Annotated in this window: 53 protein-coding genes (2 of these 53 running past the window's edge); 42 read left to right on the top strand and 11 right to left on the bottom strand. The window is 32.8% G+C overall.

The window, feature by feature from the left end; translation table 11 throughout:
* Window positions 1-507, bottom strand: partial view of a TonB-dependent receptor gene (locus E1J38_RS00830; RefSeq protein ID WP_133354847.1) — the start only. It extends 1,968 nt beyond the left edge of the window; 507 of the gene's 2,475 nt are visible here — the first part of the coding sequence; it begins with the start codon at window positions 505-507; the stop codon falls past the left edge of the window.
* Window positions 508-615: 108 nt separating this feature from the next.
* Here E1J38_RS00830 and E1J38_RS00825 point away from each other — a divergent pair, with 108 nt between their 5' ends.
* Complete coding sequence (locus tag E1J38_RS00825; RefSeq protein WP_133354849.1) at window positions 616-978, top strand: CoA-binding protein; 363 nt, start codon at window positions 616-618, stop codon at window positions 976-978.
* Here the strand turns inward: E1J38_RS00825 and E1J38_RS00820 are convergent.
* The gene (locus E1J38_RS00820; RefSeq protein WP_133354851.1) at window positions 955-2,412 is read right to left on the bottom strand and encodes a sodium:solute symporter; all 1,458 of its coding nucleotides are present in this window, start codon (window positions 2,410-2,412) and stop codon (window positions 955-957) included. The two genes, E1J38_RS00825 and E1J38_RS00820, sit on opposite strands and share 24 nt — an antisense overlap.
* A 125-nt stretch (window positions 2,413-2,537) precedes the next feature.
* Between E1J38_RS00820 and recR the strand changes: the two genes are divergently transcribed.
* The 12 genes from recR to ftsY all read left to right on the top strand — a co-directional run bounded on the left by recR (window position 2,538) and on the right by ftsY (window position 11,547).
* The gene (gene recR, locus E1J38_RS00815; protein WP_133354853.1) at window positions 2,538-3,155 is read left to right on the top strand and encodes a recombination mediator RecR; all 618 of its coding nucleotides are present in this window, start codon (window positions 2,538-2,540) and stop codon (window positions 3,153-3,155) included.
* 34 nt (window positions 3,156-3,189) lie between these two features.
* Entirely contained in the window at window positions 3,190-3,990 is an 801-nt protein-coding gene (locus tag E1J38_RS00810) for a glycosyltransferase (protein ID WP_186525791.1), read from the top strand.
* Window positions 3,991-4,085: 95 nt separating this feature from the next.
* Entirely contained in the window at window positions 4,086-5,159 is a 1,074-nt protein-coding gene (locus E1J38_RS00805) for a glycosyltransferase (RefSeq protein WP_133354857.1), read from the top strand.
* Between the two features lie 108 nt (window positions 5,160-5,267).
* A complete protein-coding gene (locus E1J38_RS00800) occupies window positions 5,268-6,581 on the top strand; it encodes a dihydrolipoamide acetyltransferase family protein (RefSeq protein ID WP_133354859.1) in 1,314 nt (437 codons plus the stop codon).
* A gap of 89 nt (window positions 6,582-6,670) precedes the next feature.
* Window positions 6,671-7,447 carry a 3'-5' exonuclease gene (locus E1J38_RS00795; RefSeq protein ID WP_133354861.1) on the top strand — a complete coding sequence of 259 codons (777 nt, stop codon included), beginning with the start codon at window positions 6,671-6,673 and terminating at the stop codon, window positions 7,445-7,447.
* Window positions 7,448-7,451: 4 nt separating this feature from the next.
* Window positions 7,452-8,063 (top strand): fumarylacetoacetate hydrolase family protein, encoded by a 612-nt coding sequence (locus E1J38_RS00790; protein WP_133354863.1) that lies wholly within the window; start codon window positions 7,452-7,454, stop codon window positions 8,061-8,063.
* Window positions 8,063-8,404 (top strand): Hpt domain-containing protein, encoded by a 342-nt coding sequence (locus E1J38_RS00785; RefSeq protein WP_116524056.1) that lies wholly within the window; start codon window positions 8,063-8,065, stop codon window positions 8,402-8,404. Before E1J38_RS00790 ends, E1J38_RS00785 begins: the two co-directional genes overlap by 1 nt.
* 3 nt (window positions 8,405-8,407) lie before the next feature.
* A complete protein-coding gene (locus tag E1J38_RS00780; RefSeq protein WP_133354865.1) occupies window positions 8,408-9,658 on the top strand; it encodes a competence/damage-inducible protein A in 1,251 nt (416 codons plus the stop codon).
* Window positions 9,659-9,738: 80 nt separating this feature from the next.
* Window positions 9,739-9,975: a 50S ribosomal protein L28 gene (gene rpmB, locus E1J38_RS00775; protein WP_116524054.1), complete on the top strand. Its 237-nt coding sequence runs from the start codon at window positions 9,739-9,741 to the stop codon at window positions 9,973-9,975.
* A gap of 28 nt (window positions 9,976-10,003) precedes the next feature.
* Complete coding sequence (rpmG, locus tag E1J38_RS00770) at window positions 10,004-10,186, top strand: 50S ribosomal protein L33 (protein ID WP_133354867.1); 183 nt, start codon at window positions 10,004-10,006, stop codon at window positions 10,184-10,186.
* Window positions 10,187-10,193: 7 nt separating this feature from the next.
* Window positions 10,194-10,346, top strand: coding sequence for a DUF4295 domain-containing protein (locus tag E1J38_RS00765; RefSeq protein ID WP_116524052.1), 153 nt, complete (start codon window positions 10,194-10,196; stop codon window positions 10,344-10,346).
* A 247-nt stretch (window positions 10,347-10,593) separates the two neighbouring features.
* A complete protein-coding gene (gene ftsY, locus E1J38_RS00760) occupies window positions 10,594-11,547 on the top strand; it encodes a signal recognition particle-docking protein FtsY (RefSeq protein WP_133354869.1) in 954 nt (317 codons plus the stop codon).
* Window positions 11,548-11,564: 17 nt separating this feature from the next.
* Here ftsY and E1J38_RS00755 read toward each other — a convergent pair whose 3' ends face one another.
* Window positions 11,565-12,635, bottom strand: a complete 1,071-nt coding sequence (locus tag E1J38_RS00755; protein WP_133354871.1) for a serine hydrolase domain-containing protein — start codon at window positions 12,633-12,635, stop codon at window positions 11,565-11,567.
* Window positions 12,636-12,744: 109 nt separating this feature from the next.
* On the opposite strand from E1J38_RS00755, the gene rimO reads away from it, so the two are divergent.
* Entirely contained in the window at window positions 12,745-14,049 is a 1,305-nt protein-coding gene (gene rimO, locus E1J38_RS00750; protein ID WP_133354873.1) for a 30S ribosomal protein S12 methylthiotransferase RimO, read from the top strand.
* Between the two features lie 89 nt (window positions 14,050-14,138).
* Window positions 14,139-14,822 carry a peptidoglycan DD-metalloendopeptidase family protein gene (locus E1J38_RS00745; protein ID WP_133354875.1) on the top strand — a complete coding sequence of 228 codons (684 nt, stop codon included), beginning with the start codon at window positions 14,139-14,141 and terminating at the stop codon, window positions 14,820-14,822.
* An 81-nt stretch (window positions 14,823-14,903) separates the two neighbouring features.
* On the opposite strand, the gene E1J38_RS00740 is transcribed toward E1J38_RS00745, so the two are convergent.
* On the bottom strand, window positions 14,904-16,172 hold the full coding sequence (locus tag E1J38_RS00740; RefSeq protein WP_133354877.1) for a carboxypeptidase-like regulatory domain-containing protein: 1,269 nt from the start codon (window positions 16,170-16,172) through the stop codon (window positions 14,904-14,906).
* Window positions 16,173-16,388: 216 nt separating this feature from the next.
* Here E1J38_RS00740 and bshC point away from each other — a divergent pair, with 216 nt between their 5' ends.
* The 6 genes from bshC (at window position 16,389) to ctlX (ending at window position 23,750) form a co-directional block, all read left to right on the top strand.
* Window positions 16,389-17,993 carry a bacillithiol biosynthesis cysteine-adding enzyme BshC gene (bshC, locus tag E1J38_RS00735; RefSeq protein ID WP_133354879.1) on the top strand — a complete coding sequence of 535 codons (1,605 nt, stop codon included), beginning with the start codon at window positions 16,389-16,391 and terminating at the stop codon, window positions 17,991-17,993.
* Window positions 17,994-18,100: 107 nt separating this feature from the next.
* Window positions 18,101-19,636 carry a glutamine-hydrolyzing GMP synthase gene (gene guaA, locus E1J38_RS00730; RefSeq protein ID WP_133354881.1) on the top strand — a complete coding sequence of 512 codons (1,536 nt, stop codon included), beginning with the start codon at window positions 18,101-18,103 and terminating at the stop codon, window positions 19,634-19,636.
* Between the two features lie 269 nt (window positions 19,637-19,905).
* Window positions 19,906-21,825 carry a PBP1 and LysM peptidoglycan-binding domain-containing protein gene (locus E1J38_RS00725; protein WP_133354883.1) on the top strand — a complete coding sequence of 640 codons (1,920 nt, stop codon included), beginning with the start codon at window positions 19,906-19,908 and terminating at the stop codon, window positions 21,823-21,825.
* A gap of 69 nt (window positions 21,826-21,894) precedes the next feature.
* Entirely contained in the window at window positions 21,895-22,431 is a 537-nt protein-coding gene (locus E1J38_RS00720) for a DUF922 domain-containing protein (protein ID WP_133354885.1), read from the top strand.
* Window positions 22,431-22,658 (top strand): DUF3820 family protein, encoded by a 228-nt coding sequence (locus E1J38_RS00715; protein ID WP_133354887.1) that lies wholly within the window; start codon window positions 22,431-22,433, stop codon window positions 22,656-22,658. The genes E1J38_RS00720 and E1J38_RS00715 overlap by 1 nt, the downstream gene beginning before the upstream one ends.
* 156 nt (window positions 22,659-22,814) lie before the next feature.
* Complete coding sequence (gene ctlX, locus E1J38_RS00710) at window positions 22,815-23,750, top strand: citrulline utilization hydrolase CtlX (protein ID WP_133354889.1); 936 nt, start codon at window positions 22,815-22,817, stop codon at window positions 23,748-23,750.
* Between the two features lie 2 nt (window positions 23,751-23,752).
* On the opposite strand, the gene E1J38_RS00705 is transcribed toward ctlX, so the two are convergent.
* A complete protein-coding gene (locus E1J38_RS00705; RefSeq protein WP_133354891.1) occupies window positions 23,753-25,816 on the bottom strand; it encodes a tetratricopeptide repeat-containing sensor histidine kinase in 2,064 nt (687 codons plus the stop codon).
* Window positions 25,817-26,273: 457 nt separating this feature from the next.
* Between E1J38_RS00705 and argS the strand changes: the two genes are divergently transcribed.
* Window positions 26,274-28,058 carry an arginine--tRNA ligase gene (gene argS / locus E1J38_RS00700; protein ID WP_133354893.1) on the top strand — a complete coding sequence of 595 codons (1,785 nt, stop codon included), beginning with the start codon at window positions 26,274-26,276 and terminating at the stop codon, window positions 28,056-28,058.
* A gap of 87 nt (window positions 28,059-28,145) precedes the next feature.
* On the opposite strand, the gene secA is transcribed toward argS, so the two are convergent.
* From secA to E1J38_RS00670, 6 genes are all read right to left on the bottom strand, one after another.
* Window positions 28,146-31,499, bottom strand: coding sequence for a preprotein translocase subunit SecA (gene secA, locus E1J38_RS00695; protein WP_133354895.1), 3,354 nt, complete (start codon window positions 31,497-31,499; stop codon window positions 28,146-28,148).
* Window positions 31,500-31,734: 235 nt separating this feature from the next.
* Complete coding sequence (locus E1J38_RS00690; protein ID WP_019387375.1) at window positions 31,735-31,956, bottom strand: DUF2795 domain-containing protein; 222 nt, start codon at window positions 31,954-31,956, stop codon at window positions 31,735-31,737.
* A 507-nt stretch (window positions 31,957-32,463) separates the two neighbouring features.
* Window positions 32,464-33,039, bottom strand: a complete 576-nt coding sequence (locus E1J38_RS00685) for a cob(I)yrinic acid a,c-diamide adenosyltransferase (RefSeq protein ID WP_133354897.1) — start codon at window positions 33,037-33,039, stop codon at window positions 32,464-32,466.
* A gap of 223 nt (window positions 33,040-33,262) precedes the next feature.
* On the bottom strand, window positions 33,263-34,036 hold the full coding sequence (locus tag E1J38_RS00680) for an O-methyltransferase (protein ID WP_133354899.1): 774 nt from the start codon (window positions 34,034-34,036) through the stop codon (window positions 33,263-33,265).
* An 87-nt stretch (window positions 34,037-34,123) separates the two neighbouring features.
* Entirely contained in the window at window positions 34,124-34,432 is a 309-nt protein-coding gene (locus E1J38_RS00675) for a GIY-YIG nuclease family protein (protein WP_133354901.1), read from the bottom strand.
* Between the two features lie 327 nt (window positions 34,433-34,759).
* Window positions 34,760-36,622 (bottom strand): ABC-F family ATP-binding cassette domain-containing protein, encoded by a 1,863-nt coding sequence (locus E1J38_RS00670; protein WP_133354903.1) that lies wholly within the window; start codon window positions 36,620-36,622, stop codon window positions 34,760-34,762.
* A gap of 509 nt (window positions 36,623-37,131) precedes the next feature.
* Between E1J38_RS00670 and E1J38_RS00665 the strand changes: the two genes are divergently transcribed.
* From E1J38_RS00665 to E1J38_RS00570, 20 genes are all read left to right on the top strand, one after another.
* Window positions 37,132-37,515 carry an endonuclease domain-containing protein gene (locus E1J38_RS00665; RefSeq protein ID WP_133354905.1) on the top strand — a complete coding sequence of 128 codons (384 nt, stop codon included), beginning with the start codon at window positions 37,132-37,134 and terminating at the stop codon, window positions 37,513-37,515.
* A gap of 292 nt (window positions 37,516-37,807) precedes the next feature.
* Window positions 37,808-38,599 (top strand): polysaccharide biosynthesis/export family protein, encoded by a 792-nt coding sequence (locus E1J38_RS00660; protein WP_133354907.1) that lies wholly within the window; start codon window positions 37,808-37,810, stop codon window positions 38,597-38,599.
* 3 nt (window positions 38,600-38,602) lie between these two features.
* Window positions 38,603-41,074 (top strand): exopolysaccharide transport family protein, encoded by a 2,472-nt coding sequence (locus E1J38_RS00655; RefSeq protein WP_133354909.1) that lies wholly within the window; start codon window positions 38,603-38,605, stop codon window positions 41,072-41,074.
* Window positions 41,075-41,798: 724 nt separating this feature from the next.
* On the top strand, window positions 41,799-42,662 hold the full coding sequence (locus E1J38_RS00650; protein WP_133354911.1) for an ABC transporter permease: 864 nt from the start codon (window positions 41,799-41,801) through the stop codon (window positions 42,660-42,662).
* Window positions 42,663-42,664: 2 nt separating this feature from the next.
* A complete protein-coding gene (locus tag E1J38_RS00645; RefSeq protein WP_133354913.1) occupies window positions 42,665-43,501 on the top strand; it encodes a glycosyltransferase in 837 nt (278 codons plus the stop codon).
* Window positions 43,498-44,763 carry an ABC transporter ATP-binding protein gene (locus E1J38_RS00640; protein ID WP_133354915.1) on the top strand — a complete coding sequence of 422 codons (1,266 nt, stop codon included), beginning with the start codon at window positions 43,498-43,500 and terminating at the stop codon, window positions 44,761-44,763. The genes E1J38_RS00645 and E1J38_RS00640 overlap by 4 nt, the downstream gene beginning before the upstream one ends.
* Entirely contained in the window at window positions 44,756-45,829 is a 1,074-nt protein-coding gene (locus tag E1J38_RS00635) for a DegT/DnrJ/EryC1/StrS family aminotransferase (protein ID WP_133354917.1), read from the top strand. Before E1J38_RS00640 ends, E1J38_RS00635 begins: the two co-directional genes overlap by 8 nt.
* On the top strand, window positions 45,826-46,527 hold the full coding sequence (locus E1J38_RS00630) for a WbqC family protein (protein ID WP_133354919.1): 702 nt from the start codon (window positions 45,826-45,828) through the stop codon (window positions 46,525-46,527). Before E1J38_RS00635 ends, E1J38_RS00630 begins: the two co-directional genes overlap by 4 nt.
* Complete coding sequence (locus tag E1J38_RS00625; RefSeq protein WP_133354921.1) at window positions 46,524-47,189, top strand: acetyltransferase; 666 nt, start codon at window positions 46,524-46,526, stop codon at window positions 47,187-47,189. The genes E1J38_RS00630 and E1J38_RS00625 overlap by 4 nt, the downstream gene beginning before the upstream one ends.
* Window positions 47,176-48,126: a glycoside hydrolase family protein gene (locus E1J38_RS00620; protein WP_133354923.1), complete on the top strand. Its 951-nt coding sequence runs from the start codon at window positions 47,176-47,178 to the stop codon at window positions 48,124-48,126. The genes E1J38_RS00625 and E1J38_RS00620 overlap by 14 nt, the downstream gene beginning before the upstream one ends.
* Before the next feature lie 2 nt (window positions 48,127-48,128).
* Complete coding sequence (locus E1J38_RS00615; RefSeq protein WP_133354925.1) at window positions 48,129-49,073, top strand: glycosyltransferase family 2 protein; 945 nt, start codon at window positions 48,129-48,131, stop codon at window positions 49,071-49,073.
* Window positions 49,070-50,296 (top strand): glycosyltransferase family 4 protein, encoded by a 1,227-nt coding sequence (locus tag E1J38_RS00610; RefSeq protein ID WP_133354926.1) that lies wholly within the window; start codon window positions 49,070-49,072, stop codon window positions 50,294-50,296. The genes E1J38_RS00615 and E1J38_RS00610 overlap by 4 nt, the downstream gene beginning before the upstream one ends.
* A gap of 47 nt (window positions 50,297-50,343) precedes the next feature.
* Window positions 50,344-51,204 carry an acyltransferase family protein gene (locus tag E1J38_RS00605; RefSeq protein ID WP_133354928.1) on the top strand — a complete coding sequence of 287 codons (861 nt, stop codon included), beginning with the start codon at window positions 50,344-50,346 and terminating at the stop codon, window positions 51,202-51,204.
* A gap of 390 nt (window positions 51,205-51,594) precedes the next feature.
* Window positions 51,595-52,545 (top strand): glycosyltransferase family 2 protein, encoded by a 951-nt coding sequence (locus E1J38_RS00600; RefSeq protein ID WP_133354930.1) that lies wholly within the window; start codon window positions 51,595-51,597, stop codon window positions 52,543-52,545.
* A gap of 9 nt (window positions 52,546-52,554) precedes the next feature.
* Complete coding sequence (locus tag E1J38_RS00595; RefSeq protein ID WP_133354932.1) at window positions 52,555-53,394, top strand: glycosyltransferase; 840 nt, start codon at window positions 52,555-52,557, stop codon at window positions 53,392-53,394.
* Window positions 53,384-54,268, top strand: a complete 885-nt coding sequence (locus E1J38_RS00590; RefSeq protein ID WP_186525790.1) for a glycosyltransferase family 2 protein — start codon at window positions 53,384-53,386, stop codon at window positions 54,266-54,268. Before E1J38_RS00595 ends, E1J38_RS00590 begins: the two co-directional genes overlap by 11 nt.
* Window positions 54,269-54,606: 338 nt before the next feature.
* Window positions 54,607-55,521 carry a glycosyltransferase family 2 protein gene (locus E1J38_RS00585; protein ID WP_133354936.1) on the top strand — a complete coding sequence of 305 codons (915 nt, stop codon included), beginning with the start codon at window positions 54,607-54,609 and terminating at the stop codon, window positions 55,519-55,521.
* Window positions 55,522-55,530: 9 nt separating this feature from the next.
* On the top strand, window positions 55,531-56,382 hold the full coding sequence (locus tag E1J38_RS00580; RefSeq protein WP_133354938.1) for an FkbM family methyltransferase: 852 nt from the start codon (window positions 55,531-55,533) through the stop codon (window positions 56,380-56,382).
* A gap of 31 nt (window positions 56,383-56,413) precedes the next feature.
* Entirely contained in the window at window positions 56,414-57,532 is a 1,119-nt protein-coding gene (locus E1J38_RS15180; RefSeq protein WP_133354940.1) for a CatB-related O-acetyltransferase, read from the top strand.
* A gap of 13 nt (window positions 57,533-57,545) precedes the next feature.
* Window positions 57,546-57,671, top strand: partial view of a hypothetical protein gene (locus tag E1J38_RS00570; RefSeq protein ID WP_133354942.1) — the start only. 630 nt of this gene lie beyond the right edge of the window; 126 of the gene's 756 nt are visible here — the first part of the coding sequence; its start codon is at window positions 57,546-57,548; its stop codon lies off the right edge, out of view.

Here is a 57,671-nt window from a genome sequence, read left to right as displayed (position 1 = left end):
TTGTTGATCCACACTTATGGAGGGTATGTTGTTCATAATGTCGCTGGCCGTAGCTCCTGCTGTTGTTAAATCCTTACCTACGGTGATAACTTTTCTATCTACTTTCTGTTGAATAGTAGATACTTCAGCTATAACGGTAACAGCGTCTAAGCTTTCGGTTTCTTCTTTTAGGTAAATATTACCAAGATTAATTCTGTAATTATCTTTACTTATATTGATAATTTTGGTGTAAGTTTTGTACCCAATGTATTGAATGTTAACTACGATGTCTCCTTCTGCAACCTTGCTTATTTTAAAGGATCCGTCATCTAGCGTGATAGCTCCAGTTAAAATGTCATTTTGATTATTTTTAATAACAACATTAACATAGGGTAAGGGTTGATTTAGTTTTGCGTCTAAAACTGTTCCGTAAATGGTACCGTTTTTATCAATGTTTTTTTCTGGGTTAGTATGTGCATTTACAAAAATTGACAAAAGGAAAAAGCACATGAAAAAGAAATTTTTCATTGTTGATTAGATTGTTTTTTTGATTGATGAACTAATTATTGTTATAATTAAGACGCTATATGAAAGTTTATGTTACCGAATTTTTAAAACTTAACACCATTTTAACAAATGAATAAAAAAACACTTGTACTAGGGGCTTCTCTAAAGGCTAATAGGTACTCAAACTATGCTATACAAAGGCTTGTGGCCAATAATATTGATACTGTGGCTTTTGGATTAAAAAGTGGAACTATTTCTGGGGTTAAGGTTGATACAGAACTATTAGATTATGATGATATAGATACCGTTACGCTGTATCTAAACCCTAACAGACAAAGACAGTATTATGATTATATAGTGTCTTTAAAACCCAAGCGAGTTATTTTTAATCCGGGAACTGAAAACCCCGAGCTATTCAAAATATTAGAAAAAAACAATATTTATTTTGAAGAAGCTTGTACATTGGTGTTACTTTCTACGAATCAGTATTAAACCCACAAAAGTTAATAAACCATTAATAGGGAGTAGTTCATAGCCCAAAACATAACCTCCTAATTGTTCTGACGGGATAGAACCAATAATAGTAATTAGGACTACAGAGCACAAAGCCACTATCCAAACATATCTATCCTTAACTTGGTACTTTGTAAAAATTCCGAAAGCAAATAAGCCAAGTAAAGGACCATAGGTGTAACCAGCAACAGTTAATAAACTATCAATAACATTACTGTTAAGCACATATTTAAAGATAATAATTACAATAACCAACAAAACACTCATACCTACATGGGTTTTTTTTCTAATGTGTTTTTGTAGGTTTTTTGGTTTTTTGTTAATATTTAAAAAATCTACGCAAAAAGAGGTTGTTAGTGAGGTTAAGGCACTATCTGCACTACTATAAGCAGCAGCTATTAAGCCAAGCATAAAGGTAATGGCAAGTGTGATTCCTAAACCACTATTTAGTGCGATTTCAGGGAATAATAAATCGGTCTTTGGTTTTCCATCCATCAATGGGATGGTGATATTATGTTTATTGGCGTATATATAAAGTAAAGCTCCTAATAGCATGAATAAAAACGTAACAACAACCAATACAATACTAAATGATATCATATTTTTTTGTGCATCTTTCAACGATTTACAAGTTAAGTTTTTTTGCATCATATCTTGATCTAAACCAGTCATGCAAATGGTAATGAACATACCTCCTAAAAAAGATTTTATGAAATGATTTCGTTCTAAAAAGCTATCGGTTATAAACACTTTGCTGTAACTTTTCAATTCGCTGGAAGCAAGAAATTCTCCAAAGTTCCAGTCTAAACTTTTGTTAATAAAGTATATTGATAGAATTACAGCCAAAATCATGAATAGTGTCTGTAGGGTGTCTGTCCAAACAATGGTTTTGATGCCTCCCTTATTGGTGTAAATCCATATAAGTAAAATAGAGATAACCACGGTAATTTCAAACGGAATATTCCAAGCATCAAACACAAACTGTTGTAGTACAATAGCTACTAAATACAGTCTAAAAGCAGCACCTAATACTCTTGATATAAAAAAGAAAAAAGCACCTGTTTTGTGGCTAACAATACCAAAACGTTCTAGTAAATACTCGTAAATGGATGTGACGTTCAATGTGTAATAAATAGGTAGCAAAACGTAGGCCACAATTATGTAACCAAACATATAACCTAAAACTACTTGAAAATAACTGAATTGAGACCCTTCAATCCAGCCAGGAACAGAGATAAAGGTGACTCCTGATAGTGATGCTCCCACCATCCCGAAAGCTACAATATACCAAGGTGATTGCTTTCCAGCTTTGAAGAAATCATCGTTATTATCATTCTTCCCAGTAAAATAAGAAATTACCAATAATACAATGAAATAGACAGCTATAAGAAGGAGAATTTGAGTGGCGCTCATAAAGGATTTATTTGGTTTTCAAAATACAAATTAATAATGATAGTTACTGGTACGAAAGTGAATTCAATTAAAAGAAGATAAAAACAGATGTAAACTAATTAATATTATATTGTAAATTCGCAGCAATGGAATTTTCTTCTAAATTGCTGGAGCAAGCTGTAAATGAAATGTCACAATTACCAGGTATTGGAAAGCGTACCGCATTGCGTTTGGTATTGCATTTGTTACGCCAACCAAAAGGGCAAACCATGGCATTGTCAAATGCTTTACAAAACATGCGCAATGAGGTAAAGTTTTGTAAATCTTGCCACAATATTAGTGATAATGAGTTTTGTGAAATTTGTGCAAGCCATAGTAGAAATACAGAAATTGTTTGTGTAGTTGAGGACATTCGTGATGTTATGGCTATAGAAAATACCAGCTCATTTAAAGGTTTGTATCATGTTTTAGGAGGGAAAATTTCTCCTATGGATGGTATTGGTCCTCATGATTTAAATATTGATTCTCTGGTCAAAAAGGTAAAAGAAGGAAAGGTAAAAGAACTCATTTTTGCTTTAAGTTCAACAATGGAGGGTGATACCACTAATTTTTATATATTTAAACAAATTCAGAGTTACAACGTTGTAACATCAACCATTGCCAGAGGGATTTCGGTTGGAGATGAACTTGAATATGCTGATGAAATTACCTTAGGAAGAAGTATTATTAATAGAATTCCGTTTGAAGCCTCTTTAAAATTATAGTCTTACTATATAATCCGTTAAACTTATAAGTGGTGTGAAAAATAGTATTGCCGTTTTATTGCCTCATTATAATAATTGTAGTGGTTTAAGAATATCATTAAAATCGCTTCAAAGTGAAATACAACCTTTTACTCTTTTCGTTTATGATGATGGCAGCAATGATTTTTCCTATGTTGAACGAATCATTAGTGAGTTTAGAGAGTTTTATGATATTCGTTTAAAAAGAAATAGTAAAAATTTGGGGATTACAGAGACTTTAAATAGAGGGCTTAAGCATATTTTAGAGTGTAACACATATGAATTTATTGCTAGGTTGGATGCAGGAGATATTTGTGTTGGAAGTAGGTTTGAAAATCAGATTAGAACTTTTAATATAGATAAAGAACTAGGTCTTGTGGGGAGCTGGGTGAAGTTTGTGGATATAAATAGAAATAAGTTGTTTTTTTTTAAACCTCCTTCTGGTTATAAGGAGTTGAAGAGATCTATGCATAGTTATAATCCGTTTATACATTCTTCCGTAATGTTTAGAACTGATGTGGTTAAAGCAGTTGGTTTTTACCCAACGAACTATCCGGCATTAGAAGATTATGCTTTCTTTTTTAAAATAATAAAAAAGTTTAAAGCAACTGTAGTTGAGAAAACCCTTGTTGAATACGAGTACAACCCTGAGGGTATTTCTATTAAGAGAAGAGGAGAGCAAACAAAAAGCAGAATTAAACTGTTGATGAATGAATATAAGTTTGGCTTGTTTACAACCATTGGATTGGTTAGGGCATTTATAACTTTTGTTTTACCGTTTAAATTATTGCTTTTTTTTAAAAAAAAATTTATTTAAATAATTTGAAACAAAGTTGGTGGGTTCTAAAATGAAATCTTGTATGATCTTTACTATTTTAGATGACTTAAATAAACTTGTTGTATAAATATCTAATGAAGCGTTTAAAAGTAGTTCATATCTCTGAAGCTTTTGCAGGCGGGGTTTATTTGTATATTAAGGAAATCTGCAGATTTACAGAAGAAAACTATGATGTACAAAACTTCGTGATTTTTAGTGGGAAAAGACAAGGAACAGATTTTAATAAGTTTCCGGAAGATTTCTCTAAAAGCACAACTCTTATTAAGGTGGATATGGAACGTGAAATTTCTTTGTTAAAAGATTTTAACGTTGTTTTAAAGGTTTCTAAGATCGTTAAAGAAATTTTACCTGATGTTATTCACAGTCATTCCTCTAAAGGAGGTGCTATTGGAAGAATTGTGGCAAAGAAGTATGGAAGAGCTAAGTCTTTCTATACCCCCAACGGATATTCGTTTTTGAGAAAAGATATATCAAAGTTCAAGCAATCTATATTTAAATTTTCAGAATTATTTTTATCCTATTTTATGGGGGCTACAACTATAGCCTGTGGGGATACAGAATATGATTATGCTAAACGTATGGGGAAAGCAACATTGATAAGAAATGCGGTTAATGTTGAAGAGGTTTCAAAACATCAATCTAAAAAAAAATCTGATAGAATGGTCATAGGAACAATAGGTAGATTAAGTCCGCAAAAAAACCCTTTTTTGTTTAATGCCATAGCCGAAAAATATAAAGAAGTTGATTTTGTATGGGTTGGTGATGGTAAACTGAAAAGTAGATTAATCTCTGAAAATATTAAAATTACTGGTTGGCTAAATAGAGAACAAACTCTAACAGAGTTAGGTAGGTTTGATATATATATTCAAACTTCTTTATGGGAAGGGCTTCCTTTTACAATAATTGAGGCCATGGCATTAAGAAAACCGATTGTTGCCACAAATATTGTTGGAAATAAAGATGCAGTATCAAACTGGAAAAATGGGTTTCTTTGTGATTCACAAGAAGATTTTATTAACTCTATAAAGCAGTTAATTGAAAATGAATCACAAAGAAAAAAAATGGCAAATCACTCGTTGATTTTAGTCAACGAGTTGTTTAATCAAAATAAAAACCTTAAGAAGCTTTTTAAGGTTTACAAGGATTGATAAGAAATTTTGATTTATGATTTATTTATTGTCAATAATTTAAATAAATCACTGTATTTTAGTTAATTTTGCAAGCGCAAACTAGAAAAGAACTTTTACGTTATTAATATGGCAAAATTTGAACTCAAGCTACCAAAAATGGGCGAAAGTGTTGCTGAGGCAACAATTACATCTTGGTTAAAAGAAGTTGGTGAAACCATTGAAATGGATGAGCCTGTGGTTGAAATTGCTACCGATAAAGTAGATAGCGAGGTACCAAGTGAAGTAGAGGGTGTTTTAGTTGAAAGGTTCTTTGATGTTGATGATGTAGTTCAAGTAGGACAAGTTATTGCTATTATTGAAACAGAAAGAGATGATGAACCAAAAACTAATATAGAAAGTAATCAGGCTGAGGTAGAGGAAAGCGTTGTTGAGCAAATAGAAGAAGCCATAACAATTGCCAAGGAAAGTGTTGCCCCAGTGGTTTCAAGCGGAAATCGTTTTTATTCACCATTAGTTAAAAATATTGCAAAGCAAGAAGGGATTTTACAAGAAGAACTAGATGCTATTTCGGGTACAGGAAAAGATGGAAGGGTAACTAAAAATGATATTTTAAGCTACGTTGAAAATAGAGGTAGCAATTCAGAGCCACATACAGAAAAAGAGGTAGCTGCTTCAGTTCAGAATAAGATTAAGGCTTCCAAAGTTGTTAGTCAGCCAATTATTTCAACTGGAGACGATGAAATCATTGAGATGACGCGTATGGGTAAACTCATTGCACATCACATGATAGAATCGCTTCAAACATCGGCTCATGTTCAGAGTTTTATTGAAGCTGATGTCACCAGAATATGGAATTGGCGTAATAAAGTCAAAGACAATTTTGAGAAACGTGAAGGTGAGAAATTAACATTTACTCCCATTTTCATGGAAGTGGTAGCAAAAGCACTGCGTGATTACCCAATGCTAAATATTTCAGTTCAGGGAGATTCTATTATAAAAAAGAAAAATATCAATCTTGGTATGGCAACGGCTCTGGCCGATGGCAATTTAATTGTGCCTGTAATTAAAAATGCCGATCAACTTAATTTAGTTGGAATAGCCAAACAGGTAAATAGTTTGGCTATTAAAGCTCGTAACAATCAGTTAAGTCCAGATGATATTCAAGGAGGTACTTACACTGTTACTAACGTTGGATCTTTTGGCAGTATTATGGGTACACCAATAATCAACCAACCTCAAGTGGGTATTTTAGCTTTAGGAGCTATCAGAAAAGTGCCGGCTGTGATAGAAACAAGTGAAGGTGACTTTATAGGTATTCGTTATAAAATGTTTCTATCACACTCGTATGATCACCGCGTTGTTAATGGTGCTATGGGAGGTATGTTTGTAAAGGCCGTTAAAGATTATTTAGAGGCTTGGGACGTTAATAGAGAAATATAAATATTTATAAATAGTTAAACTAAAGCCTAATCATTATAAGTGATTAGGTTTTTCTATTTTTGCAGTTATCTACTTTAAAAAGGCAATTTATGCAACTCAATCTTAATAAACCCATCTGTTTTTTCGATCTAGAAACCACTGGTGTTAATATTACAACAGATAGAATCGTAGAGATATCTGTCTTAAAAGTTTTTCCAAATGGAAATGAAGAACGAAAAACATGGCGTGTAAATCCTGAAATACCAATACCTAAAGAAGTTACAGCTATACACGGTATTTCAGATGATGATGTGGCAGATAAGCCTATATTTAAAGAGTTAGCAAAAGAGGTTTACAATATGATAAAAGATTCTGATTTGGGAGGATTTAACTCCAATCGTTTCGATATTCCTTTATTAGCAGAAGAAATGCTACGAGCTGAGGTAGATTTTGATATGAAAAACCGTCAAGCTATTGATGTTCAAACCATCTTTCATAAAATGGAACAACGAACATTGAGTGCTGCTTATAAATTTTATTGCGATAAGAATTTAGAAGATGCCCACAGTGCTGAAGCTGATACTAATGCGACTTATGAGGTTTTAAAAGCTCAAATTACAAAATATGATGAATTAGAAAATAATACTAAGTTTTTGGCAGAATTTAGTTCACGGAAAAAGTTTGCAGACTTTGCTGGTTTTATTGTGTATAACAAAAAGGGAGAAGAATGTTTTTCATTTGGTAAGCACAAGGGAAAGTTAGTAACAGAGGTTTTAGAAAAAGAACCGGGGTATTTTGGCTGGGTTTTAAATGCTGATTTTCCGTTGTATACCAAAAAAGTGTTGACTAATATTAAATTAATAAGCTTAAATAATAAATTGGTATAGCTTTATGAAGCTAATTTGCATAGGCAGAAATTACACAGAGCATATTGAGGAATTGGAAAATGAAAGGCCAACAGAACCAGTTATTTTTCAAAAACCAGATTCGGCTATTTTATTAAAAAAACAACCTTTTTTCATCCCAGATTTTTCAGATGATATTCATTATGAAGTTGAGGTTTTAATCAAAATAAATAAGATAGGTAAGTACATTGATAAAAAATTTGCTCATAAATATTATGATGAAATTGGCTTGGGAATAGACTTTACAGCTAGAGATTTACAAAGTAAACTAAAAGCAAAGGGATTACCTTGGGAAAAGGCAAAAGCATTTGATGGTTCTGCTGTGGTAGGTAAATGGATACCAAAAAATGAATTTAATGATGTGAATGCCATTGAATTTTCCTTAAAAAAGAACGAAAATATTGTTCAAAAAGGAAATACTAGCCACATGTTATGGAAAATTGATGAAATCATAGAATATGTCTCAAAATATTTCACATTAAAGATTGGAGATATTATATTTACTGGCACCCCAGCTGGGGTAGGCAGAGTAATTGCTAATGATAAACTAAAGGGTTTTATAGAAAACAGAGAAATGTTTTCAATAACAATTAAATAATGGAACAACATTACAAATTATTCAGAGTGAAGGAATTGGCTGATAACGATGCAGATTTTATTGCAACTTTGGCAGAAGCGTTTTTGGAAGAAGTAGCACCAGATTTAGAGCGATTGAAAAATGCAGTAGCGGCTGAAGATTATCAAGAAGCCTATCAAGCTGCGCATAAAATGAAACCAACGGTAGATTTATTTGAACTTGGGGTTTTAGATACGCTTATAGAAGTTCAAGATTGGGGTAAGTTTACCAAAAAGGGAGAAGATATAACACCACAACTTGCTATTGTGGTTGATGCTGTTGAAAAAGCCTTAGCAGAAATAAAGTCAGATTTTAATTTGTAATGAATGCAAGCAGAAATAATTACCATTGGCGATGAACTTTTAATCGGGCAGGTAATTGATACCAATTCTGCATTTATAGCAAAACAGCTTAATAAAATTGGTATTTCTATTTATCAGGTAACTTCAGTTCAAGATGATAGAAACCATATTCTTAAAACATTAAAAGAAGCAGAAAGCAATTCAGACATCATTATTCTAACCGGTGGTTTAGGACCCACTAAGGATGATATTACAAAAAAAACCATAGCAGAGTATTTCAATGATACCTTAGTAAGAGATGATTTGGTATTGAAAAATATTGAACACCTCTGGAAAAGTTATATTGGTGGTAAATTACTTCAGGTAAATAAAGATCAATCTCTGGTACCATCAAAATCTACGGTTTTAATGAATAAATTAGGTACTGCTCCGGGCATGTGGTTTGATAAAGGTGAAAAAACCTTTGTGTCGCTTCCAGGTGTGCCTTATGAGATGTCTACCCTAATGGAACAGTATGTCATTCCTAAATTAAAAGAGAAGTACAATTGTCCGTTTATTATGCACAAAACGTTGTTGGTTTACGGAATAGGAGAAAGTGCTTTGGCTGCTAGAATAGAAGACTGGGAAGATGCCTTACCAAAAGACATGCGATTAGCCTATTTGCCAAATTTAGGCAAAATGAGATTGCGCTTATCAACAAAAGGGTTTGATGAAATAAAGCTTAAGGAAAGAGTAGATGCTGAAATTGAAAAGGTTATTCCATTAATTAAGAATGAATTTTTTGGTTTTGAGGATGAAGAAGGTTCTGCTGAAATAATCATAGCAAAACAACTAACTAAAATAGGAAAAACTCTTGCTATAGCTGAAAGTTGTACTGGAGGTCTTTTAGCAGAACAGTTTACAAAGCATTCAGGAGCATCTGCATATTTTAATGGAGGTGTGGTGACTTATTCTACAGAATCAAAAAAGAGTGTTTTAGGAGTCTCAAAAGAAGTTATTGATAGTCATTCTGTTGTTAGCGGCCCGGTTGCAGAAGCTATGGCAAGCAATTCATTAAAATTGTTTGATTCAGATTTTGCAGTTGCAACCACAGGAAATGCAGGGCCAACAAAGGGGGAGTCCGATGCTGAGGTTGGAACAGTATACATTGCTATAGCTAGTAAAAGTAGAGTATATTCAGAAAAGTTTAACTTAGGAAATCACAGAATAAAAGTACTAAATAAAGCTGTTAATAAAGCCCTAGAAATGTTGCTGAAAGAAATTTTTAAAAATTGATAATAATAAGATTGTCATAATATAAAGATTTTGTATATTTGCACCTCGATTTTAAGCAACAAAATTTAAAGTTATATATAATGTCAAGAGTTTGTGAACTTACAGGAAAGAAGGCAATGGTTGGTAACAACGTGTCTCATGCATTAAACAGAACTAAGCGCAAATTTAACGCTAACTTAGTTAAGAAACGTTTTTACATTCCAGAAGAAGATAAGTGGGTAACTTTAAAGGTATCAACATCTGCATTGAAGACTATTAATAAAATAGGTATTTCTGCGGCAATTAAGGAAGCAAAAACTAAAGGTTTTTTAAAATAAATAGCTGCGTTAAAAAAGATATTTAGAAATGGCAAAGAAAGGTAACAGAATTCAAGTAATTTTAGAGTGCACAGAGCACAAAGCTTCTGGTCAACCAGGAACTTCAAGATATATTACTACAAAAAATAAAAAGAATACGCCAGATAGAATGGAACTTAAAAAATTCAATCCTATTCTTAAGCGTATGACAGTTCACAAAGAGATAAAATAATAGAGTCATGGCAAAAAAAGCAGTAGCATCGTTACAAACAGGATCAAAAAGGTTAACTAAAGCCATCAAAATGGTAAAGTCACCTAAAACAGGAGCTTATATGTTTGTTGAATCTATTATGGCTCCAGAACAAGTTAACGACTTTTTAAACAAAAAGTAAACATACTTTTATCAAGATATTACAAACTGCTTTCTTTTTTAAGAAGGCAGTTTTTTTATGTTTATATTTGAGCAGTTTCTGCCAAAATAGCAGTATAAAATTGTGGTAAAGAAATTGCAATTAGAATCTGGACGTTAGATAATCTATATTTAAAAGCGCTTCTACAAGTACCACAACCCCTGATGTAAATTGGAGAATCGTTTAGTTTTTACTAGACAGATAAACAAATAAACGAATAAAAAAGTAAATGAGTCTTTTTAAAAAAATATTTTCCTCTGAAAAAAAGGAAACTTTAGATAAAGGTTTAGAGAAGTCTAAAAGCAGTTTTTTTGGTAAATTAAGTAAGGCTGTTGCTGGAAAATCAAAAGTAGATGATGAGGTTTTAGATAATTTAGAAGAGGTGCTTGTTACTAGTGATGTTGGTGTAAATACAACTTTAAAAGTAATTGAGCGTATTGAAGAGCGTGTGGCTAAAGATAAGTACCTAGGAACAGATGAATTAAATCAAATCCTCCGTGAAGAAATAGCAGCTTTACTAAGTGAAACCAATGTAGGGGAAGAAACAGAGTTTATAATACCAAAAGATAAAAAACCATACGTAATCATGGTGGTTGGTGTAAACGGCGTTGGTAAAACAACAACTATTGGTAAGCTAGCATATCAGTTTAAAAAGCAAGGATTAAAGGTGGTTTTGGGTGCTGCAGATACTTTTCGTGCAGCAGCAATAGACCAACTTCAAGTTTGGGCAGATAGAGTAGAAGTTCCTATTGTGAAACAAAGTATGGGCAGTGACCCTGCTTCTGTAGCGTTTGATACGTTACAAAGTGCTGTAACTCAAAATGCTGATGTGGTAATCATTGATACTGCAGGGCGTTTGCACAATAAGGTGAATCTTATGAATGAGCTTACAAAAGTAAAACGCGTCATGCAAAAAGTTGTAGCTGATACGCCTAATGATGTGTTGTTGGTATTAGATGGTTCTACGGGTCAAAATGCTTTTGAGCAAGCCAAACAATTTACAGCGGCTACAGATGTAACATCTTTGGCTGTAACAAAGTTGGATGGAACCGCTAAAGGAGGTGTGGTAATAGGTATATCAGATCAATTTAAAATACCCGTGAAATATATTGGTGTAGGGGAAGGTATTGAAGACTTGCAAGTGTTTAATAAATACGAATTTGTGGATTCGTTTTTTAAGTAACAACCTGTTTGTTGTTATCAGAAAACAAATAGTTTATTCAGTTTTTTCCATAGTTCATTGTCAAAATTACTTGGGCCAGACCTCACCTTTTTTGCTTTGTCACCCATCCTTACAATAACCAAATTTTTACTTGGTACTACGTATAGTTTTTGGTCGTTTTTACCCAAGCCCGCAATGAGGTCATCTGGGGCATTCGGTATTAATTTTCCCTTGAATTCTTTAGTTAAAGCTGGTAGCCTAAAACTATCTTTTCCGTTAAGCCACCATAAATAGCCATAGCTTTCATTCTGATTTTGGGAGGTATTTACCATGGCGCTAAAATATTCAGGGTCATTTAAAATTGGAGTGTTATTCCAAATACCTTTATTTAGGTTTAGAAGTCCAAATCTAGCCATACTTCTAGCATTACTATAAAAAGGTTTGGCATATCCAAGACGCTTCCATTCGCCCTGCATCCCTATTTTATCTCGTAACTTTTCATTGAAATACGACTCAAAGCTTTGTTTAACAGCTCCTGATACTATGTTGTGAGTTTTTGTGTATCCAGCATTATGATAATACCAAAAACTTCCAGGAGCATTTTTGTAGGTTAGGCACCTTGGCAGAGTACAATTCTTATTCATTACAGTATAGTCTAAACCAGTAGTCATTGTAAGATGGTGTTTCAAAGTTATTTTACTTTCTTGGTTTTGTGTCATGTTAGACCAACCTTTACCTAGATAGTCACTTGATGAGTTGTCTATATTTAAATAACCTTCATCTTGGGCAATTCCAACAGTAAAAGCTACTAAAGTTTTGCCAGCAGAATACCATGGTAAGTTTGATGCAGCATTGGTATCACTATCATACCATTCCATGACAATTTTTCCATCCTTCAAGATAATAAAGGCTTTTGTGCTATTTTCTTCAATATAATCAATTAAGGGTTGAAGTTGTGATACATCCCATCCAGTTTCATTGATATTAATAGCCTCCCATGTGTCAGAATTTAAGGGAGGAAAATATAAATTTCTCTTGTGATCACTTTGTGAAAAAGTATTTACTATAGCTGTGATTACTAAGCTAAATGATAGAATTATTCTTTTCATAAATAATCTTTTAAATAAGACACCTAAAGATATTAAAGGTTTAACTTTAAAATATGCAATAATATATCATAAACCATTCCGTATCTTTGCGCCCACATTTAATTATGGTATGAGAACAAAGACTTTAAAGAAAAATAAGATTAATGTAGTTACCCTTGGTTGCAGTAAAAATGTTTACGACAGTGAAGTGCTAATGGGACAACTAAAGGCTAGTGGTAAGGATGTTGTTCATGAAGAGGATGGCAATATCGTTGTTATTAACACCTGCGGATTCATTAACAATGCTAAAGAAGAAAGTGTTAATACCATTCTGGAATTTGTTCAAAAAAAAGAAGAAGGTGAAGTAGATAAGGTATTTGTTACAGGATGTTTGAGTGAGCGTTATAAACCAGATTTACAAAAGGAAATTCCAGATGTAGATCAGTATTTTGGAACAACAGAACTACCTGGTTTATTAAAAGTGTTAGGAGCCGATTACAAGCACGAATTGATAGGGGAACGTTTAACTACAACACCTAAAAACTATGCTTATTTAAAGATTGCAGAAGGATGTGACAGACCCTGTAGTTTTTGTGCTATTCCTATCATGCGCGGCAAACACAAAAGCACACCTATTGAAGAGGTAGTTACAGAGGCTGAAAAATTGGCTGCCAAGGGAGTAAAAGAATTAATTCTCATAGCTCAAGATCTAACCTATTACGGTTTAGATTTATATAAAAAACGAAATCTTGCAGAATTACTTGAGGCTTTGGTTAAGGTTGAAGGTGTAGAGTGGATTCGATTACATTATGCCTTTCCAACAGGTTTTCCTATGGATGTTTTGGAGGTTATGAAACGAGAACCAAAAGTTTGTAATTATATCGATATTCCATTACAGCATATTTCAGATGCCATTTTAAAAAGTATGCGCAGAGGAACCACCAAGGAAAAGACTACTAATTTGATTAAAGAGTTTAGAGCAGCCGTTCCAGAAATGACTATTCGTACCACATTGATTGTTGGATATCCTGGTGAGACAGAAGAAAATTTTCAAGAGTTAAAACAATGGGTGCAAGATATGCGTTTTGAACGTTTGGGGTGTTTTACGTACTCTCATGAAGAGAATACGCATGCCTATAATTTAGAAGATGATGTTCCTGAAGAGGTTAAAATTTCTAGAGCTAACGAGATCATGGATATTCAATCTCAAATATCATGGGAGTTGAATCAAGAAAAAATAGGGCAGACATTTAAAGTTGTTATTGATAGAAAAGAAGGCAACTATTTTGTTGGAAGAACGGAGTTTGATTCTCCTGATGTGGATAATGAGGTTTTAATTGATGCCACTCAAACTTATTTAAAAACGGGTGAGTTTACAACTGTTAAAATTACTGAAGCAGAAGATTTTGATCTTTATGGAGAGGTAGTAAATTAATTGTTGGAGAGTAACTATGAATTTATTTTGTATCCTTTGTGTAGTGCAAATACATATTGTTTGCTGTTAAACAATTACTTTTTGGAAGTATGGATAATGTCTTTTCTGAATTTTTAAACAGCCTTAGTTCAGATTCACTTTGTGTATTGGATACATCAATACCTAAGTCTGAATACATACCAATCGATTTATCAGAATTAAACAAAAACTTATCTAAGATTGACGTTTCGTCTACATTAAAGCTGGGGCAATACATCGATAATTACATTAGAAAACATAGTGCTACAGTAGCTTACGGAGGTTATTTAGAAGTCCGAAACATTTACAAAAGAAGTCAGCATTTTAGTAGATATATTGAAGAAGAACGTAATATACATTTAGGCATTGACTTTTGGTGTCAAGAAGGAACTCCAATTTGTTCGCCTTTAGAGGGTAAGATTCATAGCTTTAAAAACAACACCAATTTTGGAGATTATGGACCAACATTAATATTGGAACATAATATTGGTGATGTTATTTTTTATAGTCTCTATGGGCATTTAAGTTTAAACTCTATTCAAGGTTTAAAAGAAGGTAGCACTTTTGAAAAAGGAGAACGAATAGGAGAGTTAGGAGATGAAACTGTAAATGGTAATTACCCACCACATCTACATTTTCAAATTATAAAAGATTTACAGGCTAATCAAGGCGATTATCCGGGAGTCTGTTCAAAAAAGGATTTAGATTTTTATTCTGAAAATTGTCCGAACCCAAATTTACTCTTACAGTTATAATTTTTCAATATGCAATTAAGATTAAACTAAAAATCCCGATAAGCTATTTTCGGGATTTTATCTTACGTTATACGAAGTATATTATGTTTTCTTCAATTGCCTTTTAATTTTAGAAATAGCATTTTCAATAGATTTTTCAGGTTCAATAATATTGTATTCACCCCAAAACTCAGGGTCTGAAAAACCTGAAGCTTGATCTGTTAATATAGTAGATGGACGCAACATTTGTTTTTCAATCTTAGCAACCTTTGTGTTGGTAATTTCCCAATCAGTAACAGCCATTTCACTATTTAAAGTATATATACTGTTAAATAATTTACCTTTCCAATTCACCTTAAAACTTAACAAAATGTTGCTGTAAGCATAATGCCATTTTCCATTTTGTATACGATATTTTACTCTATACGTTGCTTTTGTTGGATATACGTCAACTTTTCTTGGTTTTTTACGCACAAACATTTGACTTGCCAGATGTCTATTCTCAACATTTAAACTATAAACCGCATTGGTTAAAGCCAATGTAGAAGCATCTATAAATAGTTTGCCATAATACAAAGGGTCTTTAATGAAAGGATTCTGTTTGAAGTTAACCACATAAACTAATTTTTTATCAATGTTTGTAGACTCATCAAAACTAAACTCGTAATCATCAATGTCCTCTTCGGTAAATATATACTCTGGGTACTTTACCAAATCGGTATATATATTGCTAAAAGGTCCTCCTTGAAGTTTTAAAGCTAGAGTATCCAATCTATCATAATTTGTGTTTTTTCTGGCCTTCACTAATTCAATATTATCTTTTCTGTAATTTGTATAAGGCTGTTTGTGAATTTTAACAACAGCTTCAGATAGTGAGGCATTTTTTTTTCTTTTCTTAATAGTCTCTCTGTAAAACGCCGTCATTAAAGTATTATCATTATTGTACAATCTTCCTTTTTTTTGAAGTGTTTGAAGCACTAATTCTTTAGCATTTGAAGGTCTAGCAACTAAACTAACAGCATCTAGAGTAGTGACAGCAGGAGTGAGTTCAATTTTTGTACTTCCTTTAAAAGAAGCAATGTCAATTTCTTTGGTCTCATAACCTAGGTGTGTGATAACAACAACACCCTCACTATGTTCTGTAGGTACTTTTAAAAGAAATTCACCATCAATATTTGTAACCGTACTAATATTGGTTCCTTTTATTACCAAATCAGTAAAGACCAAGCGGTCGTTATTACTTTTATCAACTATAATACCTTCAATTTCAAGGAATTTTGATATGTTTTGGGCAGTAAAACTACTGGTGCCACAAATTGCAAACAAGCAAAGCGCCACCAAAAACCGACTAAAAATATTTTTCTTTTTCATGACTTAATAAGTGTTAACGGGTTAAGTGACATTAATTTACGAAAAAAAAATCTATGATTACTAAGAGGACTCTTAGATTTAACATTTGATTAGTAAAACTATTTTTGTTTGATCTACAAATCAGTATAATGAAGAGATTCCCAAATAAACTCTTAACTTATTTTTTAGAATTTTTGAATTTTAATAACTGTATATTTACTTCAAAAATGTGTTTTTATGCCAATAGACACCATTTCGTTTAAAAAAGCGGGTTATTTTTCATCATTAATCTGTGATTATTTAGCTGAAACCCCTGAATTAAAAACTTTTTATAATAGATTTCCTTCTATTAATAATTTCAGAGATCAGATTCAAGAGAAAAAAAATGCTATTGAAGCCCAAACAAGAAGTATATTGGTTAATGCCTTAAAGAAGCAATATCTGAATACCGATACTTCAGAATTAACTATTCAGAACATAGAATTACTTGAAAAGGAAAACGCTTTTACAATAACCACTGGTCATCAACTCAATTTATTTACTGGTCCGCTCTATTTTTTGTACAAAATAGTGTCTGCTTTAAACCTTTCTAAAGAATTAAAAGAAAAATATTCTAATTACCACTTTATTCCTGTGTATTGGATGGCAACCGAAGACCATGATTTTGATGAAATTAATTATTTCAATTTTAAGGGTAAAAAAATACAATGGAATAGAAGCGCAAAAGGAGCCGTTGGAGAGTTATCAAATGAAGGGTTAGAAGACGTTTTTATGGTGTTAGAAAGTGAGTTTGGAAAAAGTAAAAATGCAAATGATTTAAAAGTACTTTTCAAAAAAGCTTATCTAAATCATAGTAATTTAGCTGATGCAACTAGGTTTTTGGCAAATGAGTTATTTAAAGAATACGGGTTGGTAATTATTGATGCAAATGATGTGGAATTAAAACGGTTGTTTATTCCTTTTGTAAAAGATGAATTGTTGAATAATACAGCTTTTAATGAAGTTTCTAAGACTAATGAGCAAATAAGTGAATTAGCCAAAGAACAATATCAAATACAGGTTAACCCAAGAGAAATTAATCTTTTTTATTTGGCTGAAAATTTAAGAGAGCGTATTGTTTTTGAAGAGAATAGTTTTAAGGTATTGAATACTGATATTAATTGGAGTTTAAATGAAATACAAGAAGAACTCAGTAAGCATCCGGAACGGTTTTCTCCAAATGTAATTATGCGTCCTTTATATCAAGAAGTTATTCTTCCTAACCTTTGCTATATTGGTGGTGGTGGTGAGCTAGCCTATTGGTTTCAATTAAAAGCTTATTTTGAAAAGGTTGAAGTCCCTTTTCCTATGTTGTTGTTGCGTAATTCGGTATTGATTAAAACTGAAAGTCAATCTAAAAAACTTCATAAGTTAAAAATTTCAAATGAAGATATCTTTTTAAAACGCAATGCTTTTATCAATAAAAAGGTTAGAGAAATATCTAACATCAATATTGATTTTTCTGAGCAAAAAGCGCATCTTCAAAAACAATTTGAAAACTTATACTCCTTAGCAGAACAAACAGATAAATCCTTTTTAGGTGCTGTAAAAGCGCAAGAAGCGAAACAAACAAATGGATTAAATAGATTGGAGAAGCGTTTGCTGAAAGCACAAAAGAAAGCGCTTTCAGATCAGGTGTCTAGAATGACAGAACTTCAAAATCAACTATTTCCAAATGGAAGTTTGCAAGAGCGCAATACTAATTTTACAGAGTTTTATTTAGAATATGGAGAGCAATTAATTCCGCAATTAATAGCCCATTTAAAACCACTTCAGGGAGAATTTTTAATATTAACTATGTAAAGTGTTTTTTAAACTATTATTTTTTTAATAATTCAGTTAGTTAATAACCTTTTTAAAAAAATCCATAATCGTAAATCGAAATTATAAAAACCTTTTTATTTTTGCGCATGCAACATGACAAGGTACTAATTTTAGACTTCGGGTCGCAATACACTCAGCTTATTGCGCGTAGAGTTAGGGAACTCAACATTTACTCCGAAATTCATCCATTCAATAAGATTCCATCAAATGTAGAAGAGTATAAGGCAGTAATACTTTCGGGTAGTCCCTTTTCTGTAAGAGGTGAAGAAGCTTTACATCCAGATTTAGCAGAAATACGAGGTAAAAAACCATTATTAGCAGTATGCTACGGGGCCCAATATTTAGCGCATTTTTCTGGAGGCGAAGTAGCGCCTTCAAATACGCGTGAGTACGGTCGAGCTAATTTATCATTTATAAAAGGTAACGAACCATTTTTTGCACATATTCACACAGGTAGTCAGGTTTGGATGAGTCATTCAGACACCATTAAACAATTACCCAATAATGGGGTGCTGATTGCAAGCACACATGACGTTGAAAATGCAGCTTACAGAATTAATGGCGAAGAAACCTATGCGATTCAATTTCATCCAGAAGTATATCATTCCACTGACGGAAAACAGCTATTAGAAAACTTTTTGGTAAGTATTGCTGGTTTGCATCAAGATTGGACACCAGATTCCTTTATAGAAGAAACGGTAGAGTTCATTAAGGAAAAAGTGGGTGATGATAAAGTAGTGCTTGGTTTATCGGGAGGAGTAGATTCTACGGTTGCTGCAGTGTTGTTAAACAAAGCCATAGGCAAAAACTTGTACTGTATTTTTGTTAATAACGGACTCCTTCGTAAAAACGAATTTGAAAACGTTTTAAATCAATATGAAGGCATGGGACTTAATGTTAAAGGTGTTGATGCTTCTAGTCGTTTTTTAGAAGCGTTAAAAGGTATTGAAGACCCTGAGTTAAAACGAAAAGCTATTGGTAATGCGTTTATAGAGGTTTTTGATGACGAAGCCCATAAAATAGAGGATGTAACTTGGTTAGCACAAGGTACCATATATCCTGATGTTATTGAAAGTGTTTCGGCAACTGGAGGGCCTTCTGCAACCATAAAAAGTCACCATAACGTTGGTGGATTGCCAGACTTTATGAAGCTTAAAATAGTAGAACCATTACGTGCAATTTTTAAAGATGAGGTACGTAGAGTAGGGAAGACTTTAGGTATAGATCCAGAACTTTTAGGGCGTCACCCATTTCCAGGCCCTGGTTTGGGAATCCGAATTTTGGGAGATATCACTGCTGAAAAAGTAAGAATTCTGCAAGAGGTAGACCATATCTTTATAAATGGTCTTAAAGAATGGGGATTATATGACAATGTATGGCAAGCAGGAGCCATGTTGCTTCCGGTAAATAGTGTTGGTGTTATGGGAGATGAGCGTACTTATGAGAAATGTGTGGCGTTAAGAGCAGTAGAAAGTACAGATGGTATGACTGCAGATTGGGTTAACCTTCCCTATGAATTCCTGCAAAAAACCTCAAACGATATAATAAACAAGGTAAAAGGCGTTAATAGAGTAGTTTATGATATTAGTTCAAAGCCACCAGCAACCATTGAGTGGGAGTAATTCTATGTAGTGTCTCAGCTATAGATACAGTTTTGCTTAATAATTAAGTTGTGGGTGTTATTTACAAATTATAAACTTTTTATAAGGTCGGTATCATCTTAATATTACAAAGTATCGTATATATTTATGTGATTTTGTAATATTATTAAATTGTATGCTGTAGTTGTTAGCTATTGTGTTAAAGCACTAGTATCATTTTGGCACGTTATATGATTTAACCAAAAAGGTAATGGGTGTTATTGCATCCTTAACGTCATAAAATTAGTTATATGAGTAAATACTTTTTCGTTTTTTGTTTCTTACTTTTTTTTAGTTTCAGCTTAGCTCAAGCTCAAAATCATACAGTTCATAGAGTAAAAAAAGGTGAAACCATTGAAGGTATAGCAAAACGATACTATGTAACCCCTTTTGATATTTATACGCTAAATCCTGAGGCAAAAAAGGAATTAAAACCCAATACTATTTTAATCATTCCAAAATCTAAAGTTGAGGTAAAAACAACCATAGTAAAAGAGTTGCAGGGTTTTAAAACGCATAAAACCAAACGAAAAGAAACGCTTTACAGTTTGGCTAAAAATTATGATGTTTCGGAAGATGACATAAAGAAGCACAATACATTTTTGTATGCTAATCCGCTGCGTAAGGGAGATAAATTAAAGATTCCAATTTTTAAAACCAAAGAAGTGGTTGAAAAAGTAGAGCCCTATAAAACCTATATTGTACAACCAAAAGAGGGTAAGTGGCGCATTGCTTATAAATTTGGGATTACCGTTGCAGAGTTAGAATCTTTAAACCCTGAAATAGGGGAGGTTTTAAAAGAAGGGCAAGAAATTAAAGTGCCCAATATTGAAGATGATGCCGAAAAAGAAGTTGATGATCAATATAGTTACTACAAAGTATTACCAAAAGAAGGTTTTTACCGTTTAAAAATTAAGCTTGGTTTAGAACAAGATAAGTTAGAAGCTTTAAATCCTGAATTGAAAGAAACTGGATTAAAAGCAGGAATGATTTTGAAGATTCCTTTTAATGAATCAATTTCCAAAGAAGAGGAAAAAGGCAAAATTAGGTTGGTTGATAGTATTTCAGATTTTACAACCAAGCGTATTGCTATCATGTTACCATTTAGATTGAATAGAGTAGATTTTGATTCTATTGCTGGTACAAAAAGAAGTATAAAAAGCGACCCTTATTTAGATGCTTCGCTGGATTTCCATTCTGGTGTTTTAATGGCAGTTGATTCTCTAAAATTATTGGGTATTTCTCTTAAAATTGATGTGTATGACACCAAAAATGAAGTGAGTGAGGTTAGCCAGATTATTAATGAAAATGATTTTGAAGATTTAGATGCCGTAATTGGTCCGTTAACTTCTAAAACCTTTGAAAGAGCATCATCAGAATTAAGAAAGTACCAAGTACCTGTTGTGTCACCCATAGGAACTGATTTGAAGTTGTATGACAATGTGTTTCAGTCTAGAGCATCAGATGGGTTATTAAAAACTAAAGTGATAAATTTTGTAAAATCTGATACTTTGATGAGTAACATTGTGATTGTGGCAGATTCTAAGCACACTGTTGTTTCCAATAATTTAAAACAGGAATTTATAGGGGCTAAACAAGTGTTTTCCAGAAAAGACAAAGAGGGTGTAGATAAATATTATGTAAACAGACAGGATATAGAAGATGTTTTAAAGCCAGGTAATAATATTGTGTTTTTAGAAACTAAAGATGTTGGATTTGCGTCAAATGTTACCAGTATTTTAGCATCTTTAATTCAGAAAGAAAATGAAGAAGAGCACATTGAGCAAAGAGATATTATATTGGTAACAACTGATTTTAATAAGGCTTTTGAAGGCGATGAAATTTCAAATGAGCATTTGTCTAAGCTTCAATTTCATTATGCAACCACATCAAAAAACTATAATGAGAATAATGCATTTGCTAAAAAATATGAGGAAACTTATCATATAACTCCCAACAGAAGAGCTGTAAAAGGATTTGATTTAACTATGGACGTAGTGTTGCGATTAGTATCATCAGACGATTTATTCATGTCTGTAAATAAGGCTCCTTTAACAGAATATGTAGAGAATAAATTCTCATATAAGAAGAAGCTTTTTGGTGGCTTTTATAATGATGCCATATATTTGGTAAAGCATCAAGATTTAGCCATTGTTGAAGTAAAGCAATAAGAATTTAGTGTTTCCCGTTTATAGCTTTGTTGGAAGTTGTTTGATGAGAGTTAATTAAAAAACCTACTTATGTTTATTAGAACTTTTTTTGTGTTAAGCTGTTTTTTGCTGGTTCATAAAGAACCTGTTTTATCATGGCGAGATTCTTATAAATTAACTTGGTCTGATTTTAAAGGAAACCCAGATAGACTTTCTAGTGCTGTTGCAATAACCGCATCTGGAATTACTTTTGGTTTTTCAGTTAAACAGAGTGATGGAAAGGTAGTAAGTTTTAAAACCGATATCGATGCCCATTTTTATCCAAAGCAGTCTTGGTATAAACCAGAAAAAGCCAGTAGTCATGTTTTGCAGCATGAACAATTACATTTTGATATTACAGAATTGCATGCTAGAAAGTTTAGACATAGGGTAAGCAAATTAATGGTAACTGGTAATATTAAAGAGGTATTACAAAAAATTCATGAAGACATAAACAAAGAATTAACAGCTGTTCAGAACAGTTATGATACTGAAACCAACTATTCAAGACTTACTTCAGCACAAGCCAAATGGCAATCTTATATTAAAGAAGAACTTAAAAAGTATGCTAAATACAAGTCTAATTAATGATCCCAGATAAAGACTTTCTCATAAAGTTGGCACAGACTAAAATGCCCTATGGTAAATATAAAGACCGCTATTTAATAGACTTGCCAGAATATTATGTGGTTTGGTATTATAGAAAAGGGTTTCCTAAAAATAAATTAGGTGATATGCTCACCACTGTGTATGAATTAAAAGTAAATGGATTAGAGTATTTGGTTAAGAATATTAAGGAGCAATACACTAAGTGAATTTTAAGTATTTTTATCTTATTATACGCTGAAATGAATTCAACTCAAGTGAATAAGATGCAATGATATAAGCTTACCAAAAGTTGAGCATTGGCTTTAGAAATAAAATAGTTTTTAGATTAATTATTATATTTTTAGGCATTCTATATAAGAACCATGCAACAAACCACTAACACTATTTTAATGGTGCGTCCTATTCATTTTAGGATGAACGAACAAACTGTAGTTAATAACTATTATCAAAGAGTTATTGATAATGTTTTACCAGCTTCAATTAATAAAAAGGCCCAAGAAGAGTTTGATGCTTATGTTGAAAAGCTAAGGTCTTTTGGGGTTCAAGTTGTTGTGGTGTCAGATACAGAGGATTTTGATACCCCCGATTCTATTTTTCCAAATAATTGGATTTCATTCCATCAAGATGGTACGGTAGCTATTTATCCCATGTTCGCCGAAAACAGACGTCATGAACGCAGAGAAGCTATTTTAGATACGCTTGAGGAAAGCGGTTTTTTAATTAAAAATATAGTTGATTATACCGCTGCTGAAGATGAAGATATCTTTTTAGAAGGTACTGGAAGTGTTGTTTTAGATAGGGCAAATAAAAGGGCATATTGTGCCTTATCACCAAGAGCTGATGAAGATTTGTTTATTGAGTTTTGCGAAGATTTTGAATATACTCCCATTATTTTTAATGCTAATCAAACGGTAAATGATGTGCGCAGGCCAATTTATCATACAAACGTCATGATGTGTGTGGCAGAGACCTTTGCCGTAATTTGTTTAGATGCTATTGATGATAAAAAAGAACGCAAGAATGTGATTAAGCATTTAAAAGATACCAATAAGGATGTGATTGCTATTTCTGAAGCACAGGTAAATAGTTTTGTTGGCAATATGTTACAAGTACGTGGCGCAAATGAGCAATTGTTTTTAACTATGAGTCAATCGGCACATGATAGTTTAATGTTAAATCAAATTAACCAGATTAAAAAACATTGCTCAATTATATTTAGCCCATTAGATACTATTGAAGCTTGTGGAGGAGGTAGTGCCAGATGTATGATGGCCGAAGTGTTTTTGCCTAAAGTTTAATACTATGTATTGGAAGGTTTAGATTTTGGTAGCTGAACATAGAATGTACTTCCAACATTTAATGTGCTTTCAACCCAAATTTTACCGTGGTTTAATTCTACAAGTTCTTTACAAATTGAGAGCCCTAAACCGGTGCCTTTTTCATTACTGGTTCCAGTAGTTGTAAAAGAGGTGTTTTTAAACAGTTTCCCTAAATTTTCTTTAGAAATTCCAACACCAGTATCAGCAATACTCACAATGCAACTACCATTGCTTATGTGGTTTGAAATTGTTATGGTATCCCCTTTTTTACAAAACTTTATAGCGTTTGCTAAAAGGTTTTGTACAACAATTTCAAACATACTGCGGTCTGCATAGGCAAAATCTCGAAGAGAATGATCTATGAGCGTAATGCCTTTATTTTCTATACGTTGTTCAACAAGTTTTACCTTATCTTCAAACACTTCCTGAATATCAAACAGGCTTGGTTTAGGCTCTAAAGATTGCATTTGAGACTTAGACCAGTTCAATAAGTTAAAGAGTAACAAAGATGCATTGTTAGCATTTTCACTTAGCTCTGGTATTAGCTTATCAAATTCTTCTCTAGATAAAGAACCATCACTCAACAAGCCAATAAAACCATTAATGGAGGATAAGGAATCTTTTAAATCATGTGATACGATGGAGAATAACTTGTCTTTAACATTATTAATACTTTCAAGATGTGCTATTTGTTCTTCGTATGCCTGTTTTTGTAAGTCGGTTTTAATATTTTTTTCTTCTAATTCTTGAGTGTATTTTATAGTCTCATTTCGCTTAAAGTGAGCTAAAATTAAAAAAGTTGCCACAATAGCTAAGGCAGCCAAAAGGGCATAGAAAAGTATCTTGAATTTACCAAGCGTGTTTGAATCTTTAGTAGAAAAATCCTTATTATTCTCTTTGAAATTTGAATCTGTATTTGGTTGATCAAAATTAGGGTCTAATTCAAGTGCAACCTCAGAGTCTGCTTTAGTGTTAAATGAAGACGTTTTTTTATCCAATTCGTTTTTTAAGTTATAATACTCGCGTTGCCATACAAAAGCTTTGTCAAATCTTCGTTTGGTAGAGTCTAAAGCGGTCATGAGTTTGTAATGTTTCAACAACTCTTCCTTGTTGTCTAACTCTTTTGCAATGGCTCCAGCTTGTAATAATTGACGTTCGGCAACAATAAGTCTGCTTTTTCGTAAATTTAAGTCACCCAGGTTGTTTAAAACTGGAAGTAAACCATTCCTATCCTCACTTCTTATATTAATATTATAGGCCTGTACCAAGTATTCGGTGGCTTTATTATAGTCGTTAAATTTTAAATATTCACCACCCAATTTTGAATAAATCTTTCCCCTAGTAGAATTATCAGTATTATTAGTTAATACTTTTTCATAATACTCAATAGCTTTTCGGTGTTCTTTTTTCTGCGAATACAATTCCGCTAAAGCCATGTTGGAATCATTTATACCATCAGAATCTTCTAATTGTTCTTGAACATGTAAGGCCTTAATGTAAAACGCAATGGCTTTATCAGGAGCATTGACACTATTGTATGCCTTAGCAAGATTACTATAAGCTAGTTTCAGTTCTTCTTTTAGGTCTTGCTTTTCAAGTTCGTTTATTGCAGCTAATGAATATTGAAGCCCTTTAGAAAAGTTACCACGTTTAATTTCAATCAAGCCAATGTTATTATTCACTTTAGCAACACCAAGTGTATCGTTTAAATCATTGTATAGGTTTTTGGCTTTATTGTAACCGCTTAACGCATTAATGTAGTCATCTTTTTGGGCATAAATCAATGCTTTGTAAAAAGTAATATCGGCAACACCTTTTTTGTAATTAATGTCATTAGATAGCTTTTCGCTTAAAAGAATATAATCAAATGCTTTGTTATATTCTTCAAGGTTATATAGCGCTTGTATGAGTTGTAGAGAGGTGTCAACTTTTAAGGAGTCTTGCTTTTGATACGCTAATTTTATGGTAAGACTATCTATTTCTGCGGTTTGTGAAAACCCCAGAAGCGTAATCAAAATAAAACCTAACGTAATTAATTGCTTCATATAATGTTCACCTTGAAACTTCTTCTATATAAAGTTTTCCACTGTTGAGGGAGAAAAAAGAATACTTTAATACGTGTTAAGTTAAAATGTTTATTAGTTGACTGCGAAAATGATTTTTTAATGAATAATTAATAGCTCTGTTTAACAAAATTTCAAAAAAGACCTTTCAAAATCTAATTTCTAGGTTTTACTACCAATATATTAGATAAAATGAAGCTTAAAAATTAGTCTAAAAATCGACGAATAGATTAACGGCAATAATCATAGAAAAAAAGCACTTTTGTCGATAAAATGCATGTGTTTATATAATCTTTTGAGGTGTTTAATTTAAGGTGTTGTTGTTGAGTGTTTTATGTATTATCCTATGCGGCATGGTAAAGAAATTTTAAGCCTGTATTTTTACTACAAAGCTTTTATAAAAGTTTTATCTTTGCGCATCAAAAATAAAGACCGATACATGAGCCTTCAAGAAACCTTATCTAATCAAGTGAAACAAGCGGTTTTAGCTTCTTTTAGCGTTGAAATCGAATCTGTTGAATTTCAGGCAACCAGAAAGGAGTTTGCAGGAGATATTACAGTGGTGGTGTTTCCTATGCTAAGGTATGTAAAAGGAAATCCGGTAGTTATTGGTGAAACCATTGGTAATTACCTAGTTGATAATGTGAATGATGTTAAGGCTTTTAATGTGGTTAAAGGCTTTTTAAATATTGAAATTAGCGATTCTTATTACTTAAGCTTTTTTAATAGAATAAAGGATAATCATGCCTACGGATTTGTAAACTCAAACCCCAATGAAAAGGCTATTATGGTGGAGTACTCTTCACCTAATACCAATAAGCCGCTCCATTTAGGACATATTAGAAATAACTTGTTAGGGTACAGTGTTGCAGAAATTTTAAAAGCAGCAGGAAAGAAGGTATACAAAACGCAAATTATTAACGATAGAGGTATTCATATTTGTAAAAGTATGTTGGCTTGGAAATTATTTGGTAATGGTGAAACACCTGAAAGCACTGGATTAAAAGGAGATAAGTTGGTTGGGAATTACTATGTGAAGTTTGACCAAGAATATAAAAAGGAAATTGAAAACTTAGTAGCTGAAGGAAAAACACTTGATGAAGCAAAAAAAGAGGCGCCAATTCTTTTAGAAGCCCAAGAAATGCTTAGAAAGTGGGAGGCAGGAGATGAAGAAATAGTGTCACTTTGGAAAACTATGAACGGATGGGTATATGATGGTTTTAATGAGACCTATACAAACTTAGGTGTTGATTTTGATACCTTGTATTACGAAAGTAATACCTATTTGTTAGGAAAGGAATTTGTAGCCGAAGGATTAAAATCTGGGGTGTTTCATACCGAAAAAGATGGTTCTGTTTGGTGCGATCTAACCGATGCGGGGCTTGATAAAAAAATAGTACAGCGTGCCGATGGAACGGCGGTTTATATGACCCAAGATATTGGAACAGCCATACAGCGTATTAAAGATTTTCCTGATGTAGGAGGTATGGTTTATACCGTTGGAAATGAGCAAGATTACCACTTTCAAGTGTTATTTTTAATTCTGAAGAAACTTGGGTTTGACTGGGCTAAAAATCTATATCATTTAAGTTATGGCATGGTAGATTTACCTAGCGGAAAAATGAAGAGCCGGGAAGGAACTGTGGTTGATGCCGATGATTTAATTGATGAAATGGCAGCTACGGCTGAAGAAATTTCTAATGAACTAGGGAAGCTAGAAGGATATACCGAAGTTGAAAAGAAAGCCTTATATAAGACCATTGGTTTAGGAGCTTTAAAGTATTATATCTTAAAGGTAGATCCTAAAAAGCGTATTCTTTTTGATCCGAAAGAGTCTATAGATTTTCAGGGAAATACAGGCCCTTTTATTCAATATACCTATGCCAGAATTCAATCTATTTTACGAAAAGCTAATTTAGATGCCAGTGTCACACTGAGCGCAGTCGAAGTGTCTTTGCATATCAAGGAAAAGGAATTATTAAAACAATTACAGTTATTTCCTGAAGTCATTCAAAATGCAGCAGCACAACATAGTCCTGCCTTGATAGCTAATTATACGTACGATTTGGTGAAAGAGTTTAATTCCTTTTACCAAAACGTATCAATTTTAGGAGCAGACAATAAAGATGAAAAAATCTTTAGGGTACAACTTTCTAGAGTTGTTGCTAATACCATTAAAAATGCCTTTCGTGTTTTAGGGATCAAAGTACCAGAGCGCATGTAATACTAAACAATTTATAAAAAAAACTCCAGATAGATTACTATCTGGAGTTTTTTTGTTTTATGAGATTCCTGTTTTCACAGGATTTGGCTATTCATCAACCAAAACCCAATCACCTTTGGCAATTAAAGGTTCGGCTTGCTTGTATTTTAAAGTTTTATTTTCACCATTAATAACATGTTTTATGGTAACACGATCGTTACGCCCTATTTTAGGTTTGTCGCGTACAATGGTTTCTACCACTTGTGGCTGGCGTTGGGTATTACCTGCAGCTCTACTTTCGGCAGAACGTTCATCAAGATTAGGAATTTCTTCTTTAGTGGTTTGCACTTTTTCTTGTTTTCTGGCACGTGCTTCTTGAATGTTATTTTGGGTTTCTTGTGGTAGTTCTCCCTTAAATAAAAATGAAATAACATCTTTATTAACCTGATCAATCATTGATTTGAATAACTCAAAAGCTTCAAATTTATAAATCAATAATGGGTCTTTTTGCTCATGAACCGCCAATTGTACTGATTGCTTCAGTTCATCCATTTTACGCAAATGCGTTTTCCAAGCATCGTCAATAATGGCTAGTGCAATATTCTTTTCAAAATCAGTAATTAACTGCTTACCATTGGTTTCATAAGCTTTTTCAAGATCTGTTACCACATTTAGGCTTTTAACACCATCGGTAAACGGTACTACGATACGTTTGTATTTATCACGTTGGGTTTCGTATACATTTTTAATAACAGGAAAAGCAATATCGGCATTACGTTCCATTTTATCGCGGTAATGCTCAAAGGCAGCTTTATATATTTTTGAGGTTATTTCTTGCTCTGATAAGCTTGTGAATTCTGCTTCAGTAATAGGCGAACTCATTGAGAAATAACGAATCAGTTCAAACTCAAAATTTTTGTAATCATTAGCACCTTTATTGGTTTGGGCAATACCTTCGGAAGTGTCAAAAATCATGTTTGCCAAATCTACACGAAGGCGTTCGCCATGTAGGGCGTGTCTTCTACGCTTGTAAACCACTTCACGTTGTGCGTTCATTACATCATCATACTCTAATAATCGTTTGCGAACACCAAAGTTGTTTTCCTCAACTTTCTTTTGAGCACGCTCAATAGATTTTGAAATCATGGAATGTTGAATCACTTCGCCTTCTTTTAGCCCCATACGGTCCATCATTTTGGCAATACGTTCGCTACCAAATAAACGCATAAGGTTGTCCTCTAAGGATACATAGAACTGGGAGCTACCAACATCTCCTTGACGACCAGCACGACCTCGTAACTGGCGGTCTACACGACGTGAGTCATGACGCTCGGTACCTACAATGGCTAACCCACCGGCTTCTTTAACCTCATCGGTTAACTTAATATCAGTACCACGACCTGCCATATTGGTAGCAATGGTTACTTGACCGCTTCTACCAGCTTGATCTACAATTTCAGCTTCTTTTTTATGTTGTTTTGCATTCAGTACGTTGTGAGGAATCTTTCTGATGCTTAACATTTTTCCCAATAACTCTGATATCTCAACCGAAGTTGTTCCAATTAAAACTGGGCGACCAGCTTTTGATAATTGGGTTACTTCATCAATAACAGCATTATATTTTTCACGCTTCGTTTTATAAACTAAATCCTCGCGGTCATCACGGGCTATGGGTTTGTTGGTTGGTATTTCAACCACATCTAATTTATAGATTTCCCAAAACTCACCGGCTTCAGTAACTGCTGTACCCGTCATACCAGATAGTTTTCGGTACATTCTAAAATAATTTTGTAACGTTACGGTTGCAAAAGTTTGGGTAGCATCTTCAATTTTAACGTTTTCTTTAGCCTCAATGGCTTGGTGTAAACCATCGCTATAACGACGCCCATCCATAATACGACCGGTTTGCTCATCAACAATCATCACCTTATTGTCAATAACTACATACTGCGTGTCTTTTTCAAATAGAGCGTAAGCCTTTAATAATTGATTTAAAGTGTGAATGCGTTCTGATTTTACGCCAAACTCCTTAAATAATTCTTCTTTAAGTTCAGCTTCCTTTTCTGGCGATAATCCTTGACTTTCAATTTTTGCAATCTCCATCCCAATCTCTGGCATTACAAAAAAGTTTGGATTGTCCTTTCCAGATAAATAATCAACACCTTTATCGGTTAATTCAATCTGGTTGTTTTTTTCGTCTATTACATAGTACAATTCCGCATCTACCTTAGGCATTTCACGGTTGTTGTCTTGCATATAGAAGTTTTCAGTTTTTTGTAAGAGTTGTTTAACACCTTCTTCACTCAAAAACTTTATGAGTGCCTTATTTTTAGGAATACCCCTATAAACACGAAGCAATTGGAAACCACCTTCTTTAGTGTCTCCTTCCTTGATAAGCTTTTTAGCTTCGGCTAAAACACCTGTTAAATATTTACGTTGAACATTAACAATGTCGTCAACTTTAGGTTTTAGTTCATTAAACTCATGGTGATCTCCCTTTGGAATGGGACCAGAGATGATTAAAGGGGTACGTGCATCATCAACCAAAACTGAATCCACCTCATCTACAATGGCATAGTGGTGTGGACGCTGCACTAAGTCACCAGGTGCGTGTGCCATATTATCACGCAAGTAGTCAAACCCAAACTCATTGTTAGTTCCGTAGGTAATATCAGCGTTATAAGCCTTTTTGCGGGCATCTGAATTTGGCTGATGGTAATCAATACAATCTACACTTAACCCATGAAACTCAAAAATAGGTGCCATCCACGCGCTATCGCGTTTTGCTAAGTAGTCGTTTACGGTTACTAAATGCACACCTTTACCGGCTATCGCGTTTAAGTACACAGGTAAGGTGGCCACCAAGGTCTTACCTTCACCAGTTTGCATTTCGGCAATTTTCCCTTGGTGTAATGCAATACCACCAATGAGCTGAACATCATAATGAATCATGTCCCATGTAATTGGTTTTCCAGCAGCATCCCAAGAATTGGACCATGTGGCGTTATCACCATCTAGTGATACATAGGTTTTTTCGGCAGATAGTGTTCTGTCAAATTCATTTGCTTTAACAGTAATGGTAGTATTATTCACAAACCGTTTAGCCGTTTCTTTAACCACGGCAAAAGCTTCTGGTAAGATTTCGTTTAAAACCCCTTCGGTAATGTCATATACAGTATCATGAAGTTTATCTATTTGTTCATAAATATCTTCACGTGCGTCAATATCTTCGGTGTTTTCGGCTTCTTCTGATAGTTTATTAATTTGCTCGTTTACATCTTTACATGCTTCTGCAATTTTCGATTTGAATTCAATTGTTTTATGACGTAATTCGTCATGAGTTAAGCCTTCAAGTGAAGACTCAAAAGATTTTATTTTATCAACAATAGGCATGATAGCCTTGACGTCTTGTTTAGATTTGTCTCCAACAAATACTTTTAAGACCGAATTTAAAAAACTCATATATTTTGTTTTATATTTTTCTTGTCATTCTGAATGTAATGAAGAATCTGCTTTAGTTCAAGAGATTCTTCGACTCCGAATATATTCGGAATGCTCTGAATGACATAGATTATTTTTTTTGTTATAGCTAGAACTAACATTCAAAGATACATTATGTTAGGGTGTTTCATAAGGAATAGAATAAAAAAAAGCCTCAAACAGAGACTTTTTTAACTAATTCTTTATGGTTATTATTTTAATATTCATCTTCGTTCCAAAGATAATCTTCGTCTGTTGGGTAATCAGACCAGATTTCTTCAATAGAATCATAAGAATCACCTTCGTCTTCAATAGACTGCAAATTTTCAACAACTTCTAAAGGTGCTCCAGTTCTAATGGCGTAGTCAATTAACTCGTCTTTAGTAGCTGGCCATGGGGCATCACTTAAATAAGATGCTAGTTCTAAAGTCCAATACATTTCTTATAGGTTTAATTTTCTGCAAAAATAATTTTTTAGTTTAAACGTGCAAGAAAAATTTGAATTATTTCATATTCATTTAAACTTTCAATTTTTTAAAAAAATAATTGAAAGATTTAAGAGAATATCAACCGCTATGCTTTCGTTAAAAAAAACTTCATGAATTCGTCTCAAAATATTCATAATGTTTTTTTAACTCATTTCATCATTAATTAAAAGAGCGTTTTCTGTTGCGTTATAAACGGTTGCAATTAATTTTTGCAAGGTTCATATTTATCCAAATAAAATTTAGCTTTAAATATTGTTTTATGGGCGTTTAACAATTTTGTTTTAACATTCTTCGCTGTGCTCTGAATAACAAAATTGTTATCGGGCTTTCAGCTATATCTTTTTTGAGTGTCATTGCCATGTAAATTTTAATTTACTGTAGCAATCTCGCATTCAAAAGAAATTATTTGGTCTAACCAAAAAAGGATGCCGCTTCAATCCCTAACGCAAAACAATAGATTAAGATTTCTTTTCAGGAATCCACTTCACTTCATCTGCTTGCAAGTCTAGGGTCAACTTTCGTGCCAATACAAAAAGGTAGTCAGAAAGGCGGTTTAAGTATATTAAAGCATGAGATTCTATAGGTTCTATGTTGTTAAGAGATGAAGCCAAACGTTCTGCTCTACGGCAAACACAACGTGCTATATGACAGAATGACACCGTTTGGTGACCGCCGGGTAATACAAAATGGGTCATGGGAGGTAACGCTTCATTCATGGTGTCCATTTCATCTTCTAGTTTCTGAATATCATCAGAGGAAATCTTTTCAATATTCAAACGTTCTTTACCGCTTTTTAAAATGGCTTTTTCGGGGTCTGTTGCTAAAATAGCTCCAACGGTAAATAAGTTGTGTTGTATTTCAATGAGAATATCTTTGTAATGTTGATTTATGTCTTGATCTCTAATTAAGCCTAAATGAGAGTTCAGTTCATCAACCGTTCCATAACTTTCAATTCTAATATGATGTTTGGGTACTCTAGTGCCTCCAAATAATGCGGTGGTTCCTTTATCGCCTGTTTTTGTATAAACCTTCATGTTTCAAAGTTAAAAGTTATAAGTTAAAAGTTAAAAGTTTTATTGTAAAAATGATTTTATCATTCCACAGAAGGCAAGAGCATTAACAATGTTTTGAACCCTCTCAGGCTGTTCAAACACAGATTCAAAACATCGTAATTACCCAAATCATACGCCTGTATTTTGAAAAGTAGATTCCTGTCTTCGCAGGAATGACAGCTAAACCACTTAACAACTAAACAAATCAATGATTAACCCTAATGCTAAAATGCTCCTTTACTTGCTCTTTCCTAAAAAACACAAATCCCCAAAAAAACGTATCAATAGTAACGGTAACTTTTGGGTGTAGTTTAATAGTTTCCCAAGCTTCTGTCATACCTTTAGACCAGTAGATGTCATCAAAAATAAAAACAGTGTTATTATTAATGGTTGGTAAAAGTGCTTCAAAATACTGTAAAGTAGCCTCTTTTTTATGATTACCATCAAAGAAAATAAGATTGTAACTTTTGTTAGTAAGCTTGGGTAACAAATCTTTAAAATCTCCAATTTTTAATTCAATATTCTTGTATTGATGTAATTGTTTCTTTGAAAACGAAGCTATTTCTGGACAACCTTCAATTGTCGTGATATTAGCTTTTGGGTTTCCGGTAGCCAATGCATGTGTAGCAATACCCAATGAAGTGCCAAGTTCAAGAACTTGGTCTGGTTTAAAATACTTTGATATTCGAAAAAGGAGTTTGCTTCTTTTTAAAGTAGTTCCAGAGGTTTTAGCAATTTCATTTACCAGCCTAATATTGGTTTTAGTTTTCCTAGAACCAAGTCCTAAATCATTAACTTGAATGGTGTTTCTATTTTGTAAAAGTTTACTGCGGTATACTTTAATAGCATTGTATTCTGTATAACTAGTTTTATCATAAAAGCACTTAGTAATTAAATCATAAACAAACGGGGAGTGTACCCCATGCTGGTTGGTAGATTTTAAAAGGAATTTTATGTATTGTATTAATTGAAATAACATGTTTTTAAATTGTTCTCTTTCTTTTTTATAACGAAACTGTGTCACACTGAGCGCAGTCGAAGTGCAAGTTAAGCTCATTATAATGACCTATTTATATTTATAGTGAGTTGCATTTCTGCATTCGGAAAGTATCTGTAGCATATCAAATTTTCCTTTAATTAATGCTTCCTTTTTTGCTCGAGTCCATTTTTTAATTTTCTTTTCAAAACGTATTGCCTGGATAACATCATTGAATTCTTGATGAAATTCTAATGTCAAAGGTCTTCTTTTATAGGTGTATGAGTCTTTGTTAAATCCCGCTTGATGTTCATTAAATCTTTTTTCTAAATCATTTGTTATTCCTGTATAATAACTTTCGTCTTTACATTTGAGTATGTAAACATAATACAATAACATATACGTTTTATAATAATAAAATTAACGTAAACATAAGAAATAAAATGTTGGGGTTCGACTGCGCTCACCCTGACAGTAGGAGCTAATGTGTATTTTGATGTTTGGTTGATGAATCTACTGCAGCCTATCCTGAGCGTAGACAAAGGGCTCACCCTGACAATTGATTGCTGTTTTATAAGGGTTCGACTGTAGCCTGTCCTGAGCGTAGACGAAGGGCTCACCCTGACATTTAGTTGTTACATTATCATGGTTCTACTGCAGCCTGTCCTGAGCGTAGACGAAGGGCTCACCCTGACAGAATAAATTTGACGGCTGACCCTGACAATACTATCCTTCCAACTTTTCAGATAACTCAAACCAGCGTTCTTCTTTAGCTTCAATAGTATCAATAATACCTTGTAGTTCCTCCGATAATGTATTAATATCTTCTTGAGACAACTCTGGATTTAGAAACTTATCTTCTAGTTGCTTTTTATCATAGGCCAAAGACTTGAGTTTACTTTCAATGTTTCGCAATTCTTTTTCTTCATTAAAAGAAAGTTTAGAGGCTTCGTTTTGTTTCCATGACGTATTTTCCTTTTTATCCTCTGAGGTTTTTGAAATAACGGGTTGGCTATCTTCATAAACCCTATAATCGGAATAGTTTCCTGGGAAATCTTCAATCGCCCCTTCGCCTTTAAAAACAAATAGATGGTCTACTACCTTATCCATAAAATAGCGATCATGAGAAACCACAATAATACATCCTGGAAAGTCTAAAAGAAAGCTTTCTAAAACATTAAGGGTTACAATATCAAGGTCATTGGTAGGTTCATCTAAAATTAAGAAGTTTGGGTTCTGGATTAAAACGGTGCATAAATAGAGGCGTTTTCGCTCGCCACCACTTAGCTTTTCAACAAAATCATACTGTTTTTTTCTGCTAAACAAAAAGCGTTCTAAAAGTTGTTGCGCACTAATTTGACGGCCTTTTTTTAAAGGAATGTAATCACCAAACTCCCTTATAACATCAATAACTTTCTGTTCTGGCTTAATAGTGATACCACTTTGAGTATAGTAACCAAATTTAACAGTATTTCCTTTAACTACTTTTCCAGAATCGGGTTTTGTGGTTTGGGTTAAAATGTTTAGAAACGTTGTTTTTCCAGTACCATTTTTGCCTATAATACCAACGCGTTCACCCTTTTTGAAAGTGTAATCAAATCCTTTTAAAATAACCTTGTCTTTGAAAGATTTTGATACATTGTGGAACTCCATAATCTTGCTTCCCAAACGTTCCATATTAATCTCTAACTGAACTTGATAATCCTTTCTGCGTTGGTGCGCTTTATGTTTTATTTCAAAAAAATCATCAATTCTAGATTTCGATTTTGTGGTACGCGCTTTGGGTTGTCTGCGCATCCATTCCAATTCCGTTTTAAATAATTGCTTTGCTTTGTTGGTTTCCACAGCTTCACGCTCTATTCTGGCGTCTCGCTTTTCAAGGTAGTATGAATAGTTACCTTTATAACTATAAAGTTTACCTTCATCCAATTCAATAATCTCATTGCATACACGCTCTAAAAAGTAGCGGTCATGAGTCACCATAAATAAGGTAATGTTTTCTTTGGCAAAAAAAGCTTCCAACCACTCAATCATTTCCAAATCTAAATGGTTTGTGGGCTCATCAAGAATTAATAAATCGGGTTTGTTAATAAGGGCATTTGCCAGCGATAATCGTTTTTTTTGTCCACCAGAAAGTAAGCCTACTTTCTGGCTTAAGTTCTCAAGCTTTAGTTTAAAAAGAATTTGCTTGTATTGCGTTTCAAAATCCCAGGCCTGATGCCTTTCCATAGCATCAAAGGCTTTTTGATACGTTTCTGTGTCTTCGGGATTTAAAAGTGCTTTTTCGTAATCATGAATAATTTTTAAAATAGGATTATCACTTGCAAAAATGGTTTCCTCAACAGTGAGTTTGTTATCAAACTTAGGGTCTTGTGAAAGAAAGGATACTTTAATACCTTTTCGGTAAACAATATTACCAGAGTCTGGTTCATCATCGCCAGAAAGGATGTTTAAAATGGAGGTTTTTCCGGTACCATTCTTAGCTACAAAGGCTATTTTTTGATCCTTGTGAACGCTAAATGAGAGGTCTTCAAAAAGAACCAATTCACCATAAGATTTTGCTATATTTTCAACAGTTAAATAATTCAAAGGCGTGCTTTTTTGCAAATAACGGATAAATTGAGGAGATACGTGTTGTTTTTTGTGTTTGGGTTTATAGATGCCTGCCTGCACTTCAACTGCGCTTAGTGCATTGCGTGCCTTGCTCAGAATAACGCTTGTATTGTAATTGAGATTCTTCGTTTCACTCAGAATGACACACGCCCTGTCATTCAAAGGGAACGCAGAGACCGAAGAATCTCTTTGCTTTGATTGTAAGGGCTATTTAATTTTAAGATGCTTAGGCTCCCCTCTTAAGTTTAAGAGGGGAATGAATGCTGCCATAGCAGAAGAAAGGGGCGTTTGATTTTTAATTATTGCTTATAATTTTCTAAACCCTCCGTCTAAATGCTCAAGGCATTTAGCCACCTCCCTTATAAACATGGGAGGAGCAATAATTATTAATTTTTAGGCTTCCCTCTTAAGTTTAAGAGGGGAATGAATTCTGCTATAGCAGAAGAAAGGGGGCGTTTTTTATATTAAATGACTACTTTTAAATTATGAGAAAAAAAAGAATTCATACTAAAATAGAGCTTAAAGATTTTAGGAAGGAGTTACGTCAAAATTTAACACCAGCAGAAGCTTTTTTATGGAAACAGTTAAAAGCGAGGAGATTTCAGGGAAGACGTTTTACTAAGCAGCATAGTATAGGTTTTTTTATAGTAGATTTTTATTGTGCTTCAGAAAAGTTAATAATTGAGTTAGATGGTGATGTTCACAATAACCCTTTAAGTGAAAGTTACGATTCTAATAGAACGGCTTATTTATCGTCTTTAGGATATCGGGTTATTAGATTTGAAAATAAAATGGTGTTTGAAAATTTAGTTTCTGTTTTGGAGGAGATTGCTTCATGTTTTGACTCTGAACCTGAACCCTCCGACTGAATACTTTTTGTATCCAGCCACCTCCCTTATAAACAAGGGAGGAGCAATAGTTATTAATTTTTAGGCTCCCCTCTTAAGTTTAAGAGGGGAATGAATGCTGCCATAGCAGAAGAAAGGGGCGTTTGATTTTTAATTATTGCTTATAATTTTTTAAACTCTCCATCTAAATGTTACCGCATTTAGCCAACTCCCTTTGGTTAAAGGGAGGAGCTTGTGGTTTTGTAAAGGTTTAATAATATAGGGTGCTTAAAAAAAATTATGTAGATTTGTTTTTTTACCAATAAGCCTCAAAATGAAGCGATACTTTTTAGTTTCAATAATGCTTTTATGCATTATTAATATATCCTGTATTCCTTACAAGGATACGGTGTACCTTCAAAATAAATCTCAGGCTACGGATTCCCTTCAAGTCATTGTGGAGCAGCAAAAACCGTATCGCGTACAGATTAATGATATCTTAAATATCCGTATCAAAGTCACAGACCAAGATAATGTACAAATATTTAACCCCATTGGTATTGGTAATTTAAATGCTAGCGGAGCTGAACAGGCTTATTTTGATGGGTTTACGGTAGATCTTCATGGTAATATTAGAATTCCAGAATTAGGGGAAATGAATGTGTTGGGGTATACCACAAAAGAGATAGAAGTACTTATAACAAACATATTATTAGAAGATCAGTTTAAAGAAACTGCCAATATTTTTGTAACGGTTAAGCTCACGGGTTTACGTTATACAACCTATGGTGAGATAGGTAGTGGCATACAAACCATTTATCAAGAACAGGTTAATATCTTTGAAGCCATTGCCAATGCTGGGGATATTAGTGATGTGGGTGATAAAAAAGATGTGTTGATTGTTAGGCAATACCCTGAGGGGCAAAAAATTCATCATATCGATTTGACCGATGTGAATGTGATGAATTCCCCTTATTATTATATACAGCCCAATGATATGATTTACGTTAAGCCATTACGTCAAAAATCCTGGGGTACGGGTACCAACGCTTTGCAAAATATTAGTTCGGTAGCCACTATTTTATCATTGGTTACCACCTCTATATTACTATTTAACCGATTATAGCCCATGTCTTATAATGAATTTGAAGATTTGGATCATGTTGAAAGCAAAGGGATGACCTTTGATTTTAAAGGCTTTTTATTTAAGGTGTTACACCACTGGAAATTTATTTTTCTAAGTATTGGTGTGGCATTAATTATAGCCTACTCCATTAATGTGAGAAAACAAAATGTATATCGGTTAGGGGCTTTAGTATCCATTGAGAATGACCAAAATCCTTTTTTTACGGCTAATACCAGTATTTCATTTAATTGGGGCGGGGTATCAGGAAAGGTTGGAAAGGTCATCACCACCTTAGGGACTAGGCGACACAATGAAAAAGTGGTAGATTCCCTACAGTATTATATGCGTTACATGGTGCAAGGGAAGTATCGAAAAATTGATGTTTATAAAGGAACCCCATTTTACATTGAAATAGATAAAACGAAACCACAAGTTTTAGGTGATTATATAGGTGTCCGTTTTATTGATGAGACCCGTTTTGAGGTATTTCTTAATTCTGAAAAAGACAATGCAACAGGTCAAATATATTCAGATAAGACAAAAACAAGAGTGTCTTTGCCTTTGGGTGAATTTGAGAAGGCTTACAATATAGGGGATAAGGTATCACTTCCATTTGCTCATTTTACATTACATAAAAAGCTCTCCAAGACAATAAAACCTCAATCGGAGTATTATATACAGTTTTTAGATTTTGATGGTATTGTGAATCAATATAAAAATGTGGTTCGGGCTAGTCCAAGTGGGCAAACATCTTCAGTTTTGAGGCTTTCAATGGATGGGCCTAATAAAGGGAAAATAGTAGACTATTTGAATGCCACAGTGGCTATTTTAAGTAAAACAGAACTAGAACATAAAAACCAATACGCAACCAATACCATCAAGTTTATAGATAGTAGTCTTGCGGCTGTTAATTTAGATTTGAAATCGGTCAATGACGAGATGAACGATTTTAGAAAGCAAAGTAAGGTCTTTGATGTGGATGAAGAGTTGCAAGAAGTCTCGTCAAAATTAAAAAATTTAGATAAAGAAAAGGAGGTGATTAATAATAAGATAAAATATCTTGATGTATTAGAAACCTACCTAAGAACCAAAACCAATTATACCGAAATTGCAGCGCCTACATCAGTAGGTATTGATGAATCTAATATTTTGGCCAGTGTTGCTAAGTTGACAACCTTAGCCATAGAGCGTCAAAATTTGGAAGCCACCACCAAGGAAGGTTCCTCTTTATTTAAAGAGCTAGACAGCCGTATTGATGCCGAGAAAAATGTATTGTTTGAAATTATTAAAGGCACAAAAAGTACGGTTAACATTCAGTTAAACTCTATAAACAGCCAAATGGCCCGATTGGAATCTAAATTGAGTGATTTACCAGAAGAACAGCAACAGTTTTTAAAAATACAGCGTAAGCTAGATTTGAGTCAGGAAGCCTATAACGTGTATTTGGCCAAACGCAGTGAAGCTGCCATTGTAAAAGCAGCGAATGTGTCTGATATTTCCATGATTGATGAGGCTAAGGATATAGGAAATCCACCTATAGGACCTAATAAAAATCTTAATTACATGATGGCGCTTATGGTTGGTTTTTTTGGGCCTTTAGCCCTCATTTTTGTCGTATTTTTATTAGATACCACCATTCACGGCTCTGATGAGGTGGAACGTTTGTCTAATATTCCTATTTTGGGGCTGATAGGCAAGTACCGGTACCATAATAATTTGGTGGTATTTGAAAAACCTAAATCGGCGGTAGCCGAATCCTTTCGAGCCATTCGTTCCAGTTTACAGTTTTTTTATAAAAACAATGATAAAGCCGGGGGGCGTACCCTCATGGTAACCTCGTCGGTAAGTGGGGAAGGTAAAACCTTTTGTTCTATTAATATCGCTACGGCCTATGCCTTATCTGGTAAAAAGACCATTATATTAGGGTTGGATTTACGGAAACCTAAAATATTTAATGATTTTGACTTGAATAATGAGAAGGGGATGATTAATTACTTAATAGGAGATAAGCCGTTTGATGATGTTGTAGAAAAGACACCAATAGATAATTTATATGTGGTAACCTCTGGCCCCATACCGCCCAATCCATCTGAATTGTTAATGGGGAAATCCATACCGCTTCTTATGGAGCAACTCAGAAAGGACTACGATATTATTGTTTTAGATACACCCCCATTAGGTTTGGTTACCGATGCTTTAGAGTTGTCTAATTATGCCGACGCCACTTTGTTTGTGGTACGGTTAGATTACACTAAAAAAGGCATGTTACAATTGGTAAATGCAAAACATAGAAAAGGGGAGTTGAAAAATATCAGTTTTGTGTTGAATTTCTACAAACATAAAACCAATCAAAACTATGGCTATGGTTATGGTTACGGCTATGGTTATGGCTATGGGGTTTATGGCGAAGCCTATCATGAGAAGGATAAGACTTCGGTGTTGGGTAAGGTAAAGCGGTTGTTAAAGCGGTTGTAATTGTTATGTTATTCTGAGCGAAGATGAAATCTGAGCGTAAGAATCTTTTAAATGTAGAATTTGATTAAAAAGATTGTTACGTCGTTTCAATGAACATTGAAACTCCTCACAATGAATGGTTGTAGTTGTTTGTTACTTATAAGGAGATTGTTATGCAGAAGGAGCGAGGCTACGACCGACTGAAGCATCTCGATTAGATAAAGATTTTTTTAATTTGGGAGTTGAAATAAAGAGATTATTACGTCGCTACGCTCCTCATAATGACAATCAGATTTTAAGTTTATGTTAATTGTAAATCATACTCCCCGTCCTATGCCATTTGCCCATGCGTTATCTGGCCTTTTCGCTAAATACATCCACTGGGTGTATTTTTAACGCTCTATCCTTTTCTGAATGACAAACACCAGCCTCATTCAGAGCACAACATTCGAACCTATTTTTCATTTTGATTTTTTTAAACTTTAAAACTGTCAATTCGAGTGAATTTTACGGTTGAAAACCGTAAAATTTGCACTTCGACTCTGCTCAGTAGAACTATCGAGAATAAGAATTTCAGTCTATGTACAAGTTCTCGATACGATTTTTTTTGTCATCTCGAGCGTAGTTGAGAGGAAAAAATCACTCCAACTGACATTTAGATATTTCTTTAAGTCAAAATGCCCAACAGGTTTAAAAGTATATTTAGCTTTATTACTATATTAGCAAAATCAAAAACCCCAAAGCATTGCACACTTCAAAGGAAAGCCAGTGGTTATATACGATTTCTTCCAAGCGAAAGCTGATAGATTTTAACTTTAAAGAAATTTGGCAGTATCGAGACCTTATGTTTTTGTTTGTAAGACGGAATGTTATTGCCATGTATAAGCAAACCATATTAGGCCCATTATGGTATTTAATACAACCCTTGTTTACAGCGCTTACCTTTACCATTATTTTTAATAAAGTAGCCAATATTGAAACCGGAATGGTGCCCCCATTTTTATTTAATTTGGCAGGTATTTCAGTATGGTCTTACTTTAAAAACTGTTTAACAGGAACTTCAAATACCTTCAGTGCCAATGCTGGTATGTTTAGTAAAGTGTATTTTCCTAGAATCATCATTCCATTATCAGTTGTCATAACCAATTTGTTTAAGTTTGGTATTCAGTTACTAATATTCACTGGGTTTTATATTTACTATTACAGTCAAGGCGCTTCTATTCACATCAATAAACTTATTTTTATATTCCCAATACTGGTAGTTATTATGGGTTTGTTTGGTTTGGGTATTGGAATGCTTATCTCATCCATGGTCACAAAATATAAAGATCTCAAGTTTTTAGTGGGCTTTGGGGTACAATTATTAATGTATCTATCAGCGGTTATGTATCCTTTAAGTTTAATGCGCGAAAAGTTACCACGTTTTGCTTGGTTGGTGGAATATAATCCCATGGCTTATGTAATTGAAATGGCTAGATATATGTTGTTGGGAGATGGAACACTCTCGTGGGGTGGATTCACTTATACACTAATAGTTACTTTGGTAATCCTGTTTTCAGGTATAGTGGTTTTTAATGCAACTGAAAAACGATTTATAGATACCATTTAAGTATGCCTAAACAGTTTACCCATTTTGTTATTACAAGATTCAATCTTCGACAGTCTATATGGGGTTTGGATAAACAAGGAACCGAAGTTAACAGTGATGCTTGGTTGACGCATAGGTATAAGATTTTTGAAACATATTGCTTTCCTTCAATACAGAATCAAACAAATAAGTATTTTAAGTGGTTGGTTTTTTTTGATGAAACCACCCCGCAATTTTACAGGGATAAGAACAACTTTTTAAGCTCCGTATTTAGCAATTTTATTCCGGTATACGTTAAAGATTTTGATACGTTCCATGTTAAATTACCGCAATTTATTAAGGATTATTCAGAAGAGGGAGTAGATTATGTAATCACAACCAGACTGGATAATGATGATTGTTTTCACAAAGACGCCATAAAAATCATTCAAGATCATTTTACAACTAAAGAAACTACTATTATTGATTTGTGTAACGGATTAACCTTACAAATTAATGGAGGATATAAGTTGTCATTAAGGAAGAACGTAATTTCAGGACCATTTATTAGCCTCAGTGAATCTTTAAAATCTGAAAAAAAACCAGTTACAGTTTATAGTAAAGAACATACAGCTTGGTTAGGAACTGTTCACTATGTTTCTGTAAAGAAGGGGTTTTATTGGATGCAAATCATTCATAACAGGAACATTTCAAATGCTTTAGCACAACAACTTACCATGAACAAGCGCTATTTAGAAGGCTTTGATTTTTTAGAAAACATTTCATTTAGTCTAAGATATTATATATTTATCTTATATAAAGAAGTAAAATGTGTGGTACAGCGTATTAATACAAATAAATCAAGGATTTTAAGTCAATGAATACTACCATATTAAAAATTGATAATATATCCAAACAATACCGTTTAGGCCTTATTGGTACTGGAACTTTGAGTGATGATTTAAAGCGCTGGTGGTTCAGGGTTTTAAGAAAACCAGACCCATTTCTAAAAGTGGGAGCAACCAATGATAGAAGTAAAAAAGGTGATTCAGATTATGTTTGGGCACTTAAGAATATTAACATTGATGTAAAGCAGGGTGAGGTATTGGGAATCATTGGTAAAAATGGCGCTGGTAAATCGACTTTACTTAAAATATTATCTAGAATTACCATGCCTACAACTGGCATGGTTAAAAGTAAAGGTAGGATTGCTTCTTTGCTGGAAGTGGGTACTGGGTTTCATCCAGAACTTACCGGTAAAGAGAATATCTACTTAAACGGTGCTATTTTAGGGATGACCAAAGCTGAAATAAGAAAAAAAGAAATAGATATTATTGAGTTTAGCGGTTGCCAAAATTATATTGATACGCCTGTTAAACGGTATTCTTCAGGTATGCGGGTGCGTTTGGCTTTTGCGGTAGCGGCTTTTTTAGAGCCTGATATTTTGGTCATTGATGAAGTTTTGGCCGTAGGTGATGCCGAATTCCAAAAAAAAGCCATTGGTAAAATGCAAGATATTAGTAAAGGAGAAGGGCGAACCGTATTGTTTGTGAGCCATAATATGGCTTCGGTCAAATCGTTATGTACCAGGGCCATTGTTTTAGAGCATGGCGAAATGGTGTTTGATGGTAATACCGATGAGGCTGTGAGTTTTTATTTAAAAGGCGGAGCAGACTTGATACATCATCGCCAATTTGGTAATTCAATCAATAAAAACGTGTTTCAATTACATCAAATAAGTGTAAAGAATATAAATAGGTCAATAGATGACGTTATTGTAGAGGATGAGGCTATAGAAATTAAAACCGTTTTAAGTTTCAAAGCATGCAACCCAGAAGATTACCATATTACCTACCATTTATTTAATGAAATGGGAGAGGCTATGTTCTCTTTTTCTAATACAGAAGCACCTTTAAAACAGGGCACTAATGATTTGGGGTGTTGTTTTCCTAAAGGCTTTTTACAATCAGGACAATATTTTTTATCATTTTTATTTGTTAAAGATAGACGAAAAGCCATTCATATAGAAAAAGACATCATTAGTTTTGTAGTGGCCGATGGCAAACGGGATATAGGTGTGTATATGGGTAAAGAACCAGGCTATATAAGACCACAATTTAATTGGTATAGATTACATGATTAATGTGACTAAAACGTTTTTGCCACCTCAAGATGAGTATCAAGCTATATTAAAACGTGCTTGGGGTACGGGATGGGTCACCAATAGAGGTGTTTTGGTTCAGGAATTAGAGCAAAAACTTAAGGACTATCTTGGGGTAGCAAACATATTAGCTATGACCAATGGTACCTTGCCCTTGCAGATTGCCATTAAGGCCTTGGGCTTAAAGGGCGAGATTATTACGACGCCCTTTAGTTATGTGGCCACCACCTCCAGTATTGTATGGGAGGGCTGTACCCCAGTATTTGTAGATATTCATCCAGGCTATTTAACTATTGATGAAACGAAAATAGAAGCGGCTATTACATCCAAAACTTCGGCCATACTGGCAACGCATGTATTTGGAAACCCCTGTGCTATTGAGGTTATAGAGAACATTGCCAAAAAACACCATTTAAAAGTTATTTATGATGCCGCCCACTGTTTTGGGGTGCAGTATAAAGGCCAATCTATTTTTAATTATGGCGATATGAGTACCTGTAGTTTTCATGCTACCAAATTGTTTCATACTGGGGAAGGTGGTGCTATAGTTTTTAAGGATGATACCTTATATAATGATTTATATTACCGTCATAATTTTGGCCACAAGGGTAATGAAGATTTTTTTGGCTTAGGTATTAATGCTAAAATGAGTGAGCTACAGGCTGCTATGGGGTTAGCTTTATTCCCTCATCTTGATTCCATTTTAGAAGCAAGAAGGTTTATTGTGGATTTTTATAACACACAACTTCAAGATACTAATCTGAAGTTTTTAAAACTTAGAGGTCATACCAATTGGAACTACAGTTATTATCCAATCATTTTTAATAATGAAACCCAACTTCTAAAAGTAGTTAAGGCTTTAAATGCTGCAGATATATTCCCTAGGCGCTATTTCTATCCTAGTTTGGATAATTTACCATATATAAAAAATCAACATTGCGAAATTTCAAATAGAATAGGAAGTTCTATTCTATGTTTACCATTATATCATGATTTAATTGAAAAACAACAAATTAGAATTGTTGAACTAATTAAAGTACATTTATGAGAATAGCCATCATGCAACCTTATTTTTTTCCTTACATAGGTTATTTTCAATTGATACATGCTGTAGATGAGTTTGTGTTTTATGACGATGTTAATTTTATAAAAAAAGGATATATCAACAGGAATACTATACTGGTAAATGGAGATAGTTATCAATTTACTTTACCAATAAAAAACGCGTCGCAGAATAGGTTAATAAATGAGACTGAAATAACCTTGTCCAAAAAATGGGTTAATAATTTTCTGAAGACTTTGGAGCATGCCTATAAAAATGCACCGCATTTTAAAAGTGTTTATAATTTGGTAAAAGACATCTTGGAAGACGATTCAAAGACAATATCTCAAATTGCGATAAATAGCGTAAGTAAGGTGTGTGCTTATTTAGGCTTAAAACCTAATTTTAGCTTGAGTTCTCAAGATTATTCTAGTAGTAAAGCACTCAAAAAGGCAGATAGGATAATAGCAATAGCTAAAGAATCGGGTAAGTATTTTTACATTAACCCTATCGGAGGTCAAAAATTATATACTAAGACCTATTTTAAGGATAGAGGTATTAATCTTAATTTTTTACAAACCGAAGCGATACAATATAATCAATTTCAGCATCGGTTTGTAGACTCTTTATCGATTATTGATGTATTGATGTTTAATTCTAAGGATTCGATATTAAATCTTTTAAATCAAAGAAAAATAATATGAAAAGTAATAAAGTAATAATATTTGGCGTGTTAGACACTGCTGAACTCGCTTATTATTATTTATCAAATGATTCAGAGTATGAAGTTGTAGCTTTTACTTTAACTAAAGATTACATAGAAAAAAGAGAGTTTTACGGACTTCCAGTAGTTGCTTTTGAAGATTTAGAAAACTTATTCCCTCCTGAAGATTATTTACTTTTTTGCCCAATGACAGCTAAGAAAATGAACACTTTAAGAGAGAAAATTTATTTAGAGGGCAAGAAAAAAGGTTACCAATTTGCTTCTTATATAAGTAGTAAAGCAACAATTTTTAATAATGAAATAGGGGAAAATTGTTTTATATTAGAAGATAATACGATACAACCTTTTACTAAAATAGGAAATAATGTTGTCTTATGGAGTGGTAATCATATTGGTCATCACGGAGAAATTAAAGATCATGTTTTTTTTACTTCCCATGTAGTAATGTCTGGTCATTGTGTTATTGAATCTCATTGTTTTTTTGGAGTAAATGCTACAATTAGAGATTATTCAACTATTAGTAAAGGTACTTTAGTTGCTATGGGTGCATGCTTAACAAAGCAAAGTACAGAAGAATGGAGTGTTTATGTAGGTAATCCTGCAAAACGTTTAGGAGATAAAAAGAGTTATGACTTATATTAAATCAAAATGGGAAAAGAAAGGTTTGATTTTTAAACCTAAGGGTAATTTAGATTGGAGTTTAACACACGCCCAAGTTCCCTTTGCACATCTTATAAATGATGATATTCTAAGAATTTTTTACTCAACTAGAGATAAAAATAGCTGTTCTTCAGTTTCATTTATAGATGTAGAACCTGATAACCCTTTAAATATCCATTATATTCATAAATTGCCTGTACTCCAAAAAGGAAAAAGAGGCTCATTTGATGACTCAGGAACAATGCCGTCATGGTTTATAAATCATGAAAATAAGCTATATATGTATTATACTGCTTGGAATAAGAGTGTTGATGCATCATATAGACTATCTATAGGGTTAGCAGTAAGTGAAGATAATGGGATTTCTTTTGAAAAATTATTTCGAGGGCCAATTCTAGACAGAAACATTCATGATCCAATTTGGGTTGGGCAACCATGTGTTATTATTGAAGATGGAATATGGAAAATGTGGTATTTATGTTGTGAAAAAATTGAAGTCATAAATAATATTCCGGAGCCATTTTACAATGTAAAATATGCTCAGTCTTATGATGGTATTAATTGGATAAGGGAAAACCGTATTTGCATTGATTTTGATTTTGGGAAAATTGACGCTATAGGAAGACCTTGTGTATATAAAGATGAAGGTATTTATAAAATGTACCACTCTAATAGAAAGGCCTTAGGTTATAGAGAAAATAAAGAGGCAGCATATTCAATTGGGTATTCGGAGTCTGAGGATGGAATTCATTGGAAAAGATTAGATGATTTGGCTGGAATAGAAAAGAGTGATATGGGTTGGGATAGCCTTATGAACGAATATTGCACAACATATATGTTTAATGGAGTTAGATACTTGATATATAATGGCAATGGGTTTGGAAAAAGTGGTTTTGGGTATGCAGTTTTAAGAAAATAGGTATGGAAGACGTATTAGTAAGCATTGTAGTTCCCACCTATAATCATGAAAAGTATATATCAAGTTGTTTGGATAGTATATTAAAGCAGAAGACAAATTTTAACTATGAGGTTATTGTTGGAGAAGATCAAAGTCAAGATAAAACAAGAGAAATTTGTAAAAATTATGCACAAAGATATTCAAATATAATACGATTATTTTTATGGAATAGAGAAAATGAAGCATATGAGGAAGATCAGTCAACTGGAAGAAATAATTTTACACAATGTTATAAAAAATCTAGAGGAAAGTATGTTGCAATTTGTGAAGGTGACGATTATTGGGTAGATGAGTATAAGTTACAGAAACAAATAGATTTCCTCCAAGCTAATAAAGAATATAGTTTTTGTTATACAAGATTCAAAACATTTAATCAGGAAGACAATAGTTTTAAAATTGATTTCAATGAAAAGTATTTTAACTCTAATCGTACTTTTATAGATTTTACTTTTGAAACATTTCAAAAAGGTTGGCATATTGGTACTCAGACTTTGGTTTTAAGAAGGCAAAGTTTCAATATTGAGATATCTAGAAAGTTTAAATATTTTAGGGATATATATATAATTATTGAACTACTAAAGAAAGGTAAAGGGGCTTGTCTAAATTTTGTTGGAGCTGTCTATCGCATTCATGATGGAGGTGTACATTCTTCGGTATCCGTCTATAAAGGGTTTCAAAAAGGTTATCAATGCCATAAAGAATTATATGTAAACAATAAAAAGAATATTTTTTTAAAGAAAAAATTTATGCATTCAGCCCAAAACTTTATACAATCTAATATTCAGAATAAATATATTCTAAAAGCTCTTGTATTGAGCATAGAACTGTTTTTTTTAAATTGGTCAATTCTAGGATTGTTTAAAAATTTTAAAAGAATTGGTTTTGCATTTTTTAATTTTAGAAAATGAAAACTCTAAAAATTGCTTTTGTTGTTGGAGTATTTCCAGCTATTTCTGAAACTTTTATTGTCAATCAAATAGGGACTCTAAAGGAAAAAGGTTGTAACGTTAAGATTTTATGCACAAGGGAGGTTAATGGAAATCCTGTAGCTAATAGATTGATTTCCAAATATAAACTTTTAGAATCAACAACAAAGTTTACTGCAAATGAGCTATTAAATAAGAACAAAGGCTTTTTAAATAAAATAATGATACTTTTGAAAAGTTTAGGTGCTAAAGGGTTCTTACCATTACTTAAAAGTTTTAAGTACCTAACTTGGGCTAATATAGATAGAGTTAATAAACAATTTTTTAAAGTCTATTTTAAATATTATTTTAACATCAATCGTTTTGATGTGGTGCATGTGCATTTTGCTGATAATGCTGTACACCTTCTAGAACAGTTAAAAAGATTTGATGGCAAGATTGTGGTTACGTTTCATGGCTATGATGCTCATAACTATCCTTCATCTTATTTTAAGGGTTTACAAAATTTAAAGCATATTTATTATACTGTAAATACAGAATATACTAGACAAAAAGTTTTAAGTTTAGGGTTTTCTAAAGAAAAAATTCATGTATTACCTGTAGGGTTGAATACCATATTCTTTAAGCCTGAATCTATAAGAGTTTTAACTTCACCCTTTATAGTTTTGTTTGTAGGTCGATTTATAGAGTTAAAAGCACCGATTTTAGCCATAAAAATTATCGAGAGAGTAATAAATAAAATAGGAAATAATATAGTTTTATATATGGTTGGAGATGGTGAGGAGTATGAGGTATGTAAAGATTATATAGAACAAAATGACCTGATAAATCAAATTTTTTTATTAGGAAGTAAGTCACAGGAAGAGGTGAAAAATCTTATGAACGAAGCGCATCTGTTTTTGTTCCCAGGGATAATTGATAGTAAGGGATGTTGTGAAGGACAAGGGTTAGTTATTCAGGAAGCACAGGCTATGGAATTGCCTGTGTTGATTTCAGATGTTGGAGGCATGAAAGAAGGTATGATAGAAGAAAAGACAGGATATGCTATCAAGACTGGTAATCTTGAGGCTTTTGTTGAACGAATTATGTTTTTGATTAACAATTCCGATAAACGAAAAGAAATGGGGGCACGTGGTAGAGAGTTTGTATTAAAAAATTATGATAGCACTATTATAAGCCATAAGTTTTTCAAGTGTATATATTAATTGGATAAAGTCATAAATAACAAAATTAAGTAAGACGTTTTAAATTTATGAAATATATCAAGGGATATGATTCACTAAGAGCTATTTCAATTCTAATGGTTATTACCTCTCATTTAGGCTCATATAAAATGTTGCCTAATTTTGATTTTATTCAAGTAAGAGTGTGGTCATTGATTTCTGGAAGTACTGGTGTGTTAATTTTTTTTACGCTAAGCGGATTTTTAATCACATCAATTTTATTTGAGGAAAAAAAACATAGAGGTTATATAAATTTAAAGAAGTTTTATATTAGGCGGTTTTTGAGACTTTTACCGCCTTTAGTGATTTTTTATTCGATAATAATTTTAATAATGTTATTTAAACTTATTAAACCTAATTTTGAAGGACTTCTACTATCAATATTTTATGCCTATAATTTTGTTCCAGAAAAACTATATACGGTTGAGATTGGACATACTTGGTCGCTAGCTGTTGAAGAACAATTTTATATTACATGGCCAATTATAGTAATTTATTTAAAAAAGGTTAAGCATCTTATTTATGCAGCAATAATAGTTGTTGGTCTTTGTTTAGGGTTTGCTTTGGTCTATAGTGAATTAGGTGGCTTTCGTTCGAATTTTAAACCGTTTAGATGGTTTATACCTGCTGTTGGTCCAATTATGTTGGGATGCTTATTTTCTGTCTTAAATTTTAAGTATATAAGTAAGGTGCCATATCTTTTAAAAAGAAATAAACTAATTTTTTGGATGAGTCTTATATTTTTTTTATGTCCTACTTATATACCTATAAGTTATATGGTTGTTTCCTTTATTTTTCAAGCAGTAGGAGTATCAATATTTTTGGTATGGATATATTATAATCAGAACTCTAGTCTTGTGAATGTGTTACATAACAAAGCTTTAGTGTAAATAGGTTTAGTATCTTATGGATTGTATGTTTATCAAGGGGTTTTTTTAAGAACAGGTCCGGGAGGAGGTTTGAAGATTCAAGAATTTCCTATCAATATTGTTTTAACCTTTATTTTGGCAATTTTATCCTATGAATTTATTGAAAAACCAGTTTTGAAATATAAAAGTAGATTTAAATAAATGTATACTTTACAAAACAGACTATAGGTTAGTGGAGAGTCAACTTTAAAATAACTTTTTTGATTAATACGTTTAATGGAGCATTTCATTAATTTTTATTTTTTAATGCACTGTTTTTGTACAAGGAAAAAGTTTAGAAAATAAACAATGAATTCAAAATACCTACAGAGTCGCATTTTGTATATTAGCACAATTAGTTATTGAAAATTCATGCAGTCTCTAATTTCTATCATTATCCCTACCTATAACAGAGCTTCTATAATTGGAGAAACATTGCAATCAATTTTAGAGCAAACTTACACTAATTGGGAATGTTTGGTGGTTGATGATAGTAGTACAGATAATAGTGAGGCAGTTGTAAAAAAATATACCGATGTAGATAAACGAATAAAATTCTATAAAAGACCTGTAAATAGATCAAAAGGTGCAAATGCCTGTAGAAACTATGGTTTTGAATTAAGTAAAGGAAAGTACATAAACTGGATTGATAGTGATGATATTATGCATCCTGATAAATTGCTTAAGCAAGTTGAAGTCTTGGAGCAATCAGATTTAAATTATTCCATCTGCAAATCTTATGTTTTTGAATCTACAATCGAAAATATTACTGGGTTAAAGTCTAGATATATTGCAACTACCAACCCTTTTCAGGCATTTATATCAAAGCATATTATAATTCCAGTACAAGCAGCAGTATTTAAAAGGTCATTTTTAATAGAAAATAATTACACTTATAATGAAAGTTTACAAGCAGGTCAAGAGTGGCTTTTTTTAGCAAAAATATTGTTTAACTACCCAAACTATGTGGCCATAAATGAACCATTAGATTATATTAGAAACCATCCTAACAATATTTCAAATCATAATTCAAATAAAAAATACTGGCATTATTTTTTAGCACGTTTTATATTATATAGTGAGTTAGAAGATGCGTTATCTATAGAAAATAAACAAACATTATACATTTTTTTCCTTTTTATTTTTAAGCAATTCGTAAGATTAAAAGAATTTAAAAAAGCTTGGTATGTTTGGCGTTATTGTTTAATGTCTTATCAAAAGTTAACTTTAAAAGATCATTTTAATTTAGCTGTAGGGAGTTTTTTAAAATATTTTTCCAGTAAAGGAGACGGTTATTTAAGCAAGGTGTCGCTATATAAATAATGTGTTATAATGATTATAAAAAATAACATATCAGGAACCTATATTAATAAACTTATAGTATTTATAAAACATCTAGTATTTACTCATATAGCATATTTATTTAATGCAACGGTAAGGGCTCAGTTAAAAAATTATAAACACATACCCATTATCATTATTAGCTTTAACCAGCTATATTATTTAGAAAAATTAGTAACGTTTTTATTAGAAAAAGATTATAGGAACATCGTAATTATAGATAATAAGTCTACATATAAACCCTTGTTACAGTATTTTAAGACTATAGAACATAAGGTTACTTTGTATAGGCTAAAAACTAACAATGGCCACTTGTCATTTTGGAGAGAAGAAGAGTTGGTAGAAAAGTATACTAAAGGCTACTATGTGGTTACTGATCCAGATGTAGTACCCATTAAAGATTGTCCTGAAGATTTTATTTTGCAATTTCGTAAGCTGTTAGATAAAGCTTGGAACATAACTAAAGTGGGCTTTTCCTTAAAAATAGATAATATTCCAGATGTTAACCCTAACAAATCCAAAATCATAAGCTGGGAATCTAAATATTGGACCACTAAAATTCACAATTTAGCTTTTAAAGCAGAGATTGATACCACCTTTGCATTGTACAGACCAAGATATAAATACCAACTTAAAGATTTCACGAAGGCTTGGAGAACAGAGTACCCACTACAAGCCATTCATGGCGGGTGGTATATTGATATTAATCATTTAACTGAAGAACAGGAATACTATATACAAACGGCTAATCAGTCAGCATCTTGGAATATTAATGCTAAAGGTGAGTTGGTTAATGATGTTCATAAACCACTTTATAAGGATGAATCATAAATCAAATCCTTTAGTGTCTATTTGTGTTCCTACTTTTAATGGGGAAACTTACATAGCCAAAGCTTTACAATCTGCTATTAACCAAACCTACCCTAATTTAGAGATTGTAGTGTCTGATGATGCTTCTAATGATAATACTCTAAGTATAGTTAATTCTTATAAAGAAAAAACAACGATTCCTTTCTATGTATATCATCATACCCCTTCAGGTATCGGTGCCAATTGGAATCATTGTGTCAAACAGGCTCAAGGCGATTATATTAAATTTTTATTTCAGGATGATGTTTTAGAACCCCACTGTATTGAAACCATGATGGAACTAGCATTGCAAGATGCTAAAATAGGGTTGGTATATTCTAAACGCAGGTTTTTATATGATACTTTAACGCCTAAAATAAAAGCTTTTATAGATTTCTATGATAAGTTGCATACCTATTGGCAGCATGTTAGGGTACAACAAGGGGTTTTAAACGGAAAAGCCTATTTAAAAGACAGGCAGTTTTTAAATAGCCCTAAAAATAAAATTGGTGAGCCTGTAGCCGTCCTTATTAAAAGGGAGTGTTTTAAAAACCTAGGCTTTTTTAATGAGTCGTTACAGCAAACCTTAGATTATGAGTTTTGGTATCGGGTGATGAAGCACTATCATGTGGGATTTGTAGATGTCTCTTTGGTGGGTTTTAGGTTGCATGATGAACAGGCCAGTGTTATTAATAAGAAGAAAGCGATTAATGAGCAACATATACTATTCGCCAGCTATTATAAACACTTATTTTGGTACTTACACCCTCAAAACCAATTAAAACTATTAAAATTATACCACCCAATGTTTAAAGGTTTGGTTAGAATAAGGAATTTTATACATGACAAAAATTAAATTATATCAAGATGTCAACCTGAGCGCAGTCGAAGGCATTGATAATACAACTTTGAAGCACATTTCGACTACGCTCAATGTGACATGTTTTATTTTTGTCCTGTACTGGAGAAATTTGTTAAGAAGTCTCTTTATTATTTTGACTAAAAATGTCTTTAAGTGTGGAATAAAGTAGCTTTTAAAATTGAAACGTATGGATTATTTAATGTATGAGATTCTTCCCCCGATACATCGGGGTCTGAATGACAAGGCTATTGAAGTTTTAGGTCGCTTCAGTTTTAATAGAAACCTCAAGTTAAAGCCTCCGAGATTTGTTTTTAGGATTAAATGTTTTTAGTATGCTTAAATCTTTACCTCTTATTTCTATTTTATTACCAGTTTATAACGGTGAATATACCATAAAGGCTACTTTAGAGAGTTTGTTGGCACAAACCTACACCCATTTTGAAATCTTGGTGGGTATAGATGGTACTTATGATGGTTCTAAAGCTATTGCAGAAAGTTTTAAAGATGCCAGAATTAAAATCATCCAACACCCCCAAAACTTAGGGTTAGCCAATAACCTCAATGCGTTAATTAAAGCCAGTGCGCCTGAGGCTGCATTTTTTGCCATGGCAGAACAAGATGATGTCTATGTACCAGAGCGCCTACAATGGCAAATAGAAGTCATGAAACAACATCCGGAGGTAGGTTTGGTATCAGGTATCGCAGAGTTTGTTAGTGAAACCCGACGCGATTTGTTTCCAGGATTATTGGCCTACAAAAAGCAGTTTCCGCAAGGAGACGCCTTGTTTAAATATTTATACGAAAACCAGCTAAAGGTGGTCAATACTTGCATGATGATACGTAAGGCAACTCATTTAAGGCATGAGTTGGTTTTTAAAAACACCTATGGTAATTTTAATGTAGATTGGGATTACGTATTGCGCTTTTCGCTCGTATCTAAAGTACATGGTATTTCCAAAGTGTTGGTGCATATGGATAGAACCAGTAACAGAAACTCGGTTACGGTTAACAAATGGAAACAGTTTGCCGCTTCTAGGCAATTATTAAAAGACTTTAAAAAAGAGTTTCCAGAGTTGGTGAATAGGAAATTGTATTCTAAAGCGCTTAAAACACATAGAAAGATAGAACAAGGTTATCGTAGCAAAACAGGAATTGTATTATATGGCTTTTGGTATGCTTTATGTCATTTAGATGGTTATTTTTTAAAGTATATTTTAATGCGTAAAAAGAAATACTTATTAAATTAAAAAATAGCTATGGTAAATTATCGTAATCTAAATATCAATCAAAAAAAGAAGTTCTGGAGAGAGAATCCTTTAAATGGAGAAGTTGAAATAAAAATTGAAGGTATTGAAAATTTCATTATGTATAATGAAAATGATGATACGGTAGTAAAGGAGTTATACTGGACAAATCATAAAGGGTGGGAGCTTACCAGTTTGCTTTTATGGTATGATTTATTAAAGGCTAATAATGATGGGGTTATTTATGATATAGGTGCGTATACAGGAATTTATTCTTTGATTGCAGCCAAGTTTTCTAAAGGAAATAAAGTTTTTGCTTTTGATATTCAGACAAATACTTTAAATAGATTAGAAAAAAATAAAAATATTAATAAGCTAAATAACATCTGTTTAATAAATGCTGCGTGTACCAATTTTAATGGTGAAACGGTTTTTTCATTTTGCGAAGAAGATAATATTATTAGCTCTGTGGCAAGTTTAATTAAAAAACCAACTAATGACAAAAGTAAGGAAATTGAAGCTGTTAGTTTAGATAGTTTTGATAATGAAAATAATATAGAAAATCTAATAGTTGAACTCTTGAAAATAGATGTAGAAGATGCCGAATTGGATACTCTAGAAGGTATGCAAAGAATATTGAAAGAGAATAAACCAGATGTTTTAATTGAAGTAAATAATTATAAAAAAGTAAAAAAGGTTAGGAGATTATTCCCTAGAGGGTACACAGTATATAATATTGATGATGATAATTTATTATTAAAAAAAATAAGATGGTATAAAAAAGCAAGTAAGGATCGTAATTATTTGTTTACAATAAAAAAAATGAAGGATATTAAGAAAATATTTAGAGGAACTATCGAGTGATTAAATTTAAAAATATTAAGTATTACCAAAAATGATAATAAGAAAAGCTATTGAAAAGTTAATGTCATATACAGCAATTGATAAATTAAGAATGGCGGATAATGAAATTAAAAGCATAGCCTTTTTGTTTTATGAGGATCAACAAGTTTTTACTAATTATAGAAATATTTGTAAATCATATAGATATTTGATGTCCTTGATTAGAAGTGATTTTGAGGTAGTAGAATTCAATTTAAAAGACAAACTCATTTCTCAAGAAGATGTAGTTGATTTTGATTTTGTCTTAGTGGCAGATGGTATAAACGGTTTTTCGGATATATATGTTAGAAAGAATCTCAAAGTTGATATTCCTTTCGGTATTATTACTAGTGATTCTTCACCTAAAAAGAGGAAAGCACTGTTCTTTTATGATGTAGTTTGGTTTCAAAGTTTTGAATTTCAAAACCAACTATTTAATCACCCTAATTTGTTTCATGTATGTTTAAAGGAAACAGAAGATATTTGTTCACCCAATTGGGATGATAACTATTTTCGAAATCAGATTAGAAAAGGAATTAATTCTGTTGTTAAAGATAGTGCTAGAATTTCAAACAGAATGAAATCAATGAAACGATTAAAAGTAGGATTAAACTCTTTTTATAATAGCAATTTTCAAATTATCGGAAGTGAAGCTTTTGTTGAAATAGGGTCTTTCTGTTCCTTTGGAAATAATATTAAAATTTACACAACTAATCACGATACTAATTATTTAACTACTCAGGGATATATATATAGAAAATATTTTAATCGAGATCACCCAGGTGAATTTAGGAAGAATCCTTCATTAGCAAGAACAAAAGGTCCAGTTATTATCAAAAACGATGTTTGGATAGGTGATGATGTTAAAATTATGAGTGGTGTGACAATTGGAAATGGGGCCTGTATTGCAGCAGGTAGTATTGTAACTTCCGATGTAGAGGATTATTCAATTGTAGGAGGGGTACCAGCAAAACATTTGAAAGCAAGATTTGACATACATATTATAGAATTTTTGTTGTCCCTTAAATGGTGGGATTGGCCTGATAGAATGATAAAAATGAATGAGGAATTTTTCATTCTTGATTTAAATTCTATAGACGAGGTTGATGAGATTAAAATAAATTATTTGTGAAAATTAAATTAAAATGAAGGTGTGTATCATATCTGGGAGGTATCCGCAGACTAAGTTTAGTTCTGCAATAAATCATAAAATTTATGCAGATAAATTTGGTTATAGTTACATTCATTGTAATTATCCTACCCAGGCAAAA

Source organism: Seonamhaeicola sediminis (assembly GCF_004358095.2).
GTDB lineage: Bacteria > Bacteroidota > Bacteroidia > Flavobacteriales > Flavobacteriaceae > Seonamhaeicola > Seonamhaeicola sediminis.
Note: the sequence above shows the minus strand (reverse complement) of the source record. Positions and strands in the feature narration are given on the sequence as shown.

Bases quoted from the DNA above. Each gene is read 5' to 3' on its own strand.
- guaA (WP_133354881.1), top strand. From the start codon at position 18,101: ATGCAACATGACAAGGTACTAATTTTAGACTTCGGGTCGCAATACACT.
- E1J38_RS15180 (WP_133354940.1), top strand. From the start codon at position 56,414: ATGATAATAAGAAAAGCTATTGAAAAGTTAATGTCATATACAGCAATT.
- E1J38_RS00725 (WP_133354883.1), top strand. From the start codon at position 19,906: ATGAGTAAATACTTTTTCGTTTTTTGTTTCTTACTTTTTTTTAGTTTC.
- E1J38_RS00640 (WP_133354915.1), top strand. From the start codon at position 43,498: ATGAATACTACCATATTAAAAATTGATAATATATCCAAACAATACCGT.
- E1J38_RS00660 (WP_133354907.1), top strand. From the start codon at position 37,808: ATGAAGCGATACTTTTTAGTTTCAATAATGCTTTTATGCATTATTAAT.
- E1J38_RS00705 (WP_133354891.1), bottom strand. From the start codon at position 25,816: ATGAAGCAATTAATTACGTTAGGTTTTATTTTGATTACGCTTCTGGGG.
- secA (WP_133354895.1), bottom strand. From the start codon at position 31,499: ATGAGTTTTTTAAATTCGGTCTTAAAAGTATTTGTTGGAGACAAATCT.
- E1J38_RS00630 (WP_133354919.1), top strand. From the start codon at position 45,826: ATGAGAATAGCCATCATGCAACCTTATTTTTTTCCTTACATAGGTTAT.
- E1J38_RS00755 (WP_133354871.1), bottom strand. From the start codon at position 12,635: ATGAAAAGAATAATTCTATCATTTAGCTTAGTAATCACAGCTATAGTA.
- E1J38_RS00620 (WP_133354923.1), top strand. From the start codon at position 47,176: ATGACTTATATTAAATCAAAATGGGAAAAGAAAGGTTTGATTTTTAAA.
- E1J38_RS00595 (WP_133354932.1), top strand. From the start codon at position 52,555: ATGATTATAAAAAATAACATATCAGGAACCTATATTAATAAACTTATA.
- E1J38_RS00785 (WP_116524056.1), top strand. From the start codon at position 8,063: ATGGAACAACATTACAAATTATTCAGAGTGAAGGAATTGGCTGATAAC.
- E1J38_RS00600 (WP_133354930.1), top strand. From the start codon at position 51,595: ATGCAGTCTCTAATTTCTATCATTATCCCTACCTATAACAGAGCTTCT.
- argS (WP_133354893.1), top strand. From the start codon at position 26,274: ATGAGCCTTCAAGAAACCTTATCTAATCAAGTGAAACAAGCGGTTTTA.
- E1J38_RS00635 (WP_133354917.1), top strand. From the start codon at position 44,756: ATGATTAATGTGACTAAAACGTTTTTGCCACCTCAAGATGAGTATCAA.
- E1J38_RS00805 (WP_133354857.1), top strand. From the start codon at position 4,086: ATGAAGCGTTTAAAAGTAGTTCATATCTCTGAAGCTTTTGCAGGCGGG.
- E1J38_RS00605 (WP_133354928.1), top strand. From the start codon at position 50,344: ATGAAATATATCAAGGGATATGATTCACTAAGAGCTATTTCAATTCTA.
- E1J38_RS00795 (WP_133354861.1), top strand. From the start codon at position 6,671: ATGCAACTCAATCTTAATAAACCCATCTGTTTTTTCGATCTAGAAACC.
- ftsY (WP_133354869.1), top strand. From the start codon at position 10,594: ATGAGTCTTTTTAAAAAAATATTTTCCTCTGAAAAAAAGGAAACTTTA.
- rimO (WP_133354873.1), top strand. From the start codon at position 12,745: ATGAGAACAAAGACTTTAAAGAAAAATAAGATTAATGTAGTTACCCTT.
- bshC (WP_133354879.1), top strand. From the start codon at position 16,389: ATGCCAATAGACACCATTTCGTTTAAAAAAGCGGGTTATTTTTCATCA.
- E1J38_RS00820 (WP_133354851.1), bottom strand. From the start codon at position 2,412: ATGAGCGCCACTCAAATTCTCCTTCTTATAGCTGTCTATTTCATTGTA.
- E1J38_RS00610 (WP_133354926.1), top strand. From the start codon at position 49,070: ATGAAAACTCTAAAAATTGCTTTTGTTGTTGGAGTATTTCCAGCTATT.
- rpmG (WP_133354867.1), top strand. From the start codon at position 10,004: ATGGCAAAGAAAGGTAACAGAATTCAAGTAATTTTAGAGTGCACAGAG.
- E1J38_RS00690 (WP_019387375.1), bottom strand. From the start codon at position 31,956: ATGTATTGGACTTTAGAACTAGCATCTTATTTAAGTGATGCCCCATGG.
- rpmB (WP_116524054.1), top strand. From the start codon at position 9,739: ATGTCAAGAGTTTGTGAACTTACAGGAAAGAAGGCAATGGTTGGTAAC.
- E1J38_RS00780 (WP_133354865.1), top strand. From the start codon at position 8,408: ATGCAAGCAGAAATAATTACCATTGGCGATGAACTTTTAATCGGGCAG.
- E1J38_RS00765 (WP_116524052.1), top strand. From the start codon at position 10,194: ATGGCAAAAAAAGCAGTAGCATCGTTACAAACAGGATCAAAAAGGTTA.
- E1J38_RS00685 (WP_133354897.1), bottom strand. From the start codon at position 33,039: ATGAAGGTTTATACAAAAACAGGCGATAAAGGAACCACCGCATTATTT.
- E1J38_RS00585 (WP_133354936.1), top strand. From the start codon at position 54,607: ATGCTTAAATCTTTACCTCTTATTTCTATTTTATTACCAGTTTATAAC.
- E1J38_RS00715 (WP_133354887.1), top strand. From the start codon at position 22,431: ATGATCCCAGATAAAGACTTTCTCATAAAGTTGGCACAGACTAAAATG.
- E1J38_RS00800 (WP_133354859.1), top strand. From the start codon at position 5,268: ATGGCAAAATTTGAACTCAAGCTACCAAAAATGGGCGAAAGTGTTGCT.
- ctlX (WP_133354889.1), top strand. From the start codon at position 22,815: ATGCAACAAACCACTAACACTATTTTAATGGTGCGTCCTATTCATTTT.
- E1J38_RS00825 (WP_133354849.1), top strand. From the start codon at position 616: ATGAATAAAAAAACACTTGTACTAGGGGCTTCTCTAAAGGCTAATAGG.
- E1J38_RS00645 (WP_133354913.1), top strand. From the start codon at position 42,665: ATGCCTAAACAGTTTACCCATTTTGTTATTACAAGATTCAATCTTCGA.
- E1J38_RS00790 (WP_133354863.1), top strand. From the start codon at position 7,452: ATGAAGCTAATTTGCATAGGCAGAAATTACACAGAGCATATTGAGGAA.
- E1J38_RS00615 (WP_133354925.1), top strand. From the start codon at position 48,129: ATGGAAGACGTATTAGTAAGCATTGTAGTTCCCACCTATAATCATGAA.
- E1J38_RS00665 (WP_133354905.1), top strand. From the start codon at position 37,132: ATGAGAAAAAAAAGAATTCATACTAAAATAGAGCTTAAAGATTTTAGG.
- E1J38_RS00680 (WP_133354899.1), bottom strand. From the start codon at position 34,036: ATGTTATTTCAATTAATACAATACATAAAATTCCTTTTAAAATCTACC.
- E1J38_RS00740 (WP_133354877.1), bottom strand. From the start codon at position 16,172: ATGAAAAAGAAAAATATTTTTAGTCGGTTTTTGGTGGCGCTTTGCTTG.
- E1J38_RS00675 (WP_133354901.1), bottom strand. From the start codon at position 34,432: ATGTTATTGTATTATGTTTACATACTCAAATGTAAAGACGAAAGTTAT.
- E1J38_RS00590 (WP_186525790.1), top strand. From the start codon at position 53,384: ATGAATCATAAATCAAATCCTTTAGTGTCTATTTGTGTTCCTACTTTT.
- E1J38_RS00745 (WP_133354875.1), top strand. From the start codon at position 14,139: ATGGATAATGTCTTTTCTGAATTTTTAAACAGCCTTAGTTCAGATTCA.
- E1J38_RS00720 (WP_133354885.1), top strand. From the start codon at position 21,895: ATGTTTATTAGAACTTTTTTTGTGTTAAGCTGTTTTTTGCTGGTTCAT.
- E1J38_RS00580 (WP_133354938.1), top strand. From the start codon at position 55,531: ATGGTAAATTATCGTAATCTAAATATCAATCAAAAAAAGAAGTTCTGG.
- E1J38_RS00625 (WP_133354921.1), top strand. From the start codon at position 46,524: ATGAAAAGTAATAAAGTAATAATATTTGGCGTGTTAGACACTGCTGAA.
- recR (WP_133354853.1), top strand. From the start codon at position 2,538: ATGGAATTTTCTTCTAAATTGCTGGAGCAAGCTGTAAATGAAATGTCA.
- E1J38_RS00655 (WP_133354909.1), top strand. From the start codon at position 38,603: ATGTCTTATAATGAATTTGAAGATTTGGATCATGTTGAAAGCAAAGGG.